46 protein-coding genes, 1 tRNA gene and 1 pseudogene (2 of these 48 cut by a window edge) are annotated in these 57,671 nt (G+C 53.5%); 19 read left to right on the top strand and 29 right to left on the bottom strand.

All coding sequences use genetic code 11. The features are described 5' to 3' along the window. Positions 1 to 1,158, top strand: partial view of an MFS transporter gene (locus QVF11_RS01365; protein WP_112213022.1) — the 3' portion only. Its footprint begins 132 nt before the window's first position; 1,158 of the gene's 1,290 nt are visible here — the last part of the coding sequence; its start codon lies beyond the left edge, outside the window; it ends in the stop codon at positions 1,156 to 1,158. 14 nt (positions 1,159 to 1,172) lie between these two features. Beyond that, entirely contained in the window at positions 1,173 to 1,976 is an 804-nt protein-coding gene (gene yfaU / locus QVF11_RS01360; RefSeq protein WP_287854961.1) for a 2-keto-3-deoxy-L-rhamnonate aldolase, read from the top strand. A gap of 23 nt (positions 1,977 to 1,999) precedes the next feature. Here the strand turns inward: yfaU and glpC are convergent, their stop codons facing one another. Genes glpC through glpA form a run of 3 tightly spaced genes read right to left on the bottom strand, consistent with a single transcriptional unit; the run spans position 2,000 to position 6,049 of the window. Beyond that, on the bottom strand, positions 2,000 to 3,178 hold the full coding sequence (gene glpC, locus QVF11_RS01355; protein WP_287854960.1) for an anaerobic glycerol-3-phosphate dehydrogenase subunit GlpC: 1,179 nt from the start codon (positions 3,176 to 3,178) through the stop codon (positions 2,000 to 2,002). Next, complete coding sequence (gene glpB / locus QVF11_RS01350; protein ID WP_287854958.1) at positions 3,175 to 4,434, bottom strand: glycerol-3-phosphate dehydrogenase subunit GlpB; 1,260 nt, start codon at positions 4,432 to 4,434, stop codon at positions 3,175 to 3,177. Before glpB ends, glpC begins: the two co-directional genes overlap by 4 nt. After that, positions 4,424 to 6,049 (bottom strand): anaerobic glycerol-3-phosphate dehydrogenase subunit A, encoded by a 1,626-nt coding sequence (glpA, locus tag QVF11_RS01345; RefSeq protein WP_287854957.1) that lies wholly within the window; start codon positions 6,047 to 6,049, stop codon positions 4,424 to 4,426. Before glpA ends, glpB begins: the two co-directional genes overlap by 11 nt. A 157-nt stretch (positions 6,050 to 6,206) precedes the next feature. Here glpA and QVF11_RS01340 point away from each other — a divergent pair. Beyond that, a pseudogene (locus QVF11_RS01340) lies at positions 6,207 to 6,479 on the top strand (MFS transporter); the annotation flags it as partial. Positions 6,480 to 6,534: 55 nt separating this feature from the next. On the opposite strand, the gene yfaE reads toward QVF11_RS01340, so the two are convergent. From yfaE to ubiG, 4 genes are all read right to left on the bottom strand, one after another. After that, a complete protein-coding gene (gene yfaE, locus QVF11_RS01335; RefSeq protein WP_002913017.1) occupies positions 6,535 to 6,789 on the bottom strand; it encodes a class I ribonucleotide reductase maintenance protein YfaE in 255 nt (84 codons plus the stop codon). Then, entirely contained in the window at positions 6,789 to 7,919 is a 1,131-nt protein-coding gene (gene nrdB / locus QVF11_RS01330) for a class Ia ribonucleoside-diphosphate reductase subunit beta (protein ID WP_112213027.1), read from the bottom strand. The genes yfaE and nrdB overlap by 1 nt, the downstream gene beginning before the upstream one ends. A gap of 101 nt (positions 7,920 to 8,020) precedes the next feature. Beyond that, a complete protein-coding gene (gene nrdA, locus QVF11_RS01325) occupies positions 8,021 to 10,306 on the bottom strand; it encodes a class 1a ribonucleoside-diphosphate reductase subunit alpha (protein WP_287854953.1) in 2,286 nt (761 codons plus the stop codon). Positions 10,307 to 10,650: 344 nt separating this feature from the next. Next, a complete protein-coding gene (gene ubiG / locus QVF11_RS01320; RefSeq protein WP_287854952.1) occupies positions 10,651 to 11,379 on the bottom strand; it encodes a bifunctional 2-polyprenyl-6-hydroxyphenol methylase/3-demethylubiquinol 3-O-methyltransferase UbiG in 729 nt (242 codons plus the stop codon). A gap of 184 nt (positions 11,380 to 11,563) precedes the next feature. On the opposite strand from ubiG, the gene gyrA reads away from it, so the two are divergent. Together gyrA and rcsC are read left to right on the top strand one after the other, a co-directional pair. After that, positions 11,564 to 14,197 carry a DNA topoisomerase (ATP-hydrolyzing) subunit A gene (gyrA, locus tag QVF11_RS01315; RefSeq protein ID WP_142513003.1) on the top strand — a complete coding sequence of 878 codons (2,634 nt, stop codon included), beginning with the start codon at positions 11,564 to 11,566 and terminating at the stop codon, positions 14,195 to 14,197. Positions 14,198 to 14,328: 131 nt separating this feature from the next. After that, complete coding sequence (gene rcsC / locus QVF11_RS01310; RefSeq protein ID WP_287854950.1) at positions 14,329 to 17,175, top strand: two-component system sensor histidine kinase RcsC; 2,847 nt, start codon at positions 14,329 to 14,331, stop codon at positions 17,173 to 17,175. Positions 17,176 to 17,218: 43 nt separating this feature from the next. Here the strand turns inward: rcsC and rcsB are convergent, their stop codons facing one another. Both rcsB and rcsD read right to left on the bottom strand, forming a co-directional pair. Beyond that, a complete protein-coding gene (rcsB, locus tag QVF11_RS01305) occupies positions 17,219 to 17,869 on the bottom strand; it encodes a response regulator transcription factor RcsB (protein WP_110272326.1) in 651 nt (216 codons plus the stop codon). Positions 17,870 to 17,885: 16 nt separating this feature from the next. Then, positions 17,886 to 20,546, bottom strand: coding sequence for a phosphotransferase RcsD (gene rcsD, locus QVF11_RS01300; RefSeq protein ID WP_287854948.1), 2,661 nt, complete (start codon positions 20,544 to 20,546; stop codon positions 17,886 to 17,888). Between the two features lie 773 nt (positions 20,547 to 21,319). Here rcsD and QVF11_RS01295 point away from each other — a divergent pair. The 6 genes from QVF11_RS01295 to mgtE all read left to right on the top strand — a co-directional run bounded on the left by QVF11_RS01295 (position 21,320) and on the right by mgtE (position 28,680). Further along, positions 21,320 to 22,414 carry a porin OmpC gene (locus tag QVF11_RS01295; protein ID WP_287854946.1) on the top strand — a complete coding sequence of 365 codons (1,095 nt, stop codon included), beginning with the start codon at positions 21,320 to 21,322 and terminating at the stop codon, positions 22,412 to 22,414. A gap of 103 nt (positions 22,415 to 22,517) precedes the next feature. Continuing rightward, entirely contained in the window at positions 22,518 to 23,570 is a 1,053-nt protein-coding gene (gene apbE, locus QVF11_RS01290; protein ID WP_287854945.1) for an FAD:protein FMN transferase ApbE, read from the top strand. 72 nt (positions 23,571 to 23,642) lie between these two features. After that, the gene (gene ada, locus QVF11_RS01285) at positions 23,643 to 24,707 is read left to right on the top strand and encodes a bifunctional DNA-binding transcriptional regulator/O6-methylguanine-DNA methyltransferase Ada (RefSeq protein WP_112213035.1); all 1,065 of its coding nucleotides are present in this window, start codon (positions 23,643 to 23,645) and stop codon (positions 24,705 to 24,707) included. Then, the gene (gene alkB, locus QVF11_RS01280; protein ID WP_287854942.1) at positions 24,707 to 25,357 is read left to right on the top strand and encodes a DNA oxidative demethylase AlkB; all 651 of its coding nucleotides are present in this window, start codon (positions 24,707 to 24,709) and stop codon (positions 25,355 to 25,357) included. Before ada ends, alkB begins: the two co-directional genes overlap by 1 nt. A 74-nt stretch (positions 25,358 to 25,431) precedes the next feature. After that, positions 25,432 to 27,075: a multidrug ABC transporter permease/ATP-binding protein gene (locus tag QVF11_RS01275; protein ID WP_287854940.1), complete on the top strand. Its 1,644-nt coding sequence runs from the start codon at positions 25,432 to 25,434 to the stop codon at positions 27,073 to 27,075. A 168-nt stretch (positions 27,076 to 27,243) separates the two neighbouring features. Then, positions 27,244 to 28,680 carry a magnesium transporter gene (gene mgtE, locus QVF11_RS01270; RefSeq protein WP_110272333.1) on the top strand — a complete coding sequence of 479 codons (1,437 nt, stop codon included), beginning with the start codon at positions 27,244 to 27,246 and terminating at the stop codon, positions 28,678 to 28,680. Here the strand turns inward: mgtE and QVF11_RS01265 are convergent. After that, the gene (locus QVF11_RS01265; RefSeq protein WP_287854938.1) at positions 28,643 to 29,890 is read right to left on the bottom strand and encodes a SulP family inorganic anion transporter; all 1,248 of its coding nucleotides are present in this window, start codon (positions 29,888 to 29,890) and stop codon (positions 28,643 to 28,645) included. The genes mgtE and QVF11_RS01265 overlap by 38 nt on opposite strands. A gap of 281 nt (positions 29,891 to 30,171) precedes the next feature. Between QVF11_RS01265 and mqo the strand changes: the two genes are divergently transcribed. Continuing rightward, on the top strand, positions 30,172 to 31,806 hold the full coding sequence (gene mqo / locus QVF11_RS01260) for a malate dehydrogenase (quinone) (RefSeq protein WP_287854937.1): 1,635 nt from the start codon (positions 30,172 to 30,174) through the stop codon (positions 31,804 to 31,806). Between the two features lie 44 nt (positions 31,807 to 31,850). Here the strand turns inward: mqo and eco are convergent, their stop codons facing one another. The 5 genes from eco to QVF11_RS01235 all read right to left on the bottom strand — a co-directional run bounded on the left by eco (position 31,851) and on the right by QVF11_RS01235 (position 36,013). Further along, a complete protein-coding gene (gene eco, locus QVF11_RS01255) occupies positions 31,851 to 32,342 on the bottom strand; it encodes a serine protease inhibitor ecotin (protein ID WP_112213040.1) in 492 nt (163 codons plus the stop codon). 212 nt (positions 32,343 to 32,554) lie between these two features. After that, the gene (locus QVF11_RS01250) at positions 32,555 to 33,661 is read right to left on the bottom strand and encodes an AI-2E family transporter (RefSeq protein ID WP_287854936.1); all 1,107 of its coding nucleotides are present in this window, start codon (positions 33,659 to 33,661) and stop codon (positions 32,555 to 32,557) included. 190 nt (positions 33,662 to 33,851) lie between these two features. Then, positions 33,852 to 33,928 (bottom strand) — tRNA-Pro (locus tag QVF11_RS01245). A gap of 77 nt (positions 33,929 to 34,005) precedes the next feature. Next, a complete protein-coding gene (gene yejM / locus QVF11_RS01240; RefSeq protein WP_287854934.1) occupies positions 34,006 to 35,766 on the bottom strand; it encodes an LPS biosynthesis-modulating metalloenzyme YejM in 1,761 nt (586 codons plus the stop codon). Positions 35,767 to 35,785: 19 nt separating this feature from the next. Next, positions 35,786 to 36,013, bottom strand: a complete 228-nt coding sequence (locus tag QVF11_RS01235) for a YejL family protein (protein ID WP_112213214.1) — start codon at positions 36,011 to 36,013, stop codon at positions 35,786 to 35,788. A 178-nt stretch (positions 36,014 to 36,191) separates the two neighbouring features. On the opposite strand from QVF11_RS01235, the gene yejK reads away from it, so the two are divergent. Next, positions 36,192 to 37,199 carry a nucleoid-associated protein YejK gene (gene yejK / locus QVF11_RS01230; protein ID WP_112213043.1) on the top strand — a complete coding sequence of 336 codons (1,008 nt, stop codon included), beginning with the start codon at positions 36,192 to 36,194 and terminating at the stop codon, positions 37,197 to 37,199. A gap of 63 nt (positions 37,200 to 37,262) precedes the next feature. Here the strand turns inward: yejK and QVF11_RS01225 are convergent, their stop codons facing one another. Beyond that, positions 37,263 to 38,021, bottom strand: coding sequence for a DeoR/GlpR family DNA-binding transcription regulator (locus QVF11_RS01225; protein ID WP_287854971.1), 759 nt, complete (start codon positions 38,019 to 38,021; stop codon positions 37,263 to 37,265). An 81-nt stretch (positions 38,022 to 38,102) separates the two neighbouring features. Between QVF11_RS01225 and QVF11_RS01220 the strand changes: the two genes are divergently transcribed. Continuing rightward, entirely contained in the window at positions 38,103 to 38,699 is a 597-nt protein-coding gene (locus tag QVF11_RS01220) for an NUDIX domain-containing protein (RefSeq protein WP_287854933.1), read from the top strand. 57 nt (positions 38,700 to 38,756) lie between these two features. Here the strand turns inward: QVF11_RS01220 and rplY are convergent, their stop codons facing one another. Beyond that, entirely contained in the window at positions 38,757 to 39,041 is a 285-nt protein-coding gene (gene rplY / locus QVF11_RS01215; RefSeq protein WP_181485536.1) for a 50S ribosomal protein L25, read from the bottom strand. Positions 39,042 to 39,179: 138 nt separating this feature from the next. Next, positions 39,180 to 40,937, bottom strand: coding sequence for a DEAD/DEAH box helicase (locus QVF11_RS01210; protein ID WP_287854930.1), 1,758 nt, complete (start codon positions 40,935 to 40,937; stop codon positions 39,180 to 39,182). 149 nt (positions 40,938 to 41,086) lie between these two features. Between QVF11_RS01210 and rsuA the strand changes: the two genes are divergently transcribed. From rsuA to QVF11_RS01195, 3 genes are all read left to right on the top strand, one after another. Beyond that, positions 41,087 to 41,806, top strand: coding sequence for a 16S rRNA pseudouridine(516) synthase RsuA (gene rsuA / locus QVF11_RS01205; RefSeq protein ID WP_112213048.1), 720 nt, complete (start codon positions 41,087 to 41,089; stop codon positions 41,804 to 41,806). Next, entirely contained in the window at positions 41,803 to 42,999 is a 1,197-nt protein-coding gene (locus QVF11_RS01200) for a Bcr/CflA family multidrug efflux MFS transporter (protein WP_287854927.1), read from the top strand. The genes rsuA and QVF11_RS01200 overlap by 4 nt, the downstream gene beginning before the upstream one ends. 329 nt (positions 43,000 to 43,328) lie before the next feature. Then, complete coding sequence (locus QVF11_RS01195) at positions 43,329 to 43,673, top strand: YejG family protein (RefSeq protein WP_287854926.1); 345 nt, start codon at positions 43,329 to 43,331, stop codon at positions 43,671 to 43,673. A 3-nt stretch (positions 43,674 to 43,676) separates the two neighbouring features. On the opposite strand, the gene yejF is transcribed toward QVF11_RS01195, so the two are convergent. From yejF to yeiP, 10 genes are all read right to left on the bottom strand, one after another. Next, positions 43,677 to 45,266 (bottom strand): microcin C ABC transporter ATP-binding protein YejF, encoded by a 1,590-nt coding sequence (yejF, locus tag QVF11_RS01190; RefSeq protein WP_287854924.1) that lies wholly within the window; start codon positions 45,264 to 45,266, stop codon positions 43,677 to 43,679. A gap of 1 nt (position 45,267) precedes the next feature. Next, positions 45,268 to 46,293, bottom strand: coding sequence for a microcin C ABC transporter permease (locus tag QVF11_RS01185; protein WP_112213052.1), 1,026 nt, complete (start codon positions 46,291 to 46,293; stop codon positions 45,268 to 45,270). Further along, positions 46,293 to 47,387: a microcin C ABC transporter permease YejB gene (locus tag QVF11_RS01180; protein WP_112213053.1), complete on the bottom strand. Its 1,095-nt coding sequence runs from the start codon at positions 47,385 to 47,387 to the stop codon at positions 46,293 to 46,295. The genes QVF11_RS01185 and QVF11_RS01180 overlap by 1 nt, the downstream gene beginning before the upstream one ends. A 9-nt stretch (positions 47,388 to 47,396) precedes the next feature. After that, complete coding sequence (locus QVF11_RS01175) at positions 47,397 to 49,202, bottom strand: extracellular solute-binding protein (protein WP_287854922.1); 1,806 nt, start codon at positions 49,200 to 49,202, stop codon at positions 47,397 to 47,399. A gap of 70 nt (positions 49,203 to 49,272) precedes the next feature. Further along, a complete protein-coding gene (locus tag QVF11_RS01170; protein WP_287854921.1) occupies positions 49,273 to 50,835 on the bottom strand; it encodes a cyclic di-GMP phosphodiesterase in 1,563 nt (520 codons plus the stop codon). A 183-nt stretch (positions 50,836 to 51,018) separates the two neighbouring features. Beyond that, complete coding sequence (gene mepS, locus QVF11_RS01165; RefSeq protein ID WP_110272352.1) at positions 51,019 to 51,588, bottom strand: bifunctional murein DD-endopeptidase/murein LD-carboxypeptidase; 570 nt, start codon at positions 51,586 to 51,588, stop codon at positions 51,019 to 51,021. Between the two features lie 426 nt (positions 51,589 to 52,014). After that, positions 52,015 to 52,728: a phosphatase PAP2 family protein gene (locus tag QVF11_RS01160; RefSeq protein WP_185930806.1), complete on the bottom strand. Its 714-nt coding sequence runs from the start codon at positions 52,726 to 52,728 to the stop codon at positions 52,015 to 52,017. Between the two features lie 36 nt (positions 52,729 to 52,764). Continuing rightward, on the bottom strand, positions 52,765 to 53,742 hold the full coding sequence (locus QVF11_RS01155) for a CobW family GTP-binding protein (protein ID WP_287854919.1): 978 nt from the start codon (positions 53,740 to 53,742) through the stop codon (positions 52,765 to 52,767). 120 nt (positions 53,743 to 53,862) lie between these two features. Then, positions 53,863 to 55,329, bottom strand: coding sequence for a mannitol dehydrogenase family protein (locus QVF11_RS01150; RefSeq protein ID WP_287854917.1), 1,467 nt, complete (start codon positions 55,327 to 55,329; stop codon positions 53,863 to 53,865). Positions 55,330 to 55,651: 322 nt separating this feature from the next. Next, positions 55,652 to 56,224 (bottom strand): elongation factor P-like protein YeiP, encoded by a 573-nt coding sequence (gene yeiP / locus QVF11_RS01145; RefSeq protein WP_112213059.1) that lies wholly within the window; start codon positions 56,222 to 56,224, stop codon positions 55,652 to 55,654. A gap of 148 nt (positions 56,225 to 56,372) precedes the next feature. Here yeiP and QVF11_RS01140 point away from each other — a divergent pair, with 148 nt between their 5' ends. Beyond that, positions 56,373 to 56,624, top strand: coding sequence for a YkgJ family cysteine cluster protein (locus QVF11_RS01140; RefSeq protein ID WP_112213060.1), 252 nt, complete (start codon positions 56,373 to 56,375; stop codon positions 56,622 to 56,624). Between the two features lie 13 nt (positions 56,625 to 56,637). Here QVF11_RS01140 and QVF11_RS01135 read toward each other — a convergent pair whose 3' ends face one another. Continuing rightward, the gene (locus QVF11_RS01135; RefSeq protein ID WP_110272357.1) at positions 56,638 to 57,336 is read right to left on the bottom strand and encodes a transcriptional regulator YeiL; all 699 of its coding nucleotides are present in this window, start codon (positions 57,334 to 57,336) and stop codon (positions 56,638 to 56,640) included. A gap of 127 nt (positions 57,337 to 57,463) precedes the next feature. Between QVF11_RS01135 and rihB the strand changes: the two genes are divergently transcribed. Then, positions 57,464 to 57,671, top strand: the start of a protein-coding gene (gene rihB / locus QVF11_RS01130; RefSeq protein ID WP_287854914.1) for a ribosylpyrimidine nucleosidase. 725 nt of this gene lie beyond the right edge of the window; only the first 208 of its 933 coding nucleotides appear in the window; the start codon lies at positions 57,464 to 57,466; the stop codon falls past the right edge of the window.

Genomic DNA, 57,671 nt, shown 5'->3' with positions numbered 1-57,671 from the left:
GATACCGGGCTAAGCAACGAAGCCTATGCGCTGGGTGCGGGGATTTTCTTTGTGGTGTACGCCTTTCTGGGGGTACCCGCTAACCTGTTGATGCGTAAATTCGGTGCGAAAAAGTGGATTGGCTGCACCACGCTGCTGTGGGGCGTTCTGTCTGCGGCGATGGCCTGGGCGGATACGGAAACGAAATTTCTGCTGGTGCGCACGTTACTCGGTGCTGCCGAGGCGGGCTTCTTCCCTGGCATGATCTATCTGACTTCGCAATGGTTCCCTCAGCAAAACCGCGCCAGCATTATGGGGCTGTTTTATATGGGCGCACCGTTGGCGTTAACGCTGGGCTCACCGCTCTCCGGCGCGCTGCTGGAAATGCACGGTTTTATGGGGCACCCAGGCTGGTTCTGGATGTTTGTTATCGAAGGGCTGCTGGCGGTTGGCGCCGGGTTCTTTACCTTCTTTTGGCTTGATGATACGCCGCAAAGCGCACGTTTTCTGACTGCCGCTGAAAAGCAGGCGTTGATTAGCCAGCTTGCCAGCGAAGAGGAGAAAAAGGTCACGTCGCGGCTGTCCGATGCGCTGCGCAATGGGCGCGTCTGGCAGCTCGCCATTATCTACCTGACGATTCAGGTGGCGGTGTATGGTCTGATTTTCTTTCTGCCGACTCAGGTCGCCGCTCTGCTGGGCACCAAAGTGGGATTCTTTGCCTCGGTGGTGACGGCGATTCCGTGGGTTGCCGCATTGTTTGGCACCTGGTTTATCCCGCGTTACTCCGACCGTACCGGCGAGCGACGCAATATTGCGGCGTTCACCCTGTTGGCGGCGGCGATCGGTATTGCAGTCTCCGGATTGGTGTCACCGGTACTGGCGATTATCGCGCTGTGCGTGGCGGCGGTCGGCGTGATTGCCGTGCAGCCGGTTTTCTGGACCATGCCGACGCAGTTGTTGTCCGGCACCGCGTTGGCCGCAGGCATCGGCTTCGTGAACCTGTTCGGTGCGATTGGTGGTTTCCTGGCACCGATTATTCGCGTCCAGGCCGAAACGATTTTTGCCAGCAATTCTGCCGGATTATTGACGCTCGCCTGCGTGGCGATTGTTGGGGTTGTTATTATCTTTTCACTGCGCGTTAATCGCACGGTGCCGCAGGCTGGCAGCGTACAGCATTAATTTAAGGGAGAACTATGAATACAATTTTATCGAACCCATTTAAAGCGGGATTATTGAAGGGAGAAACGCAAATTGGCCTGTGGCTGAGCTCGACCTCCTCCTACATGGCTGAGATCGCCGCCACCTCGGGTTACGACTGGCTGCTGATTGATGGTGAACATGCGCCAAATACCATTCAGGATCTCTACCACCAGCTACAGGCGATTGCCCCCTACGCCAGCCAGCCGGTGATTCGCCCCGTAGAGGGCAATCGTAGCCTGATTAAACAGGTGCTGGATATTGGTGCCAGAACGCTATTGATCCCGATGGTCGATACCGCCGAACAGGCGAGGGAGATTGTTTCGGCAACCCGCTATCCGCCGGTGGGTACGCGCGGAGTCGGGGCCGGAGTCGCTCGTGCCGCGCGCTGGGGACGGGTGGAAAACTATATGGCGCAGGCTAACGATGAGCTGTGTTTGCTGATCCAGGTAGAGAGCAAAACGGCGCTTGATAACCTGGATGCAATCCTCGAAGTGGAAGGCATTGACGGCGTATTTATTGGCCCGGCGGATTTATCGGCCTCGCTGGGGTATCCAGATAACGCCGGTCACCCGGAGGTACAGCGGATCATTGAGCAGAGCATCCGGCGTATTCGCGAGGCGGGAAAAGCCGCTGGATTCCTGGCCGTCGACCCGGAGATGGCGCATAAAGCGCTGGCCTGGGGGACAAATTTTGTTGCCGTGGGCGTCGATACCAACCTTTATACCAGCGCACTGGATAAGCGCCTGGCGATGTTCAAACCAGTAGCCGAACAGGCGGAGGGAAAGGGGAGCTACTAGTCTCCCCATCGCAGGCGCTGACCTCAGGCCAGCGCCTGCGCCAGCAGGGTGATGGGATGTTCGCAGCGTTTGCTGGTGGACATCTCAATTTGCCATTTGCAGGTTTCGCAATCGGTCACTACCAGGTCAGCGCCGCTCTCTTCAATTTGCCGGAACAGCGGTGCGCCAATCGCCTGCGATGAGTCGTAGTTCTCCGACTTAAACCCGTAGGTTCCGGCGATCCCGCAGCACTGGGAGTCGAGCACTTCAAGCTGTAATCCGGGGATTAGCCGCAGCAGCTCAAGGGTATACAGCGACCAGCCCATTTTCTCCATATGACAAGGCGTGTGATAAACCACCTTCAGCGGCAGCGGTTTTAACTTCAGAGGCCGACCCGCATCCAACTGACGCCAGATCCAGCGGGTTGCCAGCTCGACCCGGTCGCGAATGTCGTGGTTGTCGATATCAAGCACGTGCGGATATTCATCGCGCAGGGTAAAGGTGCAGGTTGATGACGTGGCGACAATCGGCAGGCTATTTTCCCGCATCGCGGTGACGTTGCTCAGCGCCTGTTTACGCGCTTTAGCAAAAAAACCGTTGGCAATCAGCGGCACCCCGCAGCACTTCTCTTTGCTGAGCAGTTGAACGCCGATGCCCATCGCATTCAGTACATGAACCAGATCTTTGCCGAGCTGAGGATGGTTGTAGTTCACATAGCAGCCGTGAAAGAACGCCACCTGCTCGCTGTACTGCGCCTGTTGGGCGGCCAGTTGACGAAAGGCGCGGCGGAAGGTGCCAAAGCCATATTTGGGCAGCATGCGGCGATGGTCGATTTTGAGCGCCGCATCCAGAATCCGGCGTACCGGCATTAGACCGGTGGCAACGTTGACCAGTGGAGCAAACGGCGTGGAGAGCGTCCCCATTAGATCGGTATGACTGAGGATCGCATCGCGTAATGTCGGCTTTTGCTGGCTGTATTGGATGCGTGCCCGCTGGATAATATCGCCGATTTTGACGTCGGAAGGGCAGGCGACTTCGCAGCGTTTGCAGTTGATGCAGTATTTTAAGGCTTCATCGTAAAGCGCCCCGTCTTTCAGGCGCAGGCGTTCGCCGTCCGGACCAGCCTGTTTTGGCCCTGGATAGCGCGGATTGACCCGACTGACCGGGCAGGTCGTGGTGCAAACGGTGCATTTAATACAGTGTTCGAATCGGGTGTCGTTCATGATTCACCTCCAGCAAGCTCGCTGATCAGCTTCGCGGCGTGTAGCGCTGTCACCGCACAGACGCCGCCGCCGCATCCCAGCGCGATGGCGTCAAAACCCCCGAGCACAGAACCGATGGCGAACAGATTCTCCAGCGTCTCCCCATGAAGCTGCGGGCGCAGGGAGGCATCCGTTTTCAGGCCGAAGCGCTGCCAGGGCTGTGAGGCAAAAAAGTCCCGTTGATACCAGTTTTCGCGCGGCAGAGTCTGCTGAAGGTCGAGGCCAAGAATCGGCTCCCGCACGCCGTTTCGTTCGGCGACCAGCCCATTGCTAAAAAAGCTGCCGCTGGCCAGCACCGTGAAGCGCGGGCGCAGTGGGATATCACCGTGGTTACGCGTCCAGACTGCGTTAACAAGGCCGTCCTGGTGGCTGATATTGACCGCTTCGTCGCCGGTAAGCCAGGTGCCGCCGCTGCGGACGAACTGCCGCTGTAGCTGGGCGTGCAGACGCATGCCCGGCACCGACGGCGGCAGAGTGGGCAGCAGGCGAAGCGGGCAGGGCAGACGCTGTTGGAGCCAGCGATACAACCGGTCGTCGGCGAGACCGAAGCAGGCGGGCATGATTAGCAGGTCGTGTTGTTGCGCCAGCGGACGAAGAGCCATCAGCAGCGCGGACCAGTGGATTTCATCATCCAGCAGGCGGGCAATATTGGCGGCGCGAAATTCGGACGGGTTATCGCGCAGGACGTCGAGCAGCGGTAAATCAATCTCTTGCGCAGTGGCGCTGATGCCGTTCTGGTTCAGTGAAGCGGCGGCCAGGTGCGGTTGAAAATCGGCAAAACCGCTGATGCCGACCAGGCCAACCCGACGGGCTGGCAGCGGTGCGGTGGCGATCTCCTGCGGTGAAAGCCAGGCCGCGCGTAGCGTGCCTAACGGTGTGACCCGCAGATGCGGCTGGCTGGCATCCCCCTGCATAGCGATATTGCAGTAGGTAAGCAGGCTCTGGGTTTGCGCGGCGTACTCCATGACCTGTTTGACGCCAAGTCTGGCATAAGGGTGTTCGGGAAGCTGCTTTGTTAACTGGCCGATGCCGTGAGCGACATCGGTGACGGTTTCGCCGTTCGGCAGCGCGGAGAGTAAATCCAGCGAGGCGGAAGAGAAGTGCAGGGCGCTCTGACCACGGCTGATAATCACGCTACGCAGGCCGCGTTGATTTAGCGCCAGTCCGCACAGGAGTCCGGCGAGTCCGCCACCGATAATCGCGCAATCAAACTTCATCCTGATGCTCCTTTTCTAGCCCGCACAGGCCGAGATAGACCCAGCGGGTGAACTCACTTTCGCGAAGTGCATCGCCCCATGCGATGGGCTGCACGCCTTTCCAGCGTTCGTTGAGAAATTCGGACAGCTGCGTTAGCGAGCGGGCGGAAGTGGTGACGTTGAAACGCTGGAGCAGTCCGGCGGCGCGGCAGGCGCAAAGCTCGCCCTGGCAGGTTCCCATGCCAATCCGGGTACGGCGGCGTAAATCGAGCAGGTTTTTTACCGCCAGATTTTCTACTGCGTACTGAACTTCTCCGGCGGTGACCGCCTCGCATTCGCAGATCAGGCTACGGTGCTGACGGCTATCGCCAAGCCATGCCGGGGTGCGGTCGCCGTGGCGGTAAATAGCCGACCCGCGTAGCGGCGCGGGTAAAGAGATAATTTTGCGCAGGGTGGTTTCCGTGGGTTCTTGCGATCCCGGCAGCGGCGTGTCGGCGGTGGTGCAGGCGACGGCGTTACCGAGCTTACGGCATACGGCATCGGTGGCCCATTCCGCCATCAGGCGATAGGTCATCAGCTTGCCGCCGGTAATGGTAATAAAGCCGTTCAGACCGTCGCGCTCGGCGTGGTCGAGCAGAACGATGCCGCGGCTGACGCTACGTCCGCTCGGGTCGTCATCGCTTGCGACCAGCGGGCGCACGCCGGAGTAGGCGCGCAGTACTCGAGTACGGCCCAGCACTGGGGCCAGCTTTTCGCCTTCGCGCAGTAGAATATCAACTTCGGCGGCGGTGACCCGATTGTCATCAATCTCATCGTAAGCGATGTGCGTTGAGGTGGTACCAATCAGCGAGATGGTATCGCCGGGGACCAGGATATCGGCATCGGCAGGTTTACGGCAGCGGTTGATAACCTGCTGGTTAATGCGATGGTCAAGGATGAGCAGCGAGCCCTTAGCCGGGAACATGGCGACGCGCAGGTCGGCATATTCGGCGATGCGCTGCCCCCAGATCCCGGCAGCGTTAACCACCACGCTGGCGCGTAGAGCCTGCGCCTGACGCTGTGAGTGGTTGTAGAGTTGTACGCCACTGACGGTATCGCCATTGCGCAGCAGACCCGTCACTTCGCAGCCAGTATAAATCAAGGCGCCATGCTCGCGAGCATCCAGCATATTGGCGGCAGTGAGGCGGAACGGGTCGACTGTGCCGTCAGGAACCTGCACCGCGCCGAGCAGCGTTGGGTTAACCGCAGGCTCAATACGCAGCGCTTCGGCAGGTGTCAGAGGATTGGCATCGATGCCCGCTTGTTGACAGGCGGTAATAAAGGTTTGCTGGTAGGCCAGGTCGTCTTCGGGGAGGGTGATAAACAATCCGCAGGTCGGTTCAATACAGTGGCGGGCGATGCGGCGTAAAATGCGGTTTTCGCTGATGCACTCCCGCGCTGATTCGCTATCGGTGACCGCATAGCGCGCGCCGCTGTGCAGCAATCCATGGTTGCGGCCAGTAGCCCCGGTAGCGATATCATAACGCTCAACCAGCGCCACCTTCAGTCCGCGCAGCGCGCAGTCGCGCGCAATTCCGGCACCCGTTGCGCCGCCGCCAATAATAATGACCTCGAAGTCTGAGTTGGCAGAATTCATTCTGTGCCCCCGATGTTCGTTTTACATCATTAAGGCACGTGTTTATTTATTTTTGTTTGATATCGAGCATATTCGAACTTAAAGCGAAAATTTTATTGCCGTTTTGTGCAGCGGATCGTTTAAATTTTGCCTTCTGTGACCCGTTGATGGAGGCACTTATATTGCCGACAATTTGCATGCCACCGCTGACAAAGCCGGACAGCTGGTAACCTGTTTTCTGATCGCGGCGATTATTATTCGCCCGTTTGCCGGGCAGCGGGTAGGGAAATATTCGAATAAAACAGTTCTGATGTTTTCTTCTCTGGCCTTTTTGGTAGTGACTGCGTTATATCCGCTTTGCCATTCTATCGAAGCATTGCTATTTATTCGCGTGCTTCATGGGAGCACTTTTGGGGTGATAACAACGGTGAAGGGGACGATTTCTGCGCGCTGTCCGGGTCCAAACTGTCTGCGCCAATAACGCCTGTTGGGATAGGCTCTAAGCATTACATCTCAATTTCAATATCCCCTTTTGCCCGGCAGCAGCAGGGCAAAATTTCTCCCGGCTGGATAAACGCCAGCGGCTCGGTGAGCCAGTCAACCTGACCGGAAACCAGCCGCGTGCGGCAAGAACCGCAGTAACCTTCGCGGCACTGATACTCCACGTCGATATTGTGCGATTCCAGGGCTGCGAGGAGCGAAGGGTGCTCATCCTGACACTCAAGGCGAGTGTCAGAAATCTTCAAAAAAATGCGTTTCATCAGAGCTGGAAGTTGCTCAGATCGTCGGCGTCGACTTCGGAATCGATCTGCCCGACCAGGTAAGAACTGACCTCCACTTCCTGTGGCGCAACCTGCACGTTATCGGACACCAGCCAGGTGTTGATCCATGGGATCGGGTTGGAGCGGGTCTGGAACGGCAGATCGAGACCGACTGCCTGCATGCGGATATTGGTGATGTACTCCACATACTGACAGAGGATATCTTTGTTCAGGCCGATCATCGAACCATCGCGGAACAGATAGTCCGCCCACTCTTTCTCCTGCTGCGCCGCCAGCACGAACAGGTCATAGCACTCCTGCTTGCACTCTTCAGCAATTTCCGCCATTTCCGGGTCATCGACGCCAGAACGCAGCAGGTTCAGCATATGTTGAGTGCCGGTCAGGTGCAGCGCTTCGTCACGGGCGATCAGGCGGATAATTTTGGCGTTGCCTTCCATCAGCTTGCGCTCGGCAAAGGCGAAGGAGCAGGCGAAGCTGACGTAAAAACGGATGGCTTCCAGCGCGTTCACGCTCATCAGGCACAGGTAGAGTTTCTTTTTCAGCTCGCGCAGGTTAACGGTAATGGTTTTGCCGTTAACGCTGTGCGTACCTTCGCCCAGCAGGTGCCAGTAGCTGGTTAGCTCGATCAATTCATCGTAATAACTGGAGATCCCTTCCGCGCGTTTCTGAATCTGCTCGTTGGTGACGATATCGTCAAACACCACCGCCGGATCGTTGACGATATTACGGATGATATGGGTGTAGGAGCGCGAGTGAATAGTTTCGGAAAACGCCCAGGTTTCAACCCAGGTTTCCAGTTCCGGAATCGAAATCAGCGGCAGCAGAGCGACGTTCGGACTGCGTCCCTGGATGGAGTCGAGCAGCGTCTGATACTTCAGGTTGCTGATGAAGATATGTTTTTCATGCTCCGGTAGCGCCTGGTAGTCGATACGATCACGGGAAACGTCAACCTCTTCCGGACGCCAGAAGAAGGAGAGCTGTTTTTCAATCAGCTTTTCGAAGATGTCATATTTTTGCTGATCGTAACGAGCGACGTTCACCGGTTGACCAAAAAACATTGGCTCAAGCAGTTGGTCATTTTTCGTCTGTGAAAAGGTGGTGTATGCCATTGAAGTGAGTCCTGTTGAGATTGTATCGCCCGGCGGTACTTTGTGTGCCGGGCCTACAAAACCGTAGGCCGGGTAAGCGTAGCGCCACCCGGCAAAATAACTTAGATCTTACATGCGCCGCTTTCGCAGCCATCGTCCTGGATGGACGGAGCCAGATCGTCCTGAGCATCTTCCGCGCCATCACGGGTGTTGTGATAGTACAGAGTTTTGACGCCGAATTTATAGGCATTGAGCAAGTCTTTCAGCAACTGCTGCATCGGCACTTTTCCTGACGGGAAACGCGTCGGGTCGTAGTTGGTGTTGGCAGAAATCGACTGGTCGATAAACTTCTGCATAATGCCCACCAGCTGTAAATAGCCGTCGTTGTTCGGCATTTCCCATAGCAGCTCGTAGCCGTTTTGCAGTTTTTCGTAATCCGGCACCACCTGACGCAGGATACCGTCTTTCGACGCTTTGATGCTGACGTGACCGCGCGGCGGTTCAATGCCGTTAGTGGCGTTGGAGATCTGCGAAGAGGTCTCGGACGGCATCAGCGCGGAGAGCGTGGAGTTACGCAGGCCGTGTGTTTTGATTGATTCGCGCAGGGCTTCCCAGTCGTAGTGCAGGGATTCGCTGACGATAGCATCGAGATCTTTTTTATAGGTATCGATCGGCAGAATGCCTTTCGCATAGGTGGTTTCGTTAAACCACGGGCATGCGCCCTGCTCGATAGCCAGCTCGTTAGAAGCTTTCAGCAGGTAGTACTGAATGGCTTCGAACGTTTTATGCGTCAGGTTGTTGGCGCTGCCGTCGGAGTAGCGTTTACCGTGCTTCGCCAGATAGTAGGCGAAGTTAATCACGCCAATACCCAGCGTACGACGACCCATCGCGCCGCGTTTAGCGGCCGGGATCGGGTAGTCCTGGTAATCGAGCAGGGCGTCCAGAGCGCGAACCGCCAGTACCGCCAGGTCTTCCAGCTCATCAAGGCTATCAATAACGCCGAGGTTGAAAGCGGACAGGGTGCACAGCGCAATTTCACCGTTTTCGTCGTTCACATCATCCAGTGGTTTGGTCGGCAGGGCGATTTCCAGGCACAGGTTGGACTGGCGCACCGGTGCGACAACCGGGTCAAACGGGCTGTGGGTGTTGCAGTGGTCAACGTTCTGAATGTAGATACGGCCGGTAGAGGCGCGTTCCTGCATCATCAGCGAGAACAGTTCAACCGCTTTAATACGCTGTTTGCGGATGCTGTCATCCTGCTCATATTGAGTGTACAGACGCTCGAACTCGTCCTGGTCGGCGAAGAATGCATCGTACAGGCCCGGAACGTCGGACGGGCTGAACAGGGTGATATCTCCACCTTTCAGCAGACGGGTGTACATAAGCTTGTTGATCTGTACGCCGTAGTCCATGTGACGAACGCGGTTAGCGTCGGTACCACGGTTATTTTTCAGCACCAGCAGGCTTTCAACTTCCAGATGCCACATTGGGTAGAAGAGAGTCGCCGCACCACCGCGCACGCCGCCCTGCGAGCAGGATTTTACCGCAGTCTGGAAGTGCTTATAGAATGGGATACAACCGGTGTGGAACGCTTCGCCGCCGCGAATCGGGCTACCTAGCGCGCGGATACGACCGGCGTTGATACCAATACCGGCACGCTGGGAAACGTATTTCACAATCGCGCTGGAGGTGGCATTGATGGAATCCAGGCTGTCGCCGCACTCAATCAGGACGCAGGAGCTGAACTGGCGAGTTGGGGTACGCACGCCGGACATGATCGGCGTTGGCAGCGAGATCTTAAAGGTGGACACCGCGTCATAGAAACGCTTGATATAGTCCAGACGCGTCTCGCGCGGGTAGTTAGAGAACAGGCAGGCGGCAACCAGAATGTACAGGAACTGGGCGCTTTCGTAGATCTCACCGGTCACGCGGTTCTGTACCAGATATTTCCCTTCCAGCTGCTTAACCGCCGCGTAGGAGAAGGTCATGTCGCGATCGTGCTCGATGAACGAATCCATCTGCTTGAACTCTTCTTCCGTGTAGTCTTCCAGCAGATGAGTATCGTATTTGCCGTTTTTCACCATCTTTGACACGTGATCGAACAGCGCTGGCGGCTCAAACTGGCCGTAGGCTTTTTTACGCAGATGGAAAATCGCCAGACGCGCGGCGAGATACTGGTAATCCGGTGCCTCGCGGGAGATAAGGTCCGCAGCGGCTTTAATAATAGTTTCGTGAATATCGGCGGTTTTGATGCCGTCATAGAACTGAATGTGTGAACGCAGTTCTACCTGAGAAATCGAAACGTTATTCAGTCCTTCTGCCGCCCAATCCAGCACGCGGTGGATTTTGTCGAGATTGATGCGCTCGGTGCTACCGTCACGCTTTGTCACCAGCAGACTCTGATTCATGTGGATTATACCTGTCCGTGAAAGAAAATATCCCCCACTTATCCACAGATAGCCGTTGTGACTAACTCTGTGGATAAATACTATATGTAGGGGGTGGTCGATAAAAGAAACGCTATATGGTGAGTATTCTAGTAAGGATTCTTTTGAGTACAAGAGTTGATTTTGAGGTTAAATTGAGGTTGCGGAAGCGTAATGATCGCTAAGTCCACGCCACATAAGGCCTGGAAGAGATGTCAATAAATCAGAAAAAAAAATGAAAATTTGATCGAGTGCTGATTTCTTCATCGGAAGAAAAAATCACGCGGCTTGATGCCGCGCAATCATCATAAGAAAAGCAGCTGACGTTATGCGCTTTTGGCTGTTGTATGCAACATATAGTTAACATCAACGCCGGGTGCCAGCTTGAAGGTGTTGGTCAGCGGATTGTAATGCAGGCCAGTAATATGCTGCTCTTTCAGAATAGTCTGATCAACCCAACCAATCAGCTCCGCGGGTTTAATGAATTTCTTCACGTCATGAGTTCCCTTCGGCACCATCTTCATCACGTATTCGGCACCCACGACCGCCATCAGCCACGCTTTACCGTTGCGGTTAATCGTAGAGAAGAAGACCTGTCCGCCGGGTTTCACCAGCCGCGCGCAGGCGTGGACCACCGACTGCGGGTCCGGGACGTGCTCCAGCATCTCCATGCAGGTAACCACGTCATACTGTTGGGCATGCTTCGCCGCGTGCTCTTCAACGGTTTCCTGGACATATTCGACTTGAATGCCGCTTTCCAGAGCATGCAGTTTTGCCACCTGCAGCGGTTCGAATCCCATATCCAGACCGGTGACCGTGGCCCCTTCCCGGGCCATGCTTTCTGCCAGGATGCCGCCGCCGCAGCCGACATCCAGCACTTTCTTACCAAACAGGCCGCCTGAGCGCTCCGCAATATAGCCAAGACGCAAAGGATTAATGCGATGCAATGGCTTGAACTCACCCTCTAAATCCCACCAGCGCGATGCGACGGCTTCAAATTTAGCGATTTCATTATGGTCAACGTTGTGGGACACCGACGGTTTTTCGGCATTCATGGGCGCTATTACTCCTGTTCAGTTCAGACCGGCAAGTATATCAGGCCTCCGCGATGAATAAACCGTCTATACCTGTCCCTGTCACGGCGCGAAATTCATTGGGTATAGGTTTACCCGTATCACCGCGGCTGTGTTATAATTTGCGACCTTTGAATCCGGGATACAGTAGAGGGATAGCGGTTAGATGAGCGACCTTGCGAGAGAAATTACACCGGTCAACATTGAGGAAGAGCTGAAGAGCTCGTATCTGGATTATGCGATGTCGGTCATTGTTGGCCGTGCGCTGCCGGACGTCCGAGATGGCCTGAAGCCGGTACACCGTCGCGTACTATACGCCATGAACGTATTGGGCAATGACTGGAACAAAGCCTATAAAAAATCTGCCCGTGTCGTGGGTGACGTCATCGGTAAATACCACCCTCATGGTGATACTGCCGTCTATGACACCATTGTCCGTATGGCACAGCCATTCTCCTTGCGCTACATGCTGGTAGATGGCCAGGGTAACTTTGGTTCGGTTGACGGCGACTCCGCCGCAGCGATGCGTTATACGGAAATCCGTATGTCGAAGATCGCCCACGAGCTGATGGCCGACCTGGAAAAAGAGACGGTGGATTTCGTCGATAACTATGACGGCACGGAGAAGATCCCTGACGTCATGCCGACCAAAATCCCGAACCTGTTAGTGAACGGTTCGTCCGGTATCGCGGTCGGGATGGCGACCAACATTCCGCCGCACAACCTGACCGAAGTCATCAATGGCTGTCTGGCCTATGTTGATAACGAAGACATCAGCATTGAAGGGCTGATGGAACACATTCCGGGCCCGGACTTCCCGACCGCCGCGATCATTAACGGTCGTCGTGGTATTGAAGAAGCCTATCGTACCGGTCGCGGTAAAGTGTACATTCGCGCTCGCGCGGAAGTGGAAGCTGACGCGAAAACCGGTCGCGAAACCATCATCGTGCATGAAATTCCGTATCAGGTGAACAAAGCGCGCCTGATTGAGAAAATTGCCGAGCTGGTAAAAGACAAACGCGTTGAAGGCATTAGCGCGCTGCGTGACGAGTCTGATAAAGACGGTATGCGCATCGTGATTGAAGTGAAACGCGACGCGGTGGGTGAAGTGGTTCTCAACAACCTCTACTCCCAGACCCAACTGCAGGTCTCCTTCGGTATCAACATGGTTGCGTTGCACCATGGTCAGCCGAAAATTATGAACCTGAAAGAAATTATTGCCGCGTTCGTACGCCACCGCCGTGAAGTGGTGACCCGTCGTACCATTTTCGAACTGCGTAAAGCCCGCGATCGTGCGCACATCCTTGAAGCGCTGGCGATTGCCCTGGCCAACATCGACCCGATTATCGAACTGATTCGCCGCGCGCCGACCCCGGCGGAAGCGAAAGCTGGCTTGATTGCACGTTCATGGGACTTGGGCAACGTTTCCGCGATGCTGGAACGTGCTGGTGATGATGCCGCGCGTCCTGAGTGGCTGGAGCCTGAATTCGGCGTACGCGACGGCCAGTACTATCTGACCGAACAGCAGGCTCAGGCGATTCTGGATCTGCGTTTGCAGAAACTAACCGGCCTTGAGCATGAAAAACTGCTCGACGAATACAAAGAGCTGCTGGAACAGATTGCTGAACTGCTGCACATTCTGGGCAGCGCCGATCGCCTGATGGAAGTGATTCGCGAAGAGCTGGAGCTGGTCCGTGAACAGTTTGGCGACGCGCGTCGTACGGAAATCACCGCTAACAGCGCTGATATCAACATCGAAGATCTGATCAACCAGGAAGATGTTGTTGTGACGCTGTCCCATCAGGGCTACGTGAAGTATCAGCCGTTAACCGATTACGAAGCTCAGCGTCGTGGTGGTAAAGGTAAATCTGCGGCACGTATTAAAGAAGAAGACTTTATCGATCGTCTGCTGGTGGCCAACACCCATGACACGATCCTGTGCTTCTCCAGCCGTGGTCGTCTGTACTGGATGAAGGTTTATCAGCTGCCGGAAGCGAGCCGTGGCGCGCGTGGACGTCCGATCGTCAACCTGCTGCCGCTGGAAGCCAACGAACGTATCACCGCTATTCTGCCGGTGCGCGAGTACGAAGAGGGCGTGAACGTCTTTATGGCCACCGCCAGCGGTACCGTGAAGAAAACGGCGCTGACCGAGTTCAGCCGTCCGCGTTCGGCCGGTATTATTGCGGTTAACCTCAACGAAGGCGATGAGCTGATTGGCGTCGATCTGACCTCGGGTCAGGATGAAGTTATGCTGTTCTCTGCTGCCGGTAAAGTCGTGCGCTTTAAAGAAGATGCTGTTCGTGCGATGGGTCGTACCGCGACCGGCGTGCGCGGTATCAAGCTTGCAGGCGAGGACAAAGTCGTTTCTCTGATTATTCCGCGTGGTGAAGGGGCTATCCTGACCGTGACGCAGAATGGCTACGGTAAACGTACTGCGGCTGAAGAGTATCCGACCAAATCTCGTGCGACGCAGGGCGTTATCTCGATCAAAGTGACCGAGCGTAACGGTTCCGTGGTGGGTGCGGTGCAGGTAACTGATACCGACCAGATCATGATGATCACCGATGCCGGTACGCTGGTGCGTACCCGCGTGTCGGAAGTCAGCGTGGTAGGGCGTAACACCCAGGGTGTTATCCTCATCCGTACCGCAGAAGATGAAAACGTGGTGGGCCTGCAGCGTGTTGCTGAGCCGGTTGATGATGAAGAACTGGATGCCATCGACGGCAGCGCAGCGGAAGGCGATGAGGATATCGCGCCGGAAGCGGATACTGACGACGACATCGCCGAAGATGAAGAGTAATTCTCTGCGGTAATTGTTCTGAAAGGGTCGGGGTTATCCCCGGCCCTTTTTGTTTCCCCGTTGCGGGACTGTTATTTTATCGTTACCTTAACCCCATTCTGTTGAGCCCCTGACGGCCGAGCATCGCCACATTGAAATATCTAGCTTCTTTCCATACGACGTTAAAGGTTTCACGCTACCTGTTCAGAGCGCTGGCGGTACTGCTGTGGATGCTGATCGCTTTTGTCTCGGTGTTTTACATCGTTAATGCCCTGCATGATCGGGAATCGGAAATTCGTCAGGAATTTAATCTGAATGCCGATCAGGCGCAGCGTTATATTCAGCGCACGGCAGATGTTATCAAAGAGCTGAAATACGTCGTGGGTAACCGGCCAATGAACGGCAGTGAAGGCGGTGATGCGCCAGTACAGAATGGCGATATTGCGATCCCTAATTTTGAACCGCTATACCCTGATTCCGACTGCGCGCTAATGAGCACCACCTGGCGTAACTCTCTGCAGTCGCTGGCGTGGTTCATGCGCTATTGGCGCGACAACTTCTCTACGGCGTATGATCTCAACCGTATCTTTTTGATTGGCAGTGATAACCTCTGTATGGCTAACTTCGGCCTGCGGGATGTGCCGCTGGAGCGAGATCAGGCGCTTAAAGTTTTACATCAACGTATCGAGCAATATCATAATGCTCCACAAAACGAACGTGGCAACAACCTGTTCTGGATAAGCCAGGGCGTGCGTCCAGGCGTTGGGTATTTTTACGCGCTGACGCCGATATATATGGCTAACCGGCTGCAGGCGATGCTTGGCGTGGAACAAACTATCCGCATGGAAAGTTTCTTTACTCCGGGTAGTTTGCCGATGAACGTCACTATTCTTGACGATAACGGTCAGTCACTCATTTCGCTCGCCGGGTCAGACAGCAATATTAAACCTGACGCGAAGTGGATGCAGGAACGGTTATGGTTTGGCTATACCTCGGGCTTTCGCGAACTGGCGATGAAAAAAAGCCTGCCACCGTCATCTTTGAGCATCGTCTATTCAGTGTCGGTGGAACAGGTGTTAGAACGCATCCGGATGCTGATCCTTAACGCCATTGTGCTCAATATCCTGACCGGAGTTATCCTCTTTGCGCTGGCCCGGATGTATGAGCGGCGGATTTTTATTCCGGCAGAAAATGACGCCCAACGTCTGGAAGAGCATGAGCAGTTCAACCGAAAAATTGTGGCTTCCGCGCCGGTAGGGATCTGTATTTTACGTACGCTCGACGGCACTAATATCTTGAGTAACGAGCTGGCGCATAACTATCTCAACATGTTGACGCATGAGGACCGGCAGCGGTTAACGCAGATCATCTGCGGTCAGCAGGTGAACTTTGTTGACGTGCTGACCAGTAATAATACCAATCTGCAAATCAGCTTCGTTCACTCGCGCTATCGTAATGAAAACGTGGCGATTTGCGTGCTGGTGGATGTCTCGGCGCGCGTCAAAATGGAGGAGTCGCTGCAGGAGATGGCCCAGGCCGCAGAACAGGCCAGCCAGTCGAAATCGATGTTCCTTGCCACCGTCAGTCACGAACTGCGCACGCCGTTGTATGGGATTATTGGCAATCTCGATTTGCTGCAGACGAAAGAGCTGCCGAAGGGGGTTGATCGCCTGGTGACGGCGATGAATAACTCCTCCAGCCTGCTGCTGAAAATTATCAGCGATATCCTCGATTTCTCGAAAATTGAGTCCGAGCAGCTCAAAATTGAACCACGGGAGTTTTCGCCGCGTGAAGTGATGAACCACATTTCCGCTAACTACCTGCCGTTGGTGGTGCGTAAACAACTTGGGCTGTACTGCTTTATTGAACCCGACGTGCCGCAGCTGATGTCCGGCGATCCGATGCGCTTGCAGCAGGTTATTTCAAATCTGCTGAGTAACGCGATCAAGTTTACTGATACCGGCTGCATTATCCTGCATGTAGAGCGGGCGGGCGACTACCTACAAATTAGCGTGCGCGACACCGGAGAAGGGATCCCGGCAAAAGAAGTCGTGCGTCTGTTCGACCCGTTCTTCCAGGTCGGTACCGGCGTGCAGCGTAACTTCCAGGGAACCGGTCTCGGTCTGGCGATTTGTGAAAAGCTTATCAGCATGATGGATGGCGATATTGCTGTCGAAACGGAACCGGGCATGGGTAGCCGGTTCACTATTCGAATTCCACTGTATGGCGTACAAAATACGCCGCCGCTGATTGTTGATAGCCTGTCTGACAAATGCTGTTGGCTGGCGATTGATAACACCTCTTTGGCGCTGTTTGTCGAGTCGTTGCTGAAATACCACGGTATTCCGGTCCGTCGTTTTAAAGGGCAAGCGCCGGGAATGGATGATATTTTGCTGACCGATAGCGAGACTAATGCGGCATGGCCAGGAAGCTCCGTGATTATCTTCTGCCGTCGGCATATCGGAATTCCGCTAGAGCGAGCGCCGGGTGAGTGGTTGCATAGCGTCACGACGCCGCATGAACTGCTGTCGCTGCTCGGACGCATCTTCCATATCGCCGTCGATAGCGCGGAAAACGACCCCGTGCTATCCGCGCCAGAAACGCAAACTGCCGACAATGATGACATGATGATTCTGGTGGTGGATGATCATCCAATCAATCGGCGTCTTTTGGCCGATCAACTGGGATCTCTGGGCTATCAGTGCGTCACCGCAAACGATGGGGTCGATGCGCTTAACGTGCTGAGTAAACAGCATATTGATATTGTGCTCAGTGACGTCAACATGCCGAATATGGATGGTTATCGACTGACTCAGCGCATTCGTCAACTGGGATTGACGTTGCCGGTAATTGGCGTGACCGCTAATGCGCTGGCTGAAGAGAAGCAGCGCTGTCTGGAGTCCGGTATGGATAGCTGTTTATCCAAGCCGGTAACCCTTGATATTATCAAACAAACATTGACGGTCTATGCCACACGGGTGCGCAAGGGAAGGGCGTAAGGGATTTTCCCGGATAGCGTGGCGCTATCCGGGAAGAGAGCGGTTAGTCTTTATCCGTCGAACTCAGAGAAACGGAAGAGAGGTAGTTCAGCAGGGCGATATCGTTTTCCACGCCGAGTTTCATCATCGCCGATTTTTTCTGGCTACTGATGGTTTTGATACTACGGTTCAGCTTTTTGGCGATCTCGGTAACCAGGAAGCCTTCGGCGAACAGGCGCAATACTTCACTCTCTTTTGGCGACAGGCGTTTGTCACCGTAACCACCGGCGCTGATTTTTTCCAGCAGACGCGAAACGCTCTCCGGGGTGAATTTCTTGCCTTTCTGCAGTGCGGCCAGCGCTTTCGGCAGATCGGTCGGTGCGCCCTGTTTCAGTACGATCCCTTCGATATCCAGATCCAGTACCGCGCTCAGGATCGCCGGGTTGTTATTCATCGTGAGTACAATGATCGACAGATCCGGGAAATGACGCTTGATGTATTTGATAAGCGTAATCCCATCACCGTACTTGTCGCCGGGCATGGATAGGTCGCTAATCAGGACGTGAGCGTCCAGCTTAGGAAGATTGTTGATTAATGCCGTGGAGTCTTCAAACTCGCCAACAACGTTCACCCACTCGATTTGCTCAAGTGACTTACGAATACCGAACAGTACGATCGGATGGTCATCGGCAATAATTACGTTCATATTGTTCATGTATTAGGCTACCTTGCTACAGCAAGCTCTTGACGTAGACGTCAATGTCGCTGATATATTTTTCTATGCCTTGAGTATCTTTTTCACGAATCAGATGCTCAAGCGTTTCACATAATTGCTTGCCGGGTACCAGATTAAGCATAGCAAACGCCCCTTTGAGGCGGTGAGCGGTTTGCGCCAGCGCGGCTAAATCGCTCGTTGCCAGTTCATTATACAGCCTCTTAACATCATCTGGTACCGTGTCGGCAAACAGCGCGTAATAGCCGCTGGCATGCAGTTCGGCGTTACTCACGCTTTCAGGGGGAGAGTGCTGCCCCTCTTCATCAGCCAGTTGCTGCTCTATCAGCTGTAGAATAGCTTCCTGCATCGCGGTGCTGATATTAAAATTGACGCGGAGCTGACCTGAGCTAATCTTATGAATCCCGACTTCATCATCGCTTAAAAGCAAGCCTGAAGCAGTAAGATTAGACGGATTATCCGTTAAAAAGAGATCATATTGTTGACTTGTTATTCTATCATCCGGCGAGATGCAGGTCGCGCCCCAGCTTTCGAGCTGGCGCGTAACGATACGGCGCACCTCATTAGAGGTAACATCAAGCAATACCACAACATCATCCAGTAGATGTTCCCCTGAATCACTCTCTTCTTCACTGGCCGCCATTTTAAGATGTAAGGAATAGCGGGTACCCAGCGACTCGCGGGCTTTGATATTCAACTGTCCACCGAGCTTGCGGGTCAGGCGATCGCAGAGCCAGAAGGTAAGGGCGTTAGCTTTACCATAGAGGTCTGACTGCGTCTCGTTGAGGAACGGGAAGTGCATATTATCGATTTCGTCACCGGAAACCCCATTACCGGTATCAAGAATACGGAAGGTCAGGCGATCGTCTGCCGACTCATCTTTACTCACTTCCAGAGTGATTTTGCCAATCTGAGTAGTGGTGACTGAGTACTGAATTAACAGTAAAAGCGTGCGGCGCAACGCATCACGATCGCCGTAACGTTGCTCATTTGCCGGTAGTGCATTGTTAATCAGTAGCTGCAGCCCTTTGCGTTTGATGATCGGTAAGACTTCAGGTACCACTTCATCTATGAGTCCCTGTATGGAGAACAGGCCCTGGGCGCTTTTCCAGCTATCACTCTCAAGGAGGTTTGCCAGTTGAATCTCATCCACCAGTTGTACCAGTTCATCTGCATGCTGGGCCAGCTTATGGCTTTCAGTAATACCGAGCGCCGCCGCTTCTTCTGCCAGCGTTTGCGCAGGTTGTTTTAGCGCAGCGCCGATATGCTGCATAAAGGCAGCGCGGCCTTGCTGGTTTTTCTCGTACAGACGTTGAGCCTGTTTGAGTTTCCTGGTGACCAGAACTTCACGATCCTGATCGCGAATGATGAAGATTTGCGTACGCGGCGAGACCTGGCTGCGGAACTGGCGAATTTCATACAATTCATTATTTACTGTGGCCTGAATGACGCCCTGGTGCTGATCGGCCATATTGATAATATTCTGCAGGTTCAAATGTGGCAGCAGATGATCGGCGATAGGATTGCTGATTATCGTACGGTTAGCCTCCTGGTCATGAACCAACAGCCCCAATGGCAGCAGCGAGACAATCTCTTCATGGATTGCGCGTTGGGCGCGCAATTCGCTATTGGCTGTCGAAGATACCGCTGTGCTGACCACGTCTTTACGGCCGCTGTAGTGGCGAAAGGTCGTGAAACCGAACAGCGTCAGCGCCAGCAGGCCGATATTCAACAGCAGCGGTAGCAAAATATTCTGTAAGGATTCCAGAATCAGCTCGCTGAAGGGCACCATCCAAACCAGCCGCATACCGGTGGTATTAATCGTGGTGGTAATTTCAATCCGCGGGCCATTAAAGTTGATGCTGACGATATCGGTGGCTTCTTTGTCCGGATTGTTGCTGATGCTTTGCGACGGATCGGGTTCAAGACGGAAGCTCTCCAGCGACATACCGGGAGGAATGAGATCGTTAATGGGGAGATCGAAAGCCACAACGGTCGCCAGGTGACCCGGCTGGTTAAAAGTGGTGCGTAAAGTAAAGTAGTAACCGTTCTGCCATGCGAGATGACGCAGTGACGAAAATGTCTCACGTTCATCTAATGTATTTGCCTGGAGCAACATTTCGGCCCGTCGGGACTCCACGACGCTGCTGATGGTTGACTCTTTAAAGCTGGAGGAGAGATCTTTTAACGGCAGCGTTGAAACTAAAATAAGGCTGTTATCGAGTCCGTTAAGGTAATACATCGACCAGGGAATGGTCTCCGCGCCCCATAAGATGTCGAGATAGTTGGTGATTTTTTGCGTCATTTCCAGCGTTGAGCTGTCATGAGAGCCAAAAATCAGCGCTTCTGTTTTGCGCCTGGGTTTCTCCAGGTAGTAAACATCCTGCTTCAAACGCGTTTCTTGTAAACCGCTCTCTCCGGTTGCGCCGGGAGAGGTTGCCGCGATGTTGTCATATATTTGCCAGGTGGCGTAGCGCCAGGTATCAATACGCTTATGCAAGTCATAGCTGACATCGACAACCTGATAACTTTTGTCTTTCAGCCATGCGTTGACGGCGCTTTGAATCATGACCCCCATCGTCGCCAGCAGGACGATGACCATTAAAATGAAGAAACGGGTAATGTTGCCGGGGATCAGGGAAAATTTTTTCGGGGTCATCGTGTGAGAGTATGACTCATCAGTGTTTGTAAACGGAACGTTGCGCCCGGGTAACTGGGAGCAGGACGGATGCTATAGCCAGTATAAGGGCTAATGCCGTAAATCCATACAACTGAATATCATACATTGTTTTATTTGCCTTGAGATTCATCTTAGATCCGCGGCGGCTGACAAACATGAACAGTGCGATTGTTTTTGTACAATTACTTACCGATTTTTCAAATTAAATAGCACTAATTAACAAGAAATTGTGCGAATAACCTTAACTCGGCGCGTAAGTTGTTTGATTAATAACCGTTATTTTTTGTTGTGCCAGGATGGGAATAATTAAAGATGTGTAAAGAAGGGTAAAAAAAACCGGATGCGAGGCATCCGGTGGAAATAGGGGTAAACAGACATTCAGAACTGAATGACGGTAATAAATAAAGTTAATGATGATAGCGGGATTAATTTTAGTCTCAGTTGAGATTTTTGTTTTACCATTCAGTGCTATAGGAATATAACCTGATAACATATTGATATTGTTTGATAATTTTAATTTTTTGATTATTAGTGCTTATTTAAATGGTCTATATCGAGATAAAAAAAGTTCCCTCTGATTTACAAATTGAAACATCTTGTGCGCATTTGGAAACATTTTAGAAGTTTTAGTATCATATTCTTGTTGGATTATTCTGTATTTTGCAGCACAATGAAATAGCCGACTGATTAGAAGGGTAATCAGTAAGCAGTGGCAATAATAAAAGGCATATAACAAACAGAGGGTTAATAACATGAAAGTTAAAGTACTGTCCCTCCTGGTACCAGCTCTGCTGGTAGCGGGCGCAGCAAATGCGGCTGAAGTCTATAACAAAGATGGCAACAAATTAGACCTGTACGGTAAAATCGACGGTCTGCACTATTTCTCTGACGACAAAGGCCAAGATGGCGACCAGACCTACATGCGTCTGGGCATCAAAGGCGAAACTCAGATCAACGACCAGCTGACCGGTTACGGCCAGTGGGAATACAACGTTCAGGCGAACAACACTGAAAGCTCCAGCGATCAGGCATGGACTCGTCTGGCATTTGCAGGTCTGAAATTCGGCGACGCGGGTTCTTTCGACTACGGTCGTAACTACGGCGTTGTCTACGACGTGACTTCCTGGACTGACGTTCTGCCGGAATTCGGCGGCGACACCTACGGTTCTGACAACTTCCTGCAGTCTCGTGCTAACGGCGTTGCAACTTACCGTAACTCTGACTTCTTCGGTCTGGTTGACGGCCTGAACTTTGCTCTGCAGTATCAGGGTAAAAACGGTAGCGTAAGCGGTGAAGGTTCTACCAATAACGGTCGTAGCTGGAACAAACAGAACGGTGACGGTTACGGCACTGCTGTAACTTATGATATCTGGGAAGGTATCAGCGCTGGTTTCGCGTATTCTCACTCTAAACGTACCAGCGATCAGAACACTCAACCTGCTCTGGGTCGTGGTGACAACGCTGAAACCTACACCGGTGGTCTGAAATATGACGCCAACAATATCTACCTGGCGACTCAGTACACCCAGACCTACAACGCAACTCGCGCTGGCAACCAAGGTTTTGCTAACAAAGCACAGAACTTTGAAGTTGTTGCTCAGTACCAGTTCGACTTCGGTCTGCGTCCATCCGTTGCTTACCTGCAGTCCAAAGGTAAGGATCTGGAAGGTTACGGCGACCAGGATCTGCTGAAATACGTTGATGTAGGCGCGACCTACTACTTCAACAAAAACATGTCCACCTACGTTGACTACAAAATCAACCTGCTGGACGACAACAGCTTTACTCGTAACGCCGGTGTTTCTACCGACGACATCGTTGCTCTGGGCCTGGTTTACCAGTTCTAAGCACGCTGAAGTTTCGAAAAAGGCGCCGATGGCGCCTTTTTTTATGCCCGGTTTAACCTTGCTGGTGTACTCTTTGAATCCCAGTAAGAGGAAGCCAATTTTTATGGATATCACTTTTTTCCGCGCCGCCCTGTTTGGGGTCTGCGTACTACTTTCAGGCTGTGATTCAGCCACCTCTCCACAGACGCCAAAATCTGCTGCCACCGTGCTGGATGGTAAAACCATGGGCACGTTCTGGCGAGTCAGCGTGATCAATGTTGATGAAGCAAAGGCCCAGGAGCTGCGCCAGAAGGTGCAGGCTCAGCTGGATGCCGACGATCGTCTGCTCTCAACATGGAAAAACGATTCGGCGCTGATGCGTTTCAACCATTCACCGAGCACCACACCCTGGCCGGTCAGTGAGGCGATGGCGGATATCGTCACCCTATCGCTGCGCATTGGCGCTAAAACCCATGGCGCGATGGATATTACCGTCGGGCCATTGGTCAATTTATGGGGTTTTGGCCCGGATAAACAGCCGGTAAAAACGCCGGATGCGCAGCAAATTGCCGCGGCAAAAGCGCGCAGTGGGTTACAGCATTTGACGGTTATTAACCAGGCTGACAAGCAGTTTTTGCAAAAAGACATTCCGGATCTGTTTGTCGATCTTTCCACCGTGGGCGAAGGATACGCTGCCGATCACTTAGCGCGCCTGATGGAACAAGAAGGGATCTCGCGTTACCTGGTTTCCGTAGGTGGCGCGCTGGTGAGTCGCGGAATGAATGCCGAAGGGCAGCCGTGGCGGGTGGCGATCCAGAAGCCGACCGACCGCGAAAACGCCGTTCAGGCGATCGTTGATATTAACGGCCACGGTATCAGCACCTCCGGCAGCTATCGCAACTACTATGAGCTGGACGGTAAGCGCATCTCGCACGTTATCGATCCACAAACCAGGCGACCGATCGATCATAAGCTGGTTTCGGTGACGGTTATCGCCCCAACGGCGCTGGAAGCCGACGGCTGGGATACCGGACTGATGGTGTTAGGGCCGAAGAGGGCGCAGGACGTAGTGCGTGAACAGGGACTGGCAGTGTATATGATTATCAAAGAAGGTGAAGGGTTTAAAACCTGGATGTCGCCGCAGTTCCGCGCGTTCCTTGTCGGCGAGAAAAATTAAACCGCAAGATTTCGGGTTTTTGCTAACGGACTTCGGCCCAGACTGAAGATACACTTACTGCAGGAGTCCGTTATGAAACCGATGATGATTGATACCGATGAGCGTCGCTGGCAGGCTGTATGCGAGCGCGACATTCGTGCCGATGGCCAGTTCGTTTTTGCCGTGCTGACCACCGGCATTTGCTGTCGTCCGTCCTGCCGTTCACGGCGGGCGCTGCGGGAGAATGTGCGTTTTTACCCCAACGTTGAAGCCGCGCTGGCGGCAGGGTTTCGCCCGTGCAAACGCTGCCAGCCGGATAAAACCGATCCACAGCAGCAGAAAGTGGAAAAAGTGGCCGCCGCTTGTCGTCTGCTGGAGCAAGAAACACCGATAACTCTCGAAGCGCTGTCCCGTGAGCTTGCGGTCAGCCCCTTTCATTTTCACCGTCTTTTTAAATCCGTTACCGGAATGACGCCCAAAGCCTGGCAACAGGCCTGGCGCGCGCGCCGTTTACGCGAGGCGTTGGGTCAGGGGCGGACGGTTACGGACGCTGCTTTGGCCGCCGGTTTTCCGGATACCAGTAGCTACTATCAGCAGGCTGATGCCGCGCTGGGAATGACCGCCAGCCAGTTTCGCCGTGGCGGCGATGATACCGATATTACCTGGGTATGTGACGACGGCCCGCTGGGACGCTGCCTGGTGGCTGAAAGTGAACGGGGCATATGCGCCGTGCTGCCGGGTGATGACGATACGTCGCTACATGAGGAATTAGGCAAAATATTTCCCAATGCACGTCTGCAGCCTGGTGATGACGTTTTTCATCAGCGAGTCGCTCAGGTATTTGCGCATCTTAACGACCATCGCCAGCTAATCTCTTTGCCGCTGGATCTTCGCGGCACCGCTTTCCAGCTTCAGGTCTGGCAGGCTCTGCGCCAGATCCCGGCGGGAGAAACGCGTAGCTATCGCCAGGTGGCGCAAAGTATTGACCGTCCCCGCGCGGTCAGGGCGGTGGCAAGCGCCTGTGCCGCCAACAAGCTAGCAATGGTTATCCCGTGTCATCGGGTGGTTCGCGAGGGCGGGGCTCTGTCCGGCTATCGTTGGGGAATCGCGCGTAAAGCATTACTGCTAGCGCGCGAAGCGCAAACTGAGGAGAACTGATGCTCGATCTTTTTGCCGATACGCCGCCCTGGCAAGAGCCGCTGGCACCGGGGGCGGTAATTTTACGCCGCTATGCTCGCGAACGCGCCCCGGCCTTGTTGTTGGCAATTACTGATATTGCCAGCCGTTCGCCTTTTCGTCAGATGGTGACGCCTGGCGGCTATACGATGTCGGTCGCGATGACTAACTGCGGCGAATTGGGCTGGACTACCAATCAGCACGGCTATCTCTACTCTCCCGAGGATCCGCTGACGGGCAAACGCTGGCCGCCGATGCCGCCGCTATTGCGAGAGCTGGCCACAGAGGCCGCTTCTGCGTGCGGTTATGAGAGATTTGCGCCTGATGCTTGTCTTATCAACCGCTATCAACCGGGGACGAAGCTGTCGCTGCATCAGGATAAAGATGAGCACGATCTGCGCGCGCCTATTGTCTCTGTCTCACTGGGGCTCCCGGCAGTATTTCAGTTTGGCGGTAAACAGCGTAACGATCCGCTCCGGCGGGTGCTGCTGGAGCACGGCGATGTGGTGGTCTGGGGCGGTGAATCACGGCTGTTTTACCACGGTATTCAGCCGCTGAAAGAGGGGACTCATCCCGACACCGGTAGCTGCCGCTACAGTCTCACTTTTCGTCTGGCAGGCAATAAAGAATAAAAATAAGAATTATTCTTGCTGTCATCGGCGAGCAGTTTAAACTGCTGGCTGTTTTTGCTTGCCCGGGTTGTCTTATGGAACTTCTTCTTCTTGTCTGGCGTCAGTATCGCTGGCCGTTTATTTCCGTTATTGCTTTAAGTCTGCTCAGCGCGGCGCTCGGGATCGGGCTCATTGCCTTTATAAACCTGCGCCTGATGACCATTGCCGATACCTCGCTGACGGTGTTGCCGGAATTTTTGGGCCTACTGTTGCTGCTGATGGCGGTCACGCTTGGCTCACAACTGGCGTTGACCACGCTCGGGCACCACTTCGTCTATCGTCTTCGCGGCGAATTTATTAAGCGTATTCTTGATACCCAAATCGAAAAGATTGAGAAAATCGGCAGCGCGTCGCTGCTGGCTGGTTTAACCAGCGACATTCGCAATATCACCATAGCCTTCGTGCGCCTGCCAGAGCTGGTGCAGGGGATTATTCTGACCTTCGGTTCCGCCGCTTACCTGGCCTGGCTGTCGGGAAAAATGATGCTGATCACTGCGCTATGGATGGCGTTAACCATCTGGGGCGGCTTTATGCTGGTGTCGCGGGTCTATAAACATATGGCCTCTCTGCGCGAAACCGAAGACAAGCTGTATCACGATTACCAGACGGTTCTCGAGGGGCGTAAAGAGCTGACCCTTAATCGCGAACGTGCTGAATATGTGTTTAACCAGCTGTATCTTCCTGATGCTCGTGAATATCGCCACCATATTGTTCGCGCTGACACCTTCCACTTGAGCGCGGTGAACTGGTCGAATATTATGATGCTGGGCGCAATTGGCCTGGTCTTCTGGATGGCTAATAGCCTCGGGTGGGCCAATACCGCCGTGGCGGCAACCTACTCTCTGACGCTGTTATTTCTGCGCACGCCGCTGCTTTCCGCGGTTGGCGCGCTGCCAACGCTGCTCAGCGCTCAGGTGGCGTTCAATAAGCTGCATAAGTTTTCGCTTGCGCCGTATCGCGCTGAATTCCCGCAGCCCCAGGCGCATCCCCACTGGCAGACTCTGGAACTGCGCGATGTCGCGTTTCATTATCCTGATAACAGCTTTGCCGTGGGGCCGATTAATATGACCCTCAAGCGCGGTGAGCTGGTATTCCTGATTGGCGGTAACGGCAGCGGCAAATCGACGTTGGCCATGTTGCTGACCGGGTTATATCAACCGGTTTCCGGGCAAATTTTACTCGACGGTCAGCCGATGGCGGCAGATAAACCGGAAGATTATCGTAAGCTGTTTTCGGCGGTATTTACCGATGTTTGGCTGTTCGATAGACTGCTGGGCCCGGAAGGGAAAACGGCGGATTCAGCGCTGGTAGACAAGTGGCTGGGTTATCTGAAAATGGGTCATAAGCTTGAGCTGGATAACGGTAAAATTCTCGACCTGAAGCTGTCGAAGGGACAGAAAAAGCGCGTAGCGCTGCTGCTGGCGCTGGCGGAAGAGCGAGATATTATCATGCTGGATGAGTGGGCGGCGGATCAGGACCCGCATTTCCGCCGGGAATTCTACCAGGTGCTGTTGCCGCTGATGCAGCAAATGGGTAAAACCATTTTTGCTATCAGCCATGATGACCACTACTTTCAGCATGCCGACAGGCTGCTGGAAATGCGCGGTGGCCAACTTTCTGAGCTAACCGGAAAAGAGCGCGAACTGGCGACTCGCGATGCGGTTGCTCGTACTGCCTGATAACTTTGCTACATCCCGGAGGCGTTAGCCGTCCTCCGGGATTTCCTCTGGCTGCTTTTTTTTCCATCGACTAAATTCATAACGGTTATTATTTCCGCCTCCTCGCGCTATGCTTAAGGCTTCCGGCCTGCTGGTCTGACAGATATTTTTACAAGGATTGCCTGACCGATGTCCGTTTTGCATAAAAAAAGCGCCAGATTGCGCGACGAAGAGCGCGCCCGTCTCATTTGGTTGCTGAGCACCGATAAAGCCGTCACTTCCTCATTGCTGGGTAAATTAACCCTGGCTGAACGCTACGATGAAGGTACATTGGCCGACGATCTGGCCGAAGTGGAAGTGCTGGTTTCTCACCTGCCGCCTCCGGATCTTGCCGATGCGCTCGAAGCGTTGCCTTACGACGCACGTAACGCGCTCTGGCGACTGGTGGCGGATGATAAACGCGGTGAGGTGCTGCTCGAGGCATCGGAAAGCGTCTGGGGCGATCTCATCGAAGAGATGAGCGATCATGACCTGCTGTTTGCGCTGCAAAATCTCGATATTGATGAACAGGTCTACCTGCTGCAACACTTACCGCGTGATCTGACCGGACGCCTGCTGGCGACGCTGCCTGCGGATAAGCGTGCACGTATTCGCCAGATGATGCGCTATGCCGATAATACCGTCGGCGCGATCATGGAATTCGAGGTCATCACCGTTCGCCCGGAAGCGACGCTTGCGGCGGTACAGCGCTACCTGCGGCGGCTAGGCAAAATGCCGGAAAACACCGATAAGCTGTTTGTGACCACCCGCAACAAGCTGCTGCTGGGCGAACTGGAACTACAAACCATCCTGCTTAACAATGCGCAGAAGCGGGTAGGGGAAGTGATGGAAGGCGATCCGGTTACCTTCCAGCCGCATGAAGATGCAGAAAAGGTGGCGCGAACGTTTGAACGTGACGACTTACTTAGCGCCGCCGTTATTGATGCTGACGGCAAGTTAATGGGGCGTTTGACCATCGATGAGATCGTCGATGTGGTCTACGAAGAGACCGACAACGATTTACGCCGAATGGGTGGTTTGAGTAATGATGATGACGTGTTTGCCCCGGTGAGCAAAGCGGTGAAAACCCGCTGGGCCTGGCTGGCGGTGAATTTGTGCACCGCGTTTATCGCCTCCCGCGTTATTGACGGTTTTGAACATACTATTTCACAATTGGTCGCACTGGCCTCGCTGATGCCGATTGTCGCGGGGATCGGCGGCAACACCGGTAATCAGACGATTACTATGATCGTCCGTGCAATGGCGTTGCAGCATATTCAGCCGGGAAGTTTCACCTTTCTGATTTTACGCGAAATGGGCGTTGCGCTGATCAACGGGATCGTCTGGGGCGGGATCATGGGCGCTATAACCTGGTGGCTGTACGACGATCCGCAGCTCGGTGGCGTGATGACGCTGGCAATGATGCTGAACCTGCTGATGGCGGCGATGATGGGCGTTATTATCCCGATGGTGATGGTCAAGCTGGGGCGCGATCCCGCAGTCGGCTCCAGCGTCATGATTACCGCTATCACCGACACCGGTGGGTTCTTTATTTTTCTTGGGCTGGCGACGATTTTTCTGATGTAGCCTGCGGTTTATTGCGCAGGCGGCGGGGAATCAAGGCCATTGAGACCAGACCCGCCAGGACGCCAATCGCCAGATTGCTGGTACCGACGGTTGCGCCGACGGTCACCAGCATCACCAGCGTTTCCGGCCACGGATTATGCGCCAGCTCCGTCGGACGAATACTGTGCCAGCTAAAGGTTTTCACCGCCACAATGACCATCACCCCGGCGAGAACGGCCATCGGAATTTTTGCCATCACTTCGCTTAATGCGGTCACTAACAGCAATAGCACCAGGGCAGCGGCAATCGTGGAGACGCGGCTGCGGGCTTTGCCCATTTCGACGTTAACAATGGTCTGGCCGATCATCGCGCATCCGGCAATGCCGCCATAAAACCCGGCAAGAATATTGGCAATCCCCAGACCAGCGCTCTCACGCGATTTACTGGAAGGGGTATGGGTCAGGTCATCGACTAATTTAGCCGTCAGCAGCGACTCCATCAGGCCGACAAAGGCGATACTGAGCGCGCAGGGCCAGATAATTTGCAGCGTTGTTAAGTCCAGCTGCACTATCAGGCTGGTCAATCCAGGTAATCCGCCGCCCATCGGGCCCTCATCGCCAACGGTAGGCAGCAGTTGGCCGCTGAAAACGGTAAACAGAGTCAGCAGAACGATAGCAATCAGCGGCGAGGGGATGGCCTTGATATAGCGCGGTGCCCACAGCACAATCAACAGCGTTAAAACAAACAAGCCGATAATCAGCGGCTGCTTGCTCCAGAAATGCGGTACCTGGGCGAAAAAAATGAGGATCCCTAGCGCATTGACGAAACCGGTCATCACCGCCTGCGGAATAAAGCGCATCAGGCGCGCCATACCGCATACACCAAACAAAATTTGAATCATCCCCGCAAGAATGACCGCAGGCAGAATATAGCCAACGCCATGTTGGTGCACCAGTGGCCCGATGACCAGCGCGACTGAACCGGCAGCGGCAGTGACCATGGCCGGTCTACCGCCCAGTACTGACATCGCCAGACACAGCACCACAGAAGCGACCAGGCTAACCTTTGGGTCAACGCCAGCAATAACGGAAAAGGAGATAACCTCGGGGATCAGGGCCAGTGCGGTCAGCACGCCTGCCAGGGTTTCGCGCGTCAGTAGCGCGGGCGAACGCAGTATCTGGCTTAATGTGCCAGCGTTGCCGATGGTAGCGGAATCAGAAACAGGGGGCATAAAAAAAGTTCGCAGATTATAAAAAAACGGATGTGGTATCAGCCGATGCTTTCGTGCAGTCCGTCACAAAACCGGGGATGATAGCGCGGAAACAGACTTCACACCAGTACAAAATGTGATTTGCGATACACATTTATTAAACATTTTTATAACAGATCTCAAAACTAAACTTAAAATTTAAACAATATTTAAATTTTTTTTCTTCAGTGTTACCTTTGAAGCCGAGAATCGTTTCACCTGCGCTATATAACAAAAGCGAGTAAAAGTAAGGCTCAAATTCGATGAAGAAAAAGATGGCCGTACCCAGCTCACAGGCGGTTGGTTCCAATAACACTCGGACCAACACCCGCCATGAGCAAGAGACGGATGTATTGTTGATCGGCGGCGGCATCATGAGCGCCACGTTGGGAACCTGGCTCCAGGAACTGGAACCAGATTGGTCTATTACCATGGTCGAGCAGATGTCCAGCGTCGCGGAAGAGAGCTCAAACGGCTGGAACAACGCGGGTACCGGACATGCCGCGCTGATGGAGCTGAATTATACGCCGCAAACTGCTAACGGAATTAATATCGATAAAGCAGTTGATATCAACGAATCCTTCCAGATTTCTCGTCAGTTTTGGGCCCACCAGGTGACGCGCGGCATTCTCAATAAGCCGAAATCCTTTATTAACAGCGTGCCGCACATGAGCTTTGTGTGGGGTGAGGATAACGTCAACTTCCTGCGCGCCCGCTACGCAGCTTTACAGCAAAGCGAACTGTTCCGCGGCATTCGCTACTCTGAAGATCATCAACAAATTAAACAGTGGGCTCCGCTGGTGATGGAAGGGCGCGATCCGCAGCAGAAAGTGGCTGCCACCCGCACGGAAATGGGCACCGACGTCAACTACGGTGAAATCACCCGTCAGCTGATTGCCGGGCTGAAAACTCATGAAAATTTCTCTCTCCAACTGGGTACCGTGGTGCGCCGTTTTAAGCGCAATGCCGACAAGAGCTGGACCGCGACGCTGGCGGATGCCAACAATCGTCATCAGAAACGCGTCATCAAAGCCAAATTTATCTTTATCGGTGCTGGTGGTGCAGCCCTGACCCTGTTGCAGGAAACCGGTATTCCGCAGGCCAAAGAGTATGCGGGCTTCCCGGTTGGCGGGCAGTTCCTGGTGTGCGAGAACCCGGAGGTGGTCGAGCATCACCTGGCGAAAGTCTATGGTCAGGCAGAGGTGGGCGCGCCGCCGATGTCGGTTCCGCATATCGACACCCGTATTATCGACGGTAAGCGCGTGGTGTTGTTTGGGCCGTTTGCCACCTTCTCAACGCGTTTCCTGAAAAACGGCTCGCTTTGGGATCTGCTGGCCTCCACTAATACCTCGAACATCATGCCGATGCTCAACGTGGGTCTGGATAACTTCGATCTGGTGAAATACCTGATTAGCCAGGTGCTGCAAAAAGACAAAGATCGTCATGCGGCGCTGTGCGAGTACTATCCTGAGGCGCGTAAAGAAGACTGGCGCTTATGGCAGGCAGGTCAGCGTGTGCAGATTATCAAACGCGATAAGAAGATAGGCGGCGTTCTGCGTCTCGGAACCGAAGTGGTCAGCGATGATGAAGGGACCGTGGCCGCGCTGCTGGGCGCATCGCCTGGGGCTTCTACCGCCGCGCCGATTATGCTGCAGCTGATGGAAAAAGTGTTTAAGGACAAGGTCGATTCAGCAGCCTGGCAGGCGAAGCTGAAAGAGATAGTGCCGAGCTACGGTACGCGTCTGGATGGCAATGCGGCAGAAATCGAAAAGGCGCTGGCGTGGACCAGTGAAGTGCTGGAACTACACTATGATCCGATTACCGTGACTGATGATGTTCCGCAGGCGGAGCTGAAGCCGCTGCCGGAAGGCAAACCTATTGCTGATATTGCGCTGTAACCCATTGTCCGGCGGCTCAGGCCGCCGGATTCTATCCTCAGGCATTAACGTTCAACGGCATTGCCGATGGTCTCGTCCGCTCTCCAGATACGATATTTCACTTCAATGTTAGCCGGGGTATACACCACGATAGGCAGTTTGCTGTTGTAGCGCAGCATTCCTGCATCACCCAGCCCTGCGGTTACAAATTGCTGCTCTTTTTTACCCTCCGGGCAGGCCATCATTGTTGAGACCGGCGAGGTCACTTTATCAAATACGTAGTAGTCGTAGCCCCAGCCTTCAAGGGTTTTGCTTTCTAGTTGACCGCCCAGGCGGTGACGATTGCAGTCGACTTCCAGCGTTTGGCCAATCATCAGCTCAACTTTCAACACCGATTCATCCTGCTGCTGCGGGAGCTGAATCACCTGACGCTTCATCCCTTTTTCAGCCTGCGGGTAGGGGGCGATTTTTTCTAGCGGCTGTTCTGCGGCCAGGGCGCTGGTGGAAATGCAGGCAACGGCCAGCAGGGAAACGGCGAACGTAGTGATTTTTTTCACGTGAGTAATCCTTTTTTATCAATCCTCAATAGCACAATAGTAGCATTATCAAGGTGGAAGGTAGGTTGTGTTTACCAAAATTTTCACAATATATAGTTATAAATTCTGCTGAGATTGCGAGGGGTAGCGGCCTTAACTTAAGGATTACACTAAGTAATCACTTTTGTCATCGTGTTGAACAGGGGGAAGCCCCTGTTCATTAAGGTAATGCGCTACTCCTCGCGGTTTTTTCCCTCTTCTAAGAAGTCTTCATCTATCTCATCGATGTTTCCGGCGTGATCGCGCCCGGAAAGAAGGTTCCAGCAGGCAATAAATAGCGCGGCAATCAGCGGGCCGATAACAAAGCCATTGATACCATAGATTTCCATCCCACCAAGGGTAGATATCAGGATCAGATAGTCCGGCATTTTGGTATCTTTGCCCACCAGCAGAGGGCGGAGGATGTTATCCACCAGACCTATCACTATCACGAAGAAGCCAACGATAAAGGCACCTTGCCATATCTGTCCGGTGGCAAAAAGATAGACAGCCGCCGGAACCCAGATAATCGCGGAGCCCACCGCCGGGATTAGCGACAGAAATGCCATCAGCGCCCCCCACAAGATGCTGCCATCAATACCGACAATCCAGAACGCCAGCCCGCCAAGCGCGCCCTGGACAATCGCCACCGCGACGGTCCCTTTTACTGTTGCCCGCGCGACGGCGGCAAATTTGGCGAACAGGTGCTGTTTAACGTGATTTGACAGTGGCAAAGACTCAAGAATTTCCCTCACCAACTGCGGACCATCTTTCAGCAGGAAAAACAGTAAATAGAGCATGATGCCGAAGCTGACAGTAAAACCGAAGGTACCTTTGCCAATCAGGAATGCGCTCCCGGCAAGATACTGACCCCCTTTTAGGGCAACGTCAGAAAGCTGCTGCTGAATTTGGTCAGCGCTATCCAGGTTATGCTCAGAGAGGAAGCTGCGGGCCCATTCAGGCAGGTGTGCAAACAGGCTGGCGACTACCGTCGGAAACTGAGTGTCGTTGTGCTGTAGCTTGGTGTAAACCACATTCAATTCAAAGGCCAGCGACGAGAGAATAATCGCCAGAGGGGTGAAGACGATCAGACAAATAATGACGACGGTAAGCAGTGACGCAAGCCCGTTGCGTTCATTCAGGCGGCTACGCAGTTTGTTCTTAACGGGGTTGAAGATGACCGCCAGAATCGCCGCCCATAAAATAGCTGAATAATAAGGGGAAAGGACGTCGAAAAACGCGAGGGTGACGATCAGCAGAATCAGGATGAAAAATCCTTTTGTAAGTCCATTAACTCTCATGTAAATCCTTCAGGGCAATGACGTATACCATAAAATAATAGAAGTTTTTCCTCGATTTACAATCGGAGTGGGGGTGGTTTCTTGATAAAAACAGATGGGATAACTGAGCATTAAAAAACCCGCAAACTCAAAGAGAATGCGGGTTCTTAAGGGGTTACCGGTCGTTGAAACAACTTACCGATGAATGATTTGGTCGGCACGGAGAGATTCGAACTCTCGACCCTCGCCACCCCATGACGATGCGCTACCAGGCTGCGCTACGTGCCGATTTGTGGGGAACAATATTACCCGTTCCCCAACTGAATGCAAGCCGGGATATGACTGATTGATTCATAAATAATCAATCAGTTAGCGATGAAGCGTTTTTCATCGGTCAGCACCTGCAGCAGTAAGCTGAGCTGCGGTTTTTGAGCCTTAACCTTCTCACCTTCGCTGTTCCAGGTATTGTAAGTCCCGTTGTGATTGAGCACGATGGTGACTCTTGGCGTAGTAATTGCCAGTGTATCACTATTGGCTGCAGTCACCCATGCGCGACGACGGGCGGCGCTAAACAGGTCTTCACCCTGGGAATACTCGTTTGCCGGAGTGGAAACGTGCAGCAGACGTTGCATCAACGTCGTCATCACGTCTTTGTTATCCGTCAACGTAGTAATTTCCTGTGCCGGTGTGCCGGGCCAGTGAATCACTAATGGAACCTGCAGTTGCTCACGAGACCAGCCAAACTGGTCATGCTGAGGATTCAGCGGCATACCATGACCTGCCGTCACGATAACCACCGTGTTGTCCAGTTTGCCTGATTCGCGCAGCGCGTTCAGTACCCGGCCAATTTGCGTGTCGACATCGCCAGCGGCTCGGCTGTAGCGGCGAACAAAGTTTTGCTGCTGGCCGTTATCGAAGGTGGTGCCGTTGAGCGAAACCCATGAGAACCAGCGGTTTTCATCCTGGGCGTAGCGATCAAGCCAGTTAATCCACTGGCTTGCTGTTTGCTCATCGCTTTGCGTTTTCGCGACCGGCAGCGAGAAGTCTGAGAGCAGCGCCTGACGATAAAGCGGGCTGCTAAAACCGTCTGATGAGAACAGCCCCAACTGATAGCCCTGCTGATTCAGCGAGGTAATCAGCGCCGCAGGGATACGGGCCGACAATACGCCATCCATATAGCCTGGAGAAATTCCGTAGAACAGGCCAAAGAAGCCGCTGTCGGCGGTGTTACCAGAGCTCATATGCTGGGTGAAGTTGACGCTCTCTTTCGCGAAACCGGCCAGCACCGGCATGTTTTTCTCAAAGTGGGAGTAGTTAAGGTTATCAACGGTGATAAGCAACACGTTATAACCGGCGCCGAGATCGCGATAATGCAGATCGCTCAGCGGATACTGTACCGAGACCGCTTCCGGTGCGCCTTGCTCTACCAGACGGCGCTGATAGTCCTGTGCATCTAGTAAACCGTGTTTTTCCAGGAAGCGGCGGGCCGTCATCGGATAGGAGAGCGGCAGATTCGCCCGCTGCATGGTTATCGGGCGATAGAAATTCGCATCCGCCCAGATATAGACCAGATGGCTGCTAATAAAAGAGATAAAGAAGAACCAGGCAACCGGACGGGCGTAGTGGCGACGACGCGTCAGGCTGCGCAGCTTCTGCCAGCTCCAGGTTGCAAAGAGCATTTCCAGCAGGAAGATAACGGGCACGCTGATAAACATCAGCTGCCAGTCACGGGCCATCTCGTTCTGATCGGGGTTTATCACCAGTTCCCAGACAAAGGGGTTGAGATGCAGGTGGAAGCGAGTGAAAACTTCGCTATCGATCAGCAGCAGCGTCATACCTGCGGTCGCCAGAATGACCGAGATAAAACGCATTAAACGCTGTGAGATGACGATAAAAGTCAGCGGGAAAAGAATCAGCACATAGCTGGTAAAAACCAGGAAGCTGAAGTGACCAACGAGGCTGACGTACGAGAAAATACGTCCAGCAAGCGTCGTTGGCCAGTCGGCGACAAAAAGATAGCGACTGCCGAGCGCCATTGCCAACAACATGTTGAACAGGGCGAACCAGTGTCCCCAACTGACCATCTGGGAGACTTTTTCTCGGTAGGGCTGACGTAGAGTCACCATATACTGTTGTTCGTTATCCTTAGTGCGCCGGATCGTCGTTGATAGATGACTGCAACGCCTGGGCAAAAGAACGGGCGATAGCCTGACGCTGCGCCGGCGCGACGCTACTATTGATCAGGTTGGTCACCATATTGCCCAGCACCATCAGTGAAAGGTCAACGGGGGCTTTGTGTGTTTCCAGAACGCTCGTCAGCTCGCTGAGCAGCTGTTCGACTTGTTCATCGCTATAGCGGGATATTTGCGGCATAAACTCAAAATCTGTCTGTTCGTGAAAGGGCAACATATTACCGTAGCAGCGGCTTTTTTTCCGCATTTTTTCACCATGGCGTAAAAGCGAGCGGCTTCGCTCGTAAAGAGCGACGTGCTGGTTGCGTCGTCGTCCCTGCAGTGGTTGAATACTTCCCAGTCTAAAAGGAGAGTTTAACATGAGTCTGGATATCGACCAGATTGCCCTGCATCAGTTAATCAAACGTGATGAACAAAATCTGGAACTGGTGCTGCGCGAGTCATTGCTGGAACCGACTGCGACGGTTGTGGAGATGATGGCCGAACTGCATCGTGTCTACAGCGCAAAAAATAAAGCCTACGGTTTGTTCACCGAAGAGAGCGAGTTGGCTCAGTCCCTGCGTCAGCAGCGTCAGGGTGAAGAGGAGTTTCTGCCATTTAGCCGAGCGGCAACCGGTCGCCTGCGTGACGAATTAGCGAAATATCCTTTTGCTGAAGGCGGTATTGTCCTGTTTTGTCAGTATCGTTATCTGGCAGTGGAATATTTGCTGGTAGCTGTGCTGAATAACTTAAGTAGCATGCGCGTTAATGAAGAGCTCGATATCAGTTCCACCCACTATCTGGATATCAATCACGCCGATATTGTTGCGCGTATTGATTTAACCGAATGGGAAACAAACCCGGAGTCCACCCGTTATCTGACCTTCTTAAAAGGCCGGGTAGGGCGTAAAGTTGCCGACTTCTTTATGGACTTCCTCGGTGCCAGCGAAGGGTTGAACGCAAAAGCGCAGAACCGTGGCCTGCTACAGGCGCTGGATGATTTCGCCGCCGATGCGCAGCTGGATAAATCTGAGCGACAGAACGTGCGCCAGCAGGTATATAGCTATTGCAACGAACAGCTGCAGGCCGGTGAGGAAATCGAGCTGGAGTCGCTGTCCAAAGAGCTGGCGGGCGTCAGCGAGAAGACCTTCCAGGAGTTTACCGCCGAACAAGGCTATGAACTGGAAGAGAGCTTCCCGGCAGACCGCAGCACTTTACGTCAGTTAACTAAGTTTGCTGGCAGCGGCGGCGGGTTAACCATCAACTTTGATGCCATGTTGCTGGGTGAGCGTGTGTTCTGGGATCCGGCAACGGATACCTTAACCATTAAAGGCACCCCGCCGAACTTGCGCGATCAGCTGCAGCGCCGAACCTCCGGCGGAAAGTAAATGACAAAAATCCCGGCGCTGAGTCGGGTTTTTACTTCTGGACTCTGGCCCGAAAGCGGTGAACTAGAAGGTGTAAAGGGTTTCTACCCCATCAATGGCTAATTGCTGGCGTAGTACATCATCTAACGGCGTATCCACAATCAGTGTGCTAGCGAGGCTCAATTCGCCGATGGTAAAGGCCGAAGCGGAGTTGAGCTTTTCTTGTGATGCCATCACCACCGTTTCGGCTGCTCGCGCCGCTAGCGCGCGCTTAATCCCCGCTTCTTCATAATCACCCGTGGTTAATCCGGCTCGATGATGTACGCCTGTGACGCCCATAAAAAACAGGTCGGCATTGATGCGGGAAATACTTTCCAGCGCGTTTGCGCCCACGCTGACCACCGAATGTTTGAATAGCCGACCGCCAATCAAAATCACTTCTATCAGCGGTTTTTCCACCAGTTCGACGGCGATCCCCGGGCTATGAGTCACCACTGTACACGCCAGGTCATTCGGCAGCAGACGCGCCATCTCTCCGGTCGTGGTTCCGCCGTCGATAATCACCACCTGACCGGGTTGAATAAGCTCCACTGCGCGTTGAGCGATTGCCTGTTTTGAAGGGATTTGCACGTTTTTTCTTGTTTCAATAGGCGCGATTGCCGCGGAAACCGGCAGCGCACCGCCGTGTACCCGCTGCAATTTACCTTCCGCAGCCAGTTCTCGCAGATCCCGGCGAATGGAGTCCTCTGAAACGCTAAAACGCTGGCTGAGATCGCCTGACATCACCTGTTTTTCCTCGGCGAGGATATGCAAAATCTGCTGTTTTCTCTGGCTGGCAAGCATCAAAAATACCTTCATGAGTTATCTTGTTTGTGCACGATTATGCATGTTATGGTGCTCGCTGTCACCTAAAAGGGGAAAAACATGCACGCTGACGCACCGCGCGTTCGCCATATCCGCGAAACGCTATTATCGGACAACTGGTACACGCTCAAGAAATATACCTTTGAACTACTGCGCCGTGACGGGCGCTGGCAGGAGCAGAGTCGGGAAGCTTACGATCGCGGCAACGGCGCGGTGATCCTGCTCTACAATCGTGAAAAGCAAACGGTAGTGCTGGTCCGTCAGTTTCGCTTTCCGGTATGGATTAACGGTCATGATGGATTTTTGATCGAAGCCGCCGCAGGACTGCTGGATGACGCTTCTCCGGAAGAACGCATCGTTGCCGAGGCCGAAGAAGAGACCGGTTTTCGCGTCACCCGGATCGAGCCGGTATTTACCGCTTACATGAGTCCCGGTTCGGTGACGGAGAAGCTTTACTTTTTCATCGCTGAATACTCTGCCGACGATCGGCGCAGCGACGGTGGCGGCCTGGCGACGGAGGGAGAAGATATCGAAGTGCTGGAGTGGCCGCTGGAAAAAGCGCTGCAGGCTATTCGCGAAGGAGAAATCGTCGATGCGAAAACGATTATGCTGTTGCAGCATCTGGCGCTGAATGCGTCAACGCTGTTAGCTCCATAACAAAACGCCCCGGACCTTGCGGGCCGGGGCGTTTGCCATACAACGTTCAGTCGGCGATTAAGCGCGAACGAAGTCGATGTGAGACAGTTTTGGCTTGAACGGGTGACGCTGAACAGCCTGAGCTTTAACTTTCTCTTCTTTGCCATCAACAACGATGGTCAGGACTTCGCTGTAGAACTCAGCATTGGTCTGCATGTTCCACACTTTGTCTTGTTCCAGTTCAATTGCAACTGGCGCAGCTTCGCCGCCATAGATGATGGCCGGGAATTTGTTAGCTGCACGCAGGCGGCGGCTCGCACCCTTACCCTGCTCTTTACGTACTTCTGCGTTGATAGTAAACATTGACGTCTCTCTATATATAAATCCTGCAACAGGCGACCCAGCAGCAGGCAGATTATCTGCTTTTGCGAATACAAAAGCGGGCGGCATTATAGCCGTCAAACGCTTTTACGGCAATGAAAACCTCAGCCATTAGGACGATTAGCGCAACTCGTTGGCCCGGCGAAAGCGGCCTTGATAATCGAACACTTTTTCCCGTACCTGCCAGTATTGCCCCTTCATGCGAGCCACAACAAAGTCCGGATGGCGCAGCAGTGCCTGCTGGGCGAGGATGTCAGCAGGCGTTATCCAGCGCAGCGGCACACCTGGCGTGCGGGTGTGGGGGCGGATAAATAGCTGTTCAAAGGCCATGCGCTGGGCGGGTGTATGCAGACGGAAGCGCTCACTTACGTCCGCGCCATCCTCGTCATGATAGGTGATTTTCAACCACGCGCCTTTGTCATCCGCTCCGTGCTGAAGGTCCATACCGCTACAGCGCAAGACCAGCGCATCCTTCAGCTTTAGCGCCGCTTTGAGCATGTCATCCGGGTCGACCAGGATAGTGTCGCATTCGCGGCAGCGGCGGGCGGCGATATCGTTTTCCGCATTACACTGCGGGCAATTTTTAAAGCGGAAGCGAAAGTCGCACTGTTCGCGATGACCTTCGTCATCCTCAAACCAGCCCTGGCAGCGGCGGCCGAAGTGCTCAATCAGCGTGCCATCGGCGGTGGTTTTTCCCCAGAAGGTATTAGCGAAACCACAGGCCGGGCAGAAAACTTGCACCGGCACGTTATCGCTTTTCCCTTTAGGCGCGCCCACTTCCGGTGCGTACAGGTCATGGGGGTTACCGGCGTAGTCGAGAATCAGACAGTCGGTTTTGCCCGGCGACAGGCGCAGGCCGCGACCGACGATTTGTTGGTAAAGACTCACCGACTCGGTAGGACGCAGAATGGCGATCAGATCGACATGCGGCGCATCAAAGCCGGTGGTCAGAACCGCGACGTTGACCAGATAGCGATACTGCTGGGCCTTAAACGCTTCAATAATTCGGTCACGCTCCGGTCCCGGCGTTTCGCCGGTTATCAATGCAGCTTCACCGCTCGGGAGCAAGCCAGTTACTTCGCTTGCATGTTCGACGGTGGCGGCGAAAATCATCACCCCTTTGCGCGTTTGGGCAAATTCAACGATTTGGCTGACGATATGCGGCGTGACGCGCTGCTGTTTTTTCAGCTCAACGTTCAGGTCGGCCTCGCTAAACAGGCCGTTACTTTGTGCCTGGAGACGGCTGAAGTCATACTGCACCACCGGCATATCCAGCCGCTCTGGTGGTGTCAGGTAGCCGTTCTTAATCATATAGCGCAGCGGCAGTTCGTAGATGCAGTCGCGAAACAGCGCTTTTTCATCGCCACGTACCATGCCGTGATAATGAAACTGGTAAATCCAGCCTTTACCAAGGCGAAAAGGGGTGGCGGTTAACCCGAGCAGACGTAGATGTGGATTGACCTGCTGAAGGTGGCTGATGATCTGCTGATACTGGCTGTCATCGTCGTCGCTGATCCGGTGGCACTCATCGACGATCAGCAACGAAAACTCGCCCTGAAACTGGTCAAGATTGCGGGCCACCGATTGCACGCTGCCAAATACCACTTTTCCGTGGCTCTCTTTACGCTTCAGGCCTGCGGCGAAGATATCCGCTGCCAGGCCGAGTGCGCGATACTTTGCGTGGTTCTGCGCCACCAGCTCTTTGACGTGCGCCAGCACCAATACGCGACCGCGCGCCAGCCGCGCCAGTTCGGCTATGACCAGGCTTTTACCTGCGCCGGTCGGTAAGACGATGGCAGCAGGTTCATGGTGGCGGCGAAACCAGGCGAGCGTGGCGTCGACCGCCTCTTTTTGGTAGGGGCGTAATGTAAAAGTCATGAATTTATGGCGGTTAATTAACTCGCGAATAGTATGCCACGAATCTTTTCCCTTGAGTGGTGTTAAGAGCTCGTTATACTAACCCGTGATATTCTTCTTTTTCGGGCGCGTTGCCCGCTCCAGCACTCTTTACAGGCTAAAAAAATCTCATGCGACTTGATAAGTTTATCGCTCAGCAACTTGGCGTTAGTCGGGCTATTGCCGGGCGTGAAATCCGCGGCAGCCGCGTTACTGTGGACGGCGAAATTGTAAAAGACTCTTCTTTTAAGCTTCTACCGGAGCATGATGTCGAGTATGACGGCAATACGCTGACTCAACAAAACGGCCCGCGCTACTTTATGCTCAACAAGCCGCAGGGGTACGTTTGTTCTACCGACGATCCGGATCATCCGACGGTACTCTATTTCCTCGATGAGCCGGTAGCCCACAAGCTGCACGCTGCAGGACGTCTGGATATTGACACCACCGGCCTGGTGCTGATGACCGATGATGGTCAGTGGTCTCACCGCATTACTTCCCCGCGCCATCATTGTGAAAAAACCTATCTGGTGGAGCTGGAAAACCCGGTTGATGAAACCACCGCCGAGCAGTTTGCTAAAGGCGTTCAGCTGCACAATGAGAAAGAGCTGACAAAACCAGCAGTGCTGGAAGTGGTAACGCCGACCGAAGTCCGCCTGACCATTAGCGAGGGGCGTTACCATCAGGTTAAGCGGATGTTTGCCGCTGTCGGTAACCACGTAGTGGGGTTACACCGTGAACGTATTGGCGACATTGCCCTTGATGAGTCGCTGGCCCCTGGTGAATATCGTCCGCTGACGGAAGCTGAAATAGCCAGCGTTGGCGGCCAACATGCGCGGAGTAAAACGTGACGGCAAAGAAGAATTCGTCATTAGGAATTGTGTTTATTCTTGGCCTGCTGGCCATGTTGATGCCGCTGTCGATTGATATGTATCTCCCGGCGCTGCCGGTGATTTCGGCGCAGTTCAATGTGCCTGATGGCAGCGCGCAGATGACGCTCAGCACCTATATTTTGGGCTTTGCTGTGGGTCAGCTTTTATATGGCCCCATGGCTGACAGTATCGGGCGTAAACCAGTTATTCTCGGCGGAACGCTGGTTTTCGCGGCGGCGGCGGTGGCTTGCGCGCTGTCGCAGACTATCGATATGTTGATTACGATGCGCTTCTTCCACGGCCTGGCGGCTGCGGCAGCAAGCGTCGTGATTAACGCCCTGATGCGCGATATCTATCCAAAAGAAGAGTTCTCGCGAATGATGTCGTTCGTCATGCTGGTGACCACCGTCGCGCCGCTGGTGGCGCCAATGGTTGGTGGGGCGGTGCTGGTGTGGTTCAGTTGGCATGCGATTTTCTGGATCCTGGCGGTGGCGGCGCTGTTAGCGTCGGTGATGATCGCTTTCTTCATTAGCGAAACTCTGCCGCCAGAGCGGCGACAGAAGTTTCATATCCGCACTACGCTTGGCAATTTTGCTACCCTGTTCCGCCACAAACGAGTGCTGAGCTATATGCTGGCGAGCGGTTTTAGCTTTGCCGGGATGTTCTCGTTTTTGAGCGCCGGTCCGTTTGTTTATATCAATATCAACCACGTTTCGCCGCAGCACTTTGGTTACTATTTTGCGCTGAACGTCGTTTTCCTGTTCGTTATGACCATTATCAATAGCCGGTTTGTGCGGCGGGTTGGGGCGGTAAATATGTTCCGCGCCGGGCTGTGGATCCAGTTCGCGATGGCGGTATGGATGGTGGTCTGTGCGCTGTTTGATGTTGGTTTTTGGGCGTTGGTGTTTGGCGTTGCCGCGTTTATCGGCTGCGTTTCTATGGTTTCTTCAAACGCGATGGCGGTCATTCTTGATGAATTTCCGCATATGGCCGGGACGGCCTCTTCGCTGGCGGGAACCTTTCGCTTCGGGATTGGGGCGATTGTCGGTGCTCTCCTCTCAATGGCGACCTTTACCACCGCCTGGCCGATGCTGATTTCTATCGCCTTCTGTGCCACCAGCTCCATTCTCTTTTATCTCTATGCCAGCCGACGGCGAAAAACCGCACGTTGAGTTACATCGAGGGGGCGATTTCGCCCCTTTTTTGATGCATATCAACCGAAACCTGCTTCTTGGTTTGGTGATTTGTTTCTTTTATGTAAAATCAGATCGCTTAAAAAGTCGCATTGTTGCGATAAAAAAGTTGTTTTAGATCACAGAAACGGGTACATATAGCCCGAAGATGTTCCATCTGCACGATTTTAAACTTTTACATTACAACCCAATAACACAGATATTATACCGGTGTAAGCGTTTTCCGTGCGGAATCAGGACTATTTGTCAATAATGTGTTAGCATTGATGTGAAATTATTGTGAAGTATTTTGCTTCCGGGGAAAACACGTGAATACACTGCAACTCTCTATCGTACACCGTCTGCCGCAGAGCTATCGCTGGCTGGCCGGTTTTGCAGGTTCAAGAGTTGAACCGATTCCGCAAAACGGCGCGCAGAGCGAAAACAGCCTTGTTGCTTTGAAATTGTTGAGTCCGGAAGGCCAAAATGCATGGTCGGTCATGCATAAGCTTAGCCTGGCGCTCAGCGACATCGAAGTAGACAGCTCTATCGTTGAATGCGAAGGGGAACCGTGCCTGTTTGTTAATCGCCAGGACGAGTTTGCTGCAACCTGCCGCCTGAAAAATTTCGGCGTGGCGATTGCTGAACCTTTCTCTGGTAATAATCCATTCTGACCGTCAGCTTAGCGCCAGCAGTTGGCGGGTATATTCCTGTTGCGGAGCGGTAAAGACACGCTCGCATTCTCCCTGCTCGATAACCTCTCCCTGCCGCAGCACCATGACTTGATGACACAGTGCCCGCACTACGCGTAAGTCGTGGCTGATAAAAATATAGGCCAACTGATGCTTTTGCTGTAACGCCTTCAGCAAGGCCAGAATTTGCGCCTGTACGGTCTTATCCAGCGACGAGGTTGGCTCATCCAGCACGATGAGCTGAGGCTTAACGACTAACGCCCTGGCGATAGCGATGCGCTGACGCTGACCACCGGAAAAGGCGGCTGGATAGCGATGACGAGATTGCGGATCCAGTCCTACCTCCTGCATCGCCTGTATTACTGCCTGCTCCCTCTCGGCAGGGGTGAGCGTCGGTTGATGTACGCGCAACCCTTCTTCAATGATTTGCAGGACATTTAGCCGTGGATTCAGCGATGAGTTAGGGTCCTGAAAAACAACCTGCATACGACGGCGTAGCGGCAGCATCTGACGACGATTGCGCCCCTGAAGTGCCTCGCCATCAAAATTAATCGTTCCCTCAGAGTGAATCAGGCGCAAAAGCGCCAGCCCGGTGGTGCTTTTGCCAGAACCTGATTCGCCGACCAGACCCAGGGTTTCTCCGGCGCGTAAATGAAAGCTGAGGGCGTTAACCACCCGATTATGATCGACGACCCGGCGCAGGAGCCCCTTGCGTATAGGAAAAGCAATACTCAAGTTTTCCGCCCGCAGCAGCTCCGGCGCATCGGGAGCCAGCGGCACCGGATTGCCCGACGGCTCGCTATCCAGCAGGCGGCGAGTATAAGGATGCTCAGGCGCAGAGAATAGCGCCTGACAACTATTTTGCTCGACGCAGCGGCCGTTTTGCATCACCGCCACGCGATCGGCGAGCTGACGCACGATACTCAGGTTATGGGTGATAAATAGCAGCCCCATGTTGAGTTCTTGCTTGAGTTCACGCAGCAGCGCGAGGATTTGCGCCTGGACCGACACATCCAGCGCGGTAGTGGGTTCATCGGCTATAAGCAGCTCCGGGCGCGTCAGCAGCGCCATGGCTATCATCACCCGCTGGCGCTCGCCGCCGGAAAGCTGATGCGGATAATCGCCTAGTCGCCGCGGTGCATTGCGGATCCCCACGCGATCAAGACAGTCGAGGATCTCCCCGCGCGCCGCCTCTTTACGCATACCACGGTGCAAAGAGAGCACTTCGTACAGCTGCTTTTCGAGGTTATGTAACGGGTTTAGCGAAACCATCGGCTCCTGAAAGATCATCGCGATGCGGTTACCGCGCACGCCGCGCAAGGTGTGTTCATCAGCGTGCAGCAGCGATTGACCGTGAAAACGGATATCGCCGCTGGGATAGCTGACCGGCGGCGAGGGCAGCAGGCGTAGCACCGACAGCGCCGAAACGCTTTTGCCGGAACCGGATTCGCCCACCAGCGCCAGGGTTTCGCCCGCCGCGATTTGCAGCGACAGCTCGCTGACGACGGTGGTGGTTTCACCCTGCTGGCGGAAGGCGATGGAGAGGTTATCGATATCTAACAGAGGTTGCATCATGCTACACCGCCTTGCTTGGGTCGAAGGCGTCGCGAACCGCTTCACCGATAAAAATCAACAACGTCAGCAGCACTGCCACCGACAGAAAAGCGGCGATGCCCAGCCACGGAGCCTGAAGGTTGTTTTTCCCCTGCAACAGCAGCTCGCCCAAAGACGGGGAGCCCAGCGGCAGACCGAAGCCGAGAAAGTCCAGCGAGGTCAGGGTGGTTATCGAACTACACAAAATAAACGGCAGGAAGGTGAGGGTGGCGACCATGGCATTTGGCAGCATATGGCGCAGAATAATGGCCCGATCGCTAACGCCGAGCGCCTGCGCGGCACGAATATAGTCATAGTTGCGGGTGCGCAGGAATTCAGCGCGGACGACGCCCACCAGCGTCATCCAGCCGAACAGTACGGTAATCGCCAGCAGCCACCAGAAATTGGCCTGGACCACGCTTGAGAGCAGGATAATCAGAAATAGAGTTGGCATCCCTGACCACACTTCGATAAACCGTTGCCCCCAGAGATCAATTTTTCCGCCGTAATATCCCTGGATTGCACCAGCCATTACCCCTAGCACGCTGGAGAAGAAGGTCAGCAACAGACCGAAGAGAATAGAAATTCGCGTCCCATAGAGGATTCGCGCCAGCACATCACCGCCGTTGGCATCGGTGCCCAGCCAGTTCAGCTTTGACGGCGGAGACGGAAAGGGGCTGTCGCTGGCGAAGTTAATGGTCGTCGCACCAAAACGAACCGGCGCCCACAGGGCCCAGCCGTTATCATCCAACTGCTTTTGCAGCCACGGATCCTGATAGTCGGCGGCGGTAGCAAAGCTGCCGCCGAAGGTGGTCTCGCTGTAGTTTTTTAATAGTGGAACGTAGAGGCTGCCGCGATACTGCACCAGCAGAGGTTTATCGTTGGCGATAAGCTCGGCGCACAGACTACAGGCGAAGAGCACCAAAAAGATCCACAGGGACCAGTAGCCGCGACGGTTGTGGCGAAAGCGCGCCCAGCGGGCTTGATTGACGGGACTAAAAAATGACATTAGCGGCCCTCAAAATCGATACGCGGATCGACCAGCGTATAGCTGATATCGCTGATGATATTCAGCAGCAGGCCAATCAGGGTAAAAATATACAGCGTGCCGAACATCACCGGGTAATCGCGGGAAACGGTGGCTTCATAGCCCAGCAGCCCCAGCCCGTTTAGCGAGAACATCACCTCAATGAGCAGTGAGCCGGTAAAGAACATGCTGATAAAGGTGGCCGGAAAGCCAGCAATTACCAGCAGCATGGCATTGCGAAAAATATGACCCCAGAGGATCTGCTTTTCACTCACTCCTTTGGCACGGGCAGTGACCACATACTGCTTGCGGATCTCATCAAGAAAGCTGTTTTTGGTCAGCATGGTGAGAGCCGCGAAACCGCCGATCACCGTCGCCAGGACGGGGAGCGTAATGTGCCAGAGATAGTCGAGGATTTTTTGATACCACGGCAGGCTATCGAAGTTGGCGGAAACCAGCCCGCGTAGCGGGAAGAGATCGAAATAACTCCCCCCGGCAAAGATAACGATCAGCAAAATCGCGAACAGGAATGCCGGGATCGCATAGCCGATAATAATCAGCGTGCTGCTCCAGACGTCAAAATGGCTGCCGTTGCTGACTGCTTTGCGGATCCCCAATGGAATCGACACCAGATAAATAATCAACGTGCTCCACAAACCGAGGGTGATGGAGACCGGCAGGCTGTCTTTAATCAGCTGTAATACCGACGAGCTGCGGAACAGGCTATCGCCGAAATCAAAGCGCAGATAATCGCCGAGCATTTTAAAATAGCGTTCGTGCAGCGGTTTATCAAAGCCGTAGCGGTGGGTTATTTCGGCTATGACCTCCGGGTCGAGCCCGCGCCCGCCGCGATAGTGTCCGTCGCTAATGTTACTGACGCCGGTACGCGCATGGCTGGCGCTCATTCCGCTTTCTCCGGCCCCGGGCAAACTGCCGCGATCGCCGAACTCAATGGCTGCAATTGCCTGATCGACCGGGCCGCCGGGCGCAATTTGCACAATAAAAAAGTTAATGGTGATGATCGCCCATAGCGTTGGGATGATCAGCAGTAGTCGGCGGAGCAGATATGCACCCATCTTAATTCCTTAACGTCTGTCCGCTGGGAGCCTGGCGGCTTTGCCTGCGTCGTACCACCAGTTTTCAAAACCAGAAGAGTAGACCGCGCGGGTCTGCGGGAAAGAGAACTTATCCCAGTATGCGGTTCGGTCATGCGCCATATACCACATCGGCAGCATGTAATAGTTCCACGTCAGCACGCGGTCGAGAGCCCGACCCAGCGGCAGCAGCTTCTCCTTATTGCCCTGCCAGCGAATAATTTGGGCAATCAGTTGGTCGACGGCTGGGCTTTGTACACCGGAAGCGTTGTAGCTGGAGTCAATATATTCAGAGTCCCAGGAGATTTGCAGGTCAGTTCCGGGCCAGGGCGTGGCGCGCCAGACGTTGGGCATCATGTCGTAATCGCGACTGCGCTTGCGGTTGCTGTATTGGGAGTTGTCGACCTGGCGAATATCCATGACGATCCCGAGCCGCTGAAGATTGTGCTGAAAGGGCAGAACCCAGCGATCGCTGCTCCCGGAAGGAAGTAGCAGCTCAAAGCGTAACGGTTTGCCGCTTTTCGCGTTAACCCGCCGCTGGTTTTTCACCACCCATCCCGCCTGGTTAAGGATGGCATCTGCTTTGAGCAGGTTTACGCGCTCGAAACCGTCGCCGTTGGAGACCGGGGGCAGGTAGATCTGCGTGAAAACTTCGGCAGGGATCTCTTTTTTCAGCGGCGTCAGCAGAGCAAGTTCTTCGGCATCTGGATAATCACGCGCCGCGTATTCGGTATTCTGAAAGAAGCTATTGGCGCGGCTGTAAGAGTTATAAAACAGCGCCTTATTCATCCATTCAAAATCAAACGCGAGAGTTATGGCTTCACGTACCCGCCGGTCGGTAAATACCGGGCGCTGAGTGTTGAAAGCCAGCCACTGGGTATTCTGCGCCGAGGTGTTGGTATATTCATCTTTGACGATGTAGCCATGGGTAAAGTTGCGCCCCACATAGCGGGTGGCCCAGTTCTTGGCGATATTCTCTTCGCGTCGGTCAACGGCTCCGGCTTTGAAGGCTTCAAAGGCGACGTTGTCATCCAGATAGTAATCGTAGCGCAAGGTGTCGAAATTCCAGCGCCCACGATTAACCGGTAAATCAGCGGCCCAGTAGTCTTTTACTCGCGAGTAGGTGATGTACTGACCCATACGCCAGGCGGTCACGCGGTATGGACCGCTAGCTAACGGCGGTGAAGATAGCGGGTCGCTGAGCTTATGGTTACGCCAGAATTTTTCCGGCATCACTGGCAGGGAGAACAGGCTGAGCATATTCTCTTTACCCGGTTTTGCCAGCTCAATGCGAACGGTTAGCGGGGCGATCGCTTTAACGGTGGTGCCTTTATAATAGAGGCGAAATTGCGGCACCCCTTCGGTCATAAACTTTTGAAAAGTAAACGCGACATCGCTGGCGGTTATTGGGCTGCCGTCATGGTAGCGGGCGCGTGGATTGAGGGTTATCTCCATCCACGAAAATGCTTCGTCATAGCGAGCGCTTTCGGCAATCAGCGGATAGTAGCTGCCGGGTTCGTCATCAGAGGTGGTGAACAAGGAGTCATACAGCGTTTCGGTACGTATGCCCGGGTTGCCGCGTAGCGCGTAGCGATTGAAGTTATCAAAGGTGCCAATGGCCGCAAGGGTAATTGCACCGCCTTTCGGCGCGGCGGGGTTGGCATAATCGTAGTGGTCAAAGCCAGCGACGTATTTAGGCTCGCCGATAATGGCGAACGTATTGCTCTCTTTAATCGCTTGCGCCTGGCTCTGCAGGCTAAATAAGGTCAGCAGTATCAGGCTGATGCGTACAAACATAACCAGGATATCGTCCTCCAATGACAGGCCTGAAGTGGCCTGACCTCTGATAGCGAATGATAAAGGAGACTCAGCGGGTTGTGAAATATTTCGCGGGTTCATTGTGGGCGGCGACCAGCGCTTCCAGGGTCAGCGGTCGGCTTAACCAGTAACCCTGCAGATAGTTCACTCCGTGCTGGCATAGCCATTCGGCCTGTTCCTGCGTTTCCACACCTTCGGCGACCGTGGTGAGCTTCAGACGGCGGCTCAGCGAGATCACGGCATCCAGAACCGGTGATGTCACGGTTTCGGTGCCGATAGCTTGCACGAAGCCGCGGTCAATCTTCAGATAGTCAAAGTTATAGCGCTCCAGATAGATAAGCGCACTATGTCCGGTGCCAAAATCATCGATCGCAATTTCAAAGCCTTGCTCATGTAGCCAGTCGAAATTCTCCAACGATCGTTTTTTATCGATCATCGCGCGCTCGGTAATCTCCAGCACCACGCTAAAATGGTCAGAAGGCATAGTTGCCGCGAAATGTTGAAGATCCTGCTGAAAACTGTCGGCATGCAGGTGGGCGGGTGAAATATTTATCCCAAGCTTGCTACCGGCGGGCAGAAGGCTTTGCAGAGTCACGGCATCATGGGCTATCAGTTTTAACAGATGGCGGGTGAGAGGGATAATCATCTGCTGGGCTTCAGCCAGGGTGATAAACACGTCGGGAGGGATCTCCCCGGCGGTCGGGTGCCGCCAGCGCATCAGTACCTCAATACCGCTAATTTGCAGCGTGTCGGATTTCACTACCGGTTGGTAAACCACGTAAAACTGATCGTTTTTGATCGCCAACAGCAGTTCTTTGCGCGGGTCAGATTTGATAGTCAGGACGTAATAGCTCAAAAAACCTGCCAGTAGGCCGCATACCACGCCAAGCAGCAGGGAAAATTGGGTATTTTCTGCCAGCCAGCTGTTGGCGTAGAGATAAACTTTGAGTGGCAAACCGTCAATCTGCACCTGGCGGATTGGTGGTGAGAGTAGCGTTTGCGGGTCGATAAGTTTATTGCTGAAGGTGGAGATGGCAGTGTGGCTAATGGCCAGGGCAAGGCCGCTGAAATCGTTCTGCCGGGAAGAGTAGAGAATATAGGGCGTCAGGTTGGCATTAATCGAGACAAAAACACCGTCTTCTCCACCGTGCGGACTGCGGACCCACATCGCCAGCGCGGCGCTTTGCGGCATCATGGGCGTCCCGGGCAGAATGGCCATATCGACCGCTTTAGAGATATCGAGCTGGGGGATGAGCTGGGTTAAAGGCGTATTCATTGCCCCGGTGGCGGAGGAACAAAACGCGAAACCATTTTTAACCAGCAGGAACGCACGCACGTTTGGACTGAATGCAGCATGGGCGGTTAATCCAGAATCGACATTTTCACAGGGCTGATCGACTAGCGGTTGCAGGCCATCAATGGTCTGATTTAAATCGTGGAAGTAGCTCTTAAGATACGCATGAACATTATCAATGATGACGTCGAAACGCTCTGCCCGATTGTGATAAATCACCATAAACTGAATGCTACCGGCCAGCAGGGCAACGGCGATTCCGATACATAAGCTGGTTAGCCAGATTTTACGCCGAGGAGAGAAGTGACGGGTAGGCATAGGCTATATCAGTCCGTGTTATTGATTTGCGCCAGGGGAGCATAGAAAGTCGTTTTTCCATCCCCACTTAAAGACATAGCTTATATTGCCAGGTTCATTCGCTGACGAGCAAAAAAAAACACTGCCTCGGCAGTGTTTTCCTTTTACTGGTATTGGCCAAGGGATAACCAACATCAGAAGAGTTTACGAGCGGCTCAGAACTCGTCGCGCTTCGTTATAGCGCTTTTTCCAGTATGGCTCATCCATGCTTGAAATCGTCACACCGCTGCTGGTGGATGCATGAACAAACTGGTTGTTGCCGATGTAGATACCCACATGGCGGCCCGTGGAACCAGCGCGGAACAGAACTAAATCACCAGTACGCAGTTGAGAACGCGTAATGGATTTACCTGAATCCTGCTGCTCAGAAGTTGAGCGCGGCAGTTCCAGACCAAACTGTTCACGGAAAGTACGTTGCACAAAGGCAGAACAATCAATGCCTTTACGAGTGCTGCCACCGAGGCGGTAACGCACGCCCTTCCAGCTGGCATATTGATCCATCAAACGGGACTTAACGTCCAGATTGCGAACCATTGTTTCAAATTCATCCTGAGAGGCTTGCAGTGATGATAAATCGCCACTACCCACAGCAAGCGTCTCAGAATGCATATTTCTGGCGGTACTATTTGAACTACACGCGGAAAGCAGAACCGCAACTGCAATCGCGGGGGCGACCCGCAAGATATATCTCAAAATCGGCTGAGATTTGACCATGCTGTGTGTTATCCCTTGTTGTCCTTAACGACAATGTCGTTATAAAAAATGCCAAACGTGTTAGAGCCTAATTACCTGGTCGCAATGAGACAATTCCGTAAGCATAAAATTGTGGCCTAACGCACAAATTTATTCATTCTCTGAATTGATGTCGCTGGAAAGGCAAAACGAGATCGAGATTACCCGATCAAACAAGGGATGGCGAGCGGTTTTGCGCAATTTCTTATAAGTATTTTTGCGACAAAAAGTGAATCATCGGGAAAGGGTAAAATAGCGTCAATTGTGGGTAAAAAATATGCAATCCACTCATTTCTATAATGATTAATGTGACGGGAAGATGATGGAGGGATGAGAAAAAATGAGCTGAGAGAAAAGGGACCCAGAACGATCCCTTATGGATGATATTAATCATTTGTAAGGCGGAGTTTAATTTTTTGTTTTTCCGCAGGGTAGATAACGTTCAAATAAAGATATCACTTGATCGCTCAGTGGGGTCATCAACACCCAGGGCGCGCCAATCAATACGGCAGTTAATGAACCGACGGCAATATCGGTAAACCAGTGAGCGCCAATCATTACGCGTGGGAACGCGAAGACCACAAATATGACCAGCGCAATAGTCAACGCGCGATGACCAAAATAGCGCCACATAAAGGCGGCAAAAATCAGCAGCATCATGCCGTGATCGCCTGGGAAGCTATCCTTAGAGGCATCTTTAGTGGGAAATGAGATCACATCACTCACTTTAGTAATGTCGGTGAAAGAGAGCGAGGGGCTGGCGCGTTTGACCGGCATCAGATGCTGAGCCAACTGATTGATGACGACGGCGGCGAGCAGCATTACCAGGCCGATGATAATCACCCGGCGGCGTCCGGCGCTCTGTTCTTTAAACCAGAAGCTCAGCATCAGGCTGCCCATTGCCAGCAGCGAGCAGGCGTCGAATGCGCGGTTGTTGATAATTGCCAGCAGCCAGGTGTAAGCAGGGCTCACTCCAACCAGGTGGTTAAAGAAATAGAAGATAGCGGAATCCAGCGGATTCCAGAAACCATGGTTAACAGGAAAGTACCACGAGCAAAATAGCGCTATACCCGCCGCGTTCAGCAGCAGGATAAGGGGAATTCGATTTTTAATCATAATTATCGCGTGTTGTGTAAAACGACGGCAACCATAGCCGCCTTAACTTAAACGAAGCTTCAACAAGGAGGCCTGTAGCGCGTTCCAGTCGGTATCGGAATCAGCGATCAGCTCAATGCGGCTATCCGGCGGCGCAACGTTCTGCGTCTCAATATGCAGGTCAAGCTGCTGGCGATTGATACGCACCAGTCCTTCGGCAATACGCATCACACCTTTAACGCGTCCGACCGGCGCAAGTCGCGCCCATTCGAGCAGGCCAACGGTGTCAAAAATGGTCTCGGCGTCAAAAATCCAGCCGCAGGCCTGATAGCCCTGACCGCTATTAAGACTGCGGCGCCAGCGCTGATGGGTAGGGAGATTAAGCGCCGCCAGGCCTGGTTTTTGCCCGTGACTATGCGCGTGTTCAGCGCTTTCAGGTAGCGGCGTGACGTTGCGGCGCGGCGAATCAAGCCAAACAGGGTCAATATTGCCCTGGGTGGCGCTGACGTGCTGACGCTCTCCGGCATAGGTCTGCCACCATGTTGTAAAGGCCAGTTGGCTTTCGCTGGTCGCGCGGTCAGCTTTATTGGCGATGACAATATCGGCGGCGGCTAACTGGTCACGAAAGTTTTCGTTGGTCACCACCTTTTCGTCGAGCAACTGACGCGGGTCCAGCACACATAGCGTCGCGCGCAGGTCGATCCACGGCTCGTATACTGCGGCGGTCAGAATATCGAGGATCTGTTTGGGATGGCCAAGACCGGTTGGCTCTATTAACAAGCGGTCTGGTTTTCCCTGGCGCAGCAGCGTATTGAGCCCAACCTGCATTGGCAGGCCGTTGACACAGCACATGCAGCCGCCGGGGATTTCTTTAAGCAGAGCTCCGCTCTCGGCCAGCAGTGCGCCGTCGATGCCCACTTCGCCAAATTCGTTGACCAGAACGGCCCATTTTTCATCCGCGGGCTTATGGGCCAGCAGATGCAAAATCGAGGTCGTTTTGCCACTGCCGAGAAATCCCGTGATCAAGTTAGTTTTGGTCACCTTTTCTCCAGGATAAATGTAATGTTGTAACAGTTGAGACTATCCTGACGAAAAAAAAGTGAAAAGAGAAGCCTTACCGCGGACAGATAAGGCTCTCTGTCCGCTTAAAGGCAGAAATTGTTAAGAATCCAGCGCGGCGCTAATCGCCTGGCGAGTGCCGGCGGTCACAAGTTGATGCCACGCGGCGGTGATGTTGGCGACGAACTGCGGATTTTGCGAAAGGTCGCAGCCAAAAATTTCTTCCAGGGAGAGTAGGGCGCTAACGCGCTGTTGTTCATTGCTGGCGGATACAATTCTTCCAATTTTATCCGCCAGCGGGTCGCGGATATCAATCGTATTTCCAGCGTCGTCAATGCCGCTAACATAGCGCATCCAGCCCGCCACGCCCAGCGCCAGCAGCGGCCACTGGCTTCCGCGAGCAAGGTGGATACGGATACCGTCAAGCATACGCTGCGGCAGCTTCTGGCTACCGTCCATAGCAATTTGCCAGGTGCGATGTTTCAGCGAGGGGTTGCTGAAACGCTCGATCAGGCTGTCAGCATAGGCCGTCAGGTCGACACCGGTGATTGAGAGTGTTGGTGCCTGTTCATCAAGCATCAAACGGTAAGCGGCGCTGCGGAAAACCGGGTCCTGCATACAGTCGCTGACATGTTCGTGGCCCGCCAGATAACCCAGCCAGGCAAGAAACGAATGGCTGCCGTTGAGCATCCGCAGCTTCATCTGTTCCCACGGCAGCACATCATCCGTCATCTGTACGCCAGCCGCTTCCCAGTCCGGGCGACCGGCAACAAAGTTATCTTCGACAACCCATTGAATAAACGGCTCGCAGCTAATTGCGCAGGGGTCTTCCACTCCCAGCACGGCGCTAATCTCCGCCAGCGACTCATCGGTGGCGGCTGGCACAATGCGGTCCACCATCGTGCCGGGAAAGCTGACGTGTTCAGCAATCCACTGCGCCAGCTCCAAATCGCGTTTTTCAGCCATTCCCAGCACGGCATTTTTCACCACATGCCCATTGTTGGGAATATTATCGCAGGAGAGAACGGTAAACGGCGCCAGTCCACGTTGGCGGCGGCGCGCCAGCGTTTCGACCAGAATACCAGGCACCGATTGCGGCTGCGTAGGGTTTTCCAGGTCATGAATAATGCGTGGCTGCGTCATGTCCAGCAGGCCGCTGGCAGGGTCAATGCAGTAGCCTTTCTCGGTAATGGTTAGAGAAACAATGGCGACCTGCGGTTCGCAAAATTTCTCAATAATGGCAGCCAGTGAATCAAGTTTGGCGTTCAGACATTCATGCACTGCGCCGACAACGATCGGCTGATTACCCTCGGCCCCTTTCTCCAGCACGGTAAACAGATGATCTTGTTGGCGAAGCTGGCTCATAAGCCGATCGCCGCTGAACAGGCTAATCTCGCAAATCCCCCAGTCCCCACCGCTGGCGTTGAGCACCCTGTCGGTGAGTAGGGCCTGGTGCGCGCGATGAAACGCGCCGAAACCGAAATGCACAATACGCGAACGCAGTTGGTTGCGATCGTACTGAGGGAGCTGCACGCCTTCCGGCAGCGTAGCGGTAGCAATGGTAGTCATTATTCATACACCTGATTAACTGACGATTAACATTCAGTAGTGTAAAGTTATATGACAACAAATTAAATTGGTGAGCCGAATTTATCCGCTTTGTGTGAGCTTGATCAATCAAGGACGCCGAGTTTGTTGCCAGGTGTGGAAACAATGACCATGGAGCAGCGGCAAATAATTTATTATTGGTATAATAACTTTGGCGAGGAGAGCGACGATTGCAACCTGGCGTAGATATGAGCCAGGCGATCCGCGATACCAGATAAGGTACAAATAAAAAAGGACAGCCTGGCGCTGTCCTCTGTGTTTCATTTTGGCAAAAAAGCAGGACTTAGTCCGCGCGGCCCATATATCGGCTCTCTTCGATATGGATACGAATGCGCTCGCCTGCGCTCAGGTATTCAGGAACTTGAACCACCAGGCCGGTGCTCAGGGTCGCCGGTTTGTTACGGGCGCTCGCGGATGCACCTTTGATGCCCGGCGCCGTTTCGACGATTTCCAGGTCAACGGTCTGCGGTAGTTCAAGGGCCAGCAGCTGACCGTCCCAGGTCAGAACCTGCATGTCCGGCATCCCGCCTTCAGGAATAAACAGCAGTTCTTCTTCAATCTGCTCTTTAGTAAAGATATACGGGGTGTAGTCTTCTTTATCCATAAAGACGTATTCGTTGCCATCAATATAGGAGAAGTCAACGAAACGACGGGTCAGGGTCACGGTATCGACGATATCATCGCCTTTAAAGCGCTCTTCCACTTTCAGGCCGGTACGTACGTCAGAGAAACGCATTTTGTACAGCGTTGCGGCGCCACGGGCGCTGGGTGACTGAATATCAATGTTTTTAACAATCAGCAGTTTGCCGTTGTAATTCAGCACCATACCTTTTTTAATTTCATTCGCTCTTGGCATTGCGGTAATCCTGTCACATAAAGGGTCAAAAATATCGCGTAAAACTACTCGCGCCGGGCCTTTCAGGCAAGTGGAATTCGTGTGTTTTGCTATCTTCAGGTAAAACGTTTAGTCTGGGCCGCCAAAAGCGTTATCAGAAGAGTCGATTATGGAATGCCGCCCCGACTGCGGAGCTTGCTGTATCGCTCCTTCTATCTCCAGCCCCATTCCGGGTATGCCGCAGGGCAAGCCCGCAAACACCCGGTGCATACAGCTATCAGACAGCAACCTGTGCAATATTTTTGGCTCGCCGTTAAGGCCTAAAGTGTGTGGCAGTCTGAAGCCTGAAGTGGAGATGTGCGCGACGAATCGCGATGACGCGATGACCTGGCTTCTTCATCTTGAACAGAGCACTTCTTGAATCCACACGCTGCTCAATAGAGTAAATCAGCAAAATTATTATCCGGGTCCATCTCCCGCGCGAGGGCGATCAGTTTCTTCTTATTACCAAGAGCGTAGCCGGATTTCTGTTTAACCAGCAGGCCTTCCTGACAGAATTGTGCGATCACATATAATAAATGACGATACGACACTCCCATATATTCCGCCGCCGGTGTATGTTTTTCGTGATAAATATCACAATGCTGAGTTAATAAAATAAATGCTGCCAGACGATTCACCAGCGGAAAAGATTGATTTTGGGTGAGTGACACGATGTTGCGATAGTTTTTTTGGCTTAACGCGATACAGAGATTACGCAGGAAAATGACGTCGTTCAGCAACAACGGGCGGAATGAAGCAATGGGCAGCGCCAGGCACCAGCACTCTTCGATGGCCTGAACGCCACGCGGATCGTGATGTTTGTCAATGAGTTCTATCTCGCCGATAAAGCAGGGTGCGCCAAAGAAGTCGATCAGCGAGACCCGACCATTAGCTGATGTGGTGTAAAGCTTAGCCCGGCCGCGTGCGAGGTAAAAAAGGTGCGCGGGTTGAGCCCCCTCTTTGACAATATAATCCCCTGCCACAACGTGGAACAATCGTGTATCCCGCACAACATCGACGGAAAATTTTTCCAGGTACCCCGAGTCGCTTATCAATTGCTGTTTGAGATTTTCATTTTGGATTTCTTTCACGGTCGCTTCCCTGTATGAGATTTCTCATATTCAGTATCAGTTTTTGCCTGGTATGCTGCAAAAGCTACCTACTTAACCCTGCTGTAATAACATAAATATGCTTTAAAAGCGAAAAGAGGAAATAAAAATGGAAAAAAGAAAAATTATACTCGATTGCGATCCAGGTCACGATGATGCTATTGCGATAATGATGGCGGCCAGACATCCGGCAATTGATTTATTAGGAATAACGATTGTTGCGGGTAACCAAACGCTGGATAAAACGCTGGTCAATGGATTAAACGTCTGCCAACATTTAGATATCAATGTACCCGTTTATGCGGGAATGCCGCAGC

The sequence above is a fragment of the Klebsiella sp. genome (genome assembly GCF_027492335.1).
Taxonomy (GTDB): Bacteria; Pseudomonadota; Gammaproteobacteria; order Enterobacterales; family Enterobacteriaceae; genus Klebsiella; species Klebsiella huaxiensis.
The sequence above is the reverse complement of the archived record's forward strand: the minus strand, read 5'-3'. Positions and strand labels throughout refer to the sequence as shown.

Excerpts from the sequence above, each read along its gene's own strand:
- yfaU (WP_287854961.1), top strand. The coding sequence starts at position 1,173 with ATGAATACAATTTTATCGAACCCATTTAAAGCGGGATTATTGAAGGGA.
- glpC (WP_287854960.1), bottom strand. The coding sequence starts at position 3,178 with ATGAACGACACCCGATTCGAACACTGTATTAAATGCACCGTTTGCACC.
- glpB (WP_287854958.1), bottom strand. The coding sequence starts at position 4,434 with ATGAAGTTTGATTGCGCGATTATCGGTGGCGGACTCGCCGGACTCCTG.
- glpA (WP_287854957.1), bottom strand. The coding sequence starts at position 6,049 with ATGAATTCTGCCAACTCAGACTTCGAGGTCATTATTATTGGCGGCGGC.
- yfaE (WP_002913017.1), bottom strand. The coding sequence starts at position 6,789 with ATGAAACGCATTTTTTTGAAGATTTCTGACACTCGCCTTGAGTGTCAG.
- nrdB (WP_112213027.1), bottom strand. The coding sequence starts at position 7,919 with ATGGCATACACCACCTTTTCACAGACGAAAAATGACCAACTGCTTGAG.
- nrdA (WP_287854953.1), bottom strand. The coding sequence starts at position 10,306 with ATGAATCAGAGTCTGCTGGTGACAAAGCGTGACGGTAGCACCGAGCGC.
- ubiG (WP_287854952.1), bottom strand. The coding sequence starts at position 11,379 with ATGAATGCCGAAAAACCGTCGGTGTCCCACAACGTTGACCATAATGAA.
- gyrA (WP_142513003.1), top strand. The coding sequence starts at position 11,564 with ATGAGCGACCTTGCGAGAGAAATTACACCGGTCAACATTGAGGAAGAG.
- rcsB (WP_110272326.1), bottom strand. The coding sequence starts at position 17,869 with ATGAACAATATGAACGTAATTATTGCCGATGACCATCCGATCGTACTG.
- rcsD (WP_287854948.1), bottom strand. The coding sequence starts at position 20,546 with ATGACCCCGAAAAAATTTTCCCTGATCCCCGGCAACATTACCCGTTTC.
- QVF11_RS01295 (WP_287854946.1), top strand. The coding sequence starts at position 21,320 with ATGAAAGTTAAAGTACTGTCCCTCCTGGTACCAGCTCTGCTGGTAGCG.
- apbE (WP_287854945.1), top strand. The coding sequence starts at position 22,518 with ATGGATATCACTTTTTTCCGCGCCGCCCTGTTTGGGGTCTGCGTACTA.
- ada (WP_112213035.1), top strand. The coding sequence starts at position 23,643 with ATGAAACCGATGATGATTGATACCGATGAGCGTCGCTGGCAGGCTGTA.
- alkB (WP_287854942.1), top strand. The coding sequence starts at position 24,707 with ATGCTCGATCTTTTTGCCGATACGCCGCCCTGGCAAGAGCCGCTGGCA.
- QVF11_RS01275 (WP_287854940.1), top strand. The coding sequence starts at position 25,432 with ATGGAACTTCTTCTTCTTGTCTGGCGTCAGTATCGCTGGCCGTTTATT.
- mgtE (WP_110272333.1), top strand. The coding sequence starts at position 27,244 with ATGTCCGTTTTGCATAAAAAAAGCGCCAGATTGCGCGACGAAGAGCGC.
- QVF11_RS01265 (WP_287854938.1), bottom strand. The coding sequence starts at position 29,890 with ATGCCCCCTGTTTCTGATTCCGCTACCATCGGCAACGCTGGCACATTA.
- mqo (WP_287854937.1), top strand. The coding sequence starts at position 30,172 with ATGAAGAAAAAGATGGCCGTACCCAGCTCACAGGCGGTTGGTTCCAAT.
- QVF11_RS01250 (WP_287854936.1), bottom strand. The coding sequence starts at position 33,661 with ATGAGAGTTAATGGACTTACAAAAGGATTTTTCATCCTGATTCTGCTG.
- yejM (WP_287854934.1), bottom strand. The coding sequence starts at position 35,766 with ATGGTGACTCTACGTCAGCCCTACCGAGAAAAAGTCTCCCAGATGGTC.
- QVF11_RS01235 (WP_112213214.1), bottom strand. The coding sequence starts at position 36,013 with ATGCCGCAAATATCCCGCTATAGCGATGAACAAGTCGAACAGCTGCTC.
- yejK (WP_112213043.1), top strand. The coding sequence starts at position 36,192 with ATGAGTCTGGATATCGACCAGATTGCCCTGCATCAGTTAATCAAACGT.
- QVF11_RS01225 (WP_287854971.1), bottom strand. The coding sequence starts at position 38,021 with ATGCTTGCCAGCCAGAGAAAACAGCAGATTTTGCATATCCTCGCCGAG.
- QVF11_RS01220 (WP_287854933.1), top strand. The coding sequence starts at position 38,103 with ATGCACGCTGACGCACCGCGCGTTCGCCATATCCGCGAAACGCTATTA.
- rplY (WP_181485536.1), bottom strand. The coding sequence starts at position 39,041 with ATGTTTACTATCAACGCAGAAGTACGTAAAGAGCAGGGTAAGGGTGCG.
- QVF11_RS01210 (WP_287854930.1), bottom strand. The coding sequence starts at position 40,937 with ATGACTTTTACATTACGCCCCTACCAAAAAGAGGCGGTCGACGCCACG.
- rsuA (WP_112213048.1), top strand. The coding sequence starts at position 41,087 with ATGCGACTTGATAAGTTTATCGCTCAGCAACTTGGCGTTAGTCGGGCT.
- yejF (WP_287854924.1), bottom strand. The coding sequence starts at position 45,266 with ATGATGCAACCTCTGTTAGATATCGATAACCTCTCCATCGCCTTCCGC.
- QVF11_RS01185 (WP_112213052.1), bottom strand. The coding sequence starts at position 46,293 with ATGTCATTTTTTAGTCCCGTCAATCAAGCCCGCTGGGCGCGCTTTCGC.
- QVF11_RS01180 (WP_112213053.1), bottom strand. The coding sequence starts at position 47,387 with ATGGGTGCATATCTGCTCCGCCGACTACTGCTGATCATCCCAACGCTA.
- QVF11_RS01175 (WP_287854922.1), bottom strand. The coding sequence starts at position 49,202 with ATGTTTGTACGCATCAGCCTGATACTGCTGACCTTATTTAGCCTGCAG.
- QVF11_RS01170 (WP_287854921.1), bottom strand. The coding sequence starts at position 50,835 with ATGCCTACCCGTCACTTCTCTCCTCGGCGTAAAATCTGGCTAACCAGC.
- mepS (WP_110272352.1), bottom strand. The coding sequence starts at position 51,588 with ATGGTCAAATCTCAGCCGATTTTGAGATATATCTTGCGGGTCGCCCCC.
- QVF11_RS01150 (WP_287854917.1), bottom strand. The coding sequence starts at position 55,329 with ATGACTACCATTGCTACCGCTACGCTGCCGGAAGGCGTGCAGCTCCCT.
- yeiP (WP_112213059.1), bottom strand. The coding sequence starts at position 56,224 with ATGCCAAGAGCGAATGAAATTAAAAAAGGTATGGTGCTGAATTACAAC.
- QVF11_RS01140 (WP_112213060.1), top strand. The coding sequence starts at position 56,373 with ATGGAATGCCGCCCCGACTGCGGAGCTTGCTGTATCGCTCCTTCTATC.